We start from the raw sequence: 43,349 nt of genomic DNA, 5'->3' as shown, positions 1-43,349 counted from the left end.
GCCGTGCTGAGCGAACTCGCCCGCCTCGGGCTGCGCCCGGCCGGAGCAGGGCCGCCGGACTGAACGTGCACCGCGTCCGGTGCCGGTGAGGGCTTCGGCACGCGCGGCCCCGAGGAGAAGGTCGGCCCGGCGTCGGCGTGGTAAGCATGTCGGGTGGCAGTGCGTGACAGGAACAACGTGGTCGTCCTCGGCCCGGCGGAGGGGCCGACGCTGCTGCTGGCGCACGGATTCGGCTGTGATCAGAACATGTGGCGCCTGGTCACCCCGATCCTGGCGCGGCGTTTCCGGGTGGTGCTGTTCGATCATGTCGGTTCGGGCCGCTCGGATGTCCGGGCGTGGTCGGCCGACCGGTACGGCGACCTGCACGCCTATGCCGACGACATCATCGATATCTGTGCCGAGCTGGATCTGCGTGATGTGGTGCTGGTCGGCCATTCCGTGTCGGCGATGATCGCGGTGCTGGCGGCGAATCGGGCGCCGGAACGGTTCGCGAAGCTGGTGCTGGTGACGCCCTCCCCGCGGTATATCGACGACGGTGACTACCGCGGTGGATTCAGCCGCGCCGATATCGAGGAATTGCTCGACGCCCTCGAGGCCAACTATCTGGGCTGGTCGGCGTCCATGGCCCCGGTGATCATGGGCAATCCGGACCGGCCGGAACTGGGCGCCGAGTTGACGGAGAGTTTCTGCCGGATGGATCCGGCGATCGCGCGGGTTTTCGCGCGGGCCACCTTCCTGTCCGACAATCGTGCCGACCTGCGGCAGGTGAGCGTGCCGACGCTGATTCTGGAAACCGCGCAGGATCCGATCGCCCCGCGCGAGGTGGGCCGATTCGTTCACGACCGGATCCGGGGCAGCGAACTGGTCACCCTCGACGCCACCGGGCACTGCCCGCAACTGAGCGCCCCCGAACTCACCGCCGCCGCCATCGAAGCGTTCGCGAGCCGGACCGCGGCAAGCCGATGATGATGTGCGGGCAGGGCGAGTCCGGCCGTCGCGACAGCGAGCGGTCACCCGATGCCGACCCCGCCTTCTCGGCGATGCTGGAGGACAGCGCGGAGGACCTCTACGACAACGCGCCGTGCGGATACCTGTCCACCCTGATGGACGGCACGATCGCCAAGATCAACAGCACCCTGGTGGGCTGGCTGGGCTACGAGCGGTCCGAGCTGATCGGCCGCCGCGCATTCACCGATATCCTCGCGGTGGGCGCGCGCATCTACTACGAGACCCATATGGCGCCGATGCTGGCCATGCACGGTCACGTCAACGGCCTGGCTCTCGATCTGCGCTGCGCCGACGGGACGAGGTTGCCGGTGCTCGTGACGTCGGTGGTGAAACGCGGCTCCGACGGCACCGCGCAACTGATCCGCACCACGGTCTTCGATGCCCGCGAGCGCCGCGCCTACGAGCAGGAGCTCCTGCGCGCTCGCCAGACCGCCGAGCATGAACGAGAGCGGGCGTTCACCCTGGCCGCCACCCTGCAGCGCAGTCTGCTGCCGTCCGAACTGCCGGCGGTGCCGGGTATGCAGGTCGCCGCCTACTACCATCCCGCGTCCGCCGACGAGGTCGGCGGCGACTTCTACGACCTGTTCCCGCTGACCCCCGACACCTGGGGATTCTTCCTGGGCGACGTCTGCGGCAAAGGCGCCGACGCCGCGGTGGTGACGTCCTCGGCGCGATACACGATGCGCGCCGCGGCGGTCTACGACCCGGACCCCCTGGCCGTGCTGGCACACCTCAACACGGTGTTGTGCCGCGAATTCGACACCGGCACAACGGGTTTCTGCACCGTGGTCTACGGCTCCGTGCGCCCCACTCCCACCGGCGCGACGCTCACCCTGGCCGCCGGCGGGCATCCGCCACCGGTGCTGATCCGGGCCGAGGGCGCCACCGAATTGCTCGAGACTCCGGGCGGCATGCTGGTCGGCGCACTTCCGGATGCGGTATTCGCCGGGCGCGCAGTACATCTCGCACCCGGCGATACCCTGCTGCTCTACAGCGACGGCCTCACCGAGGCCCGCGTCCGCGGTCGCGAACGCCTCGGTGAGGAACGTCTTCGCGAATTCATCGATGCCCTCGGCCCGGTCTCGGCGCCCGCGCTGATCGCCGCGTTGACCGAGCTGCTCGCGGGATTCGACGGTGTCGACGACGACACCGCCCTGCTCGCACTCGGCATCCCGCCCACCGCGGCTACCGACCGCTGAAAACCGGGAACCTGCCGGACTCGCCGTAATCCTGGAACTGCTCCATGTTCCGCAGCGCGCGCATGTCGTCGTCGGCGATCACGAAATCGACCTGGGCGTTGCTTCGCATGTGATCCGGGTTCGCCGTTTTCGGCAGCGGGAGCGTGCCGAGTTGCAGGGTGTAGCGGATGCACAGCTGCGGCACGGTCACTCCGTAGCGGTCCGCCATCGCGGCGAGGTCCTGATTCTCGAGTATTTCCCCGTGCGCGATGGGGGAGTAGGCCTCCACGAGGATGTTCTCGTCCTCGCAGTAGGCGATGAGGTCGGCCGGAGTGTTTCCGACGTGCACGAGCAATTGATTCACTTGTGGCGCGACGGTGCAGGCCGAGAGGATGTTGTCGAGGTCGTGCTGTTCGAAGTTGGACACGCCGATGGACCGCAGCTTGCCCGCTCGATACGCGTCCTCGAGGGCGCGCCAGGCCTCCCGATTGCCCTCCGCGTAGTCCCCGCCCCGGAAATCGGCCCAGGGCTGCGGACTGTGGATCAGCATGAGGTCGATGTGGTCGAGTCCCATCGTTTCGAGCGAACGATCGATGGCGGCGGCCGCGTCGGGGTAGTTCTTGATTTCCGCCGCCAGTTTGCTGGAGACGAACAGATCCTCACGCGCGACGCCGCTGGTACGGATCCCTTCCCCGACGCCGCGTTCGTTTCCGTACGCCTGCGCGGTGTCGATATTGCGGTATCCGATGTCGACGGCGTCGGCCACCGCCCGGGCCGCTTCGTGGTCGTCGATGAACCAGGTGCCCAACCCCAGCTTGGGCACCCGCACACCGTTGGACAGCGTGTACGTCTCGTTCAGAACCATCGATTTCCACTCCTTCGGTCGTCGAATAGATTGCGGGAGAGAGTTTTTCGATCGGTCGCGCGCAGATACGGCCCGGCAGCAGGACAGCAAACATTCGCCTATGGCCGTCGACTACCCACTGCGGCCCGGCTGTACCGCCGCCGACATCGGCGGGGGCCGACGGCAGTGTCACCTTCATCACGACGGCGTCGCGGCTCAGCGATTTCACAGCAGGGTCGTGGAACGCTGGCGCGCGTTCGTCCGTCCGAAAGAAAGACCTTCGATGTCGACTCTCAATGGGCTGCCCGCTCATATCCTTCTGGTCCATTTCGTGGTGGTGCTGGTGCCGCTGACCGCCGTGCTCACCATCGCGTGTGCGCTGTGGCCGGCGGCGCGCCGGCGGTTCGTGTGGCTGAACCTGGCGCTGGCGGTGGTGGTCCTCGTCCTGACTCCGATCACCACCGAGGCCGGTGAATGGCTCGAGCGCCGGGTCGGCGCCAATCCCGATCTGAGCACCCACACCCATCTCGGCGACACCTTCCTCTACTTCGCCGTCGCGTTGCTCGTCGCGGCGGGCCTGATCGTGGTGGTTCATATGCGTGCGACCCGTGAGCGCGGACTCTCCCGGCTGGTGGTGGGCGCGGTGGCTGTCGTCGCGATCGCCGCGAGCGTGGCCGCGACCGTGCAGATCTACCGCATCGGCGAATCCGGGGCGGGGTCGGCCTGGCACGGGGTGGCGACCCGGCCCGCGCACGCGCGCGCCGCGACGCAGGGCGTCACGTCCTCGCGGTGAACCGCCCCGCACATCGCTGCGAACCTGTTCTAATCGGGGTGCGCGGCCGGGAGCCCGGACCGTATCGACGCCGAGCGGAGTGAGATCGTGCCCCTAGCCCTGACCGCGGATCAGGCGGCGCTGGCGCAGGCCGTCAGCGGATTCGCCGACCGCCACCACACCCGTGAATACACCCGCAAGCACACCGATCGCCTCGCCGCCGGCGAACGGCCCACCTTCTGGGCCGACCTGGTCGCACTGGGTCTGCCCGGTGTGCATCTGCCGGACGAGGTGGGCGGACAGGGCGGAACTCCGGACGAGATCGCGGTGGTGCTCGCCGAAGCCGGGCGGGCGCTGCTGCCCGGCCCGCTGCTGCCCTCGGTGATCACCAGCGCCATCGTCGCCTCGGCGGAATCCGTTGCGGCGGTGAGCGATACGTTGCGACGTTTCGCCGAGGGCGGGACCGGTGCGACCGTGGATGCCGGACACGGGGTGCGGTTCGCCGACGGCGGGGCGAGCGGTACCACCGCCCCGGTCCTGGGCGCCGCCGCGGCCGACGTACTCCTGGTGGCCGCGGCCGACGGCGACCGGACCCGCTGGTTGCTGGTGGAACGTGGCGCCGCGGGCGTGCGGATCGAGGCGTGTGCCGGATCGGACCTCGGCCGCGACCTCGCCGTCGTCCGCCTGCACGATGTCGCCGGAATCGAGCTCACCGGCATCGACTCGGGCTACGCCGAGGCGGTCGCCACCGCCTTCATGGCCGCCGAAGCGGCCGGGGTGATCCGCTGGTGTTCGGACACGGCCATCGAATATGTCAAGGCCCGCAAGCAATTCGGCCGCCCCATCGGTTCCTTCCAGGCCGTGCAGCACCGTGCCGCGCAACTGCTGATCACCAGTGAACTGGCCACCTCGGCGGCCTGGGACGCGGTGCGCGGCCTCGCCGACGAACCGGCTCAGCGCACGCACGCCGCGGCCGGCGCCGCGCTCACCACCCTCGGCAACGCCGTGCACGCGGCCGTGGAATGTCTGTGCTTGCACGGCGCGATCGGGTTCACCTGGGAGCACGATCTGCACCTGTACTGGCGGCGGGCGATGTCGCTGGCCGGACTCGGCGGGTGCGCGGAGAGCTGGGAACGCCGCCTCGGTGAGGTCGCGCTCGGCGGCCCGCGCACATTCGCGGTGCCGCTGCCGGAAACCGATTCCTCGTTCCGCGAATGGGTTTCGGAGATTCTGGACCGGGCCGCCGCCCTGGACAATCCGAATCCGGGCAAGATCGGTGACCACGACGCCACCAATACCGGCCCCCGGCGGACCTTGCTCGCCGACTCCGGGCTGGTCTCGCCGCCGATGCCGAAACCGTGGGGGATCGAGGCCGGTCCGCTGGAACAGTTGATCCTGCAGGACGAATACGACAAGCACGGAATCGCCCAGCCCTCCATGGGAATCGGCCAGTGGGTGGTGCCGATCGTGCTGCAGCGCGGCACCCCCGAACAGCTCGCCCGGCTGGCCGCGCCCGCCCTGCGCGGCGAGGAGATCTGGTGCCAGCTGATGAGCGAACCGGAGGCGGGTTCGGATGTGGCGTCGCTGAGCCTGCGCGCCACCGAGGACGGCGACGGCTGGCGGCTGAACGGGCAGAAGATCTGGACCACACTGGCGCATCGCTGCGACTGGGGGCTGCTGCTGGCCCGCACCGATCCCGAAGCCGAACGCCACCGGGGCCTGACCATGTTCCTGGTCGATATGCACGGTGCGGGGGTGACGGTCCGGCCGATCACCCAGTCCAGCGGTAACGCCGAATTCAACGAGGTGTTCTTCGACGACGCCTTCGTCCCCGGCGACATGGTCCTCGGCGAGGTCGGACAGGGCTGGGCGCTGACGTTGGAAACCCTTGCCCAGGAACGGCTTTTCATCGGTGGCGTCCGCGACCCCGGGCACAACTCCCGCATCGTCGGCATCATCGAGCGCGGGGAGTACGCGGGCAGTCGCGACAACGCCCTGCGTGTGCTGGGACGGATCAGTGCCCGCGGAGCCGCCATCTCGGCGATGAACCTGCGCGAGACCATCCGCCGCCTCGACGGTCACGCAATCGGCCCGGCCACCAGCATTTCCAAGGCCGCGGCCTCCATGCTGCACACCGACGCCGCGGCCGCCGCGCTCGAACTCGTCGGGCCGGCCGCGGCGCTGAACGAGAAGGACTGCGAAGTCGTCCTCCACGAACTCGACATCCCCAGCTGGGTGATCGGCGGCGGGACCCTGGAGATCCAGCTCAACACCATCGCCACCCTGGTGATGGGCTTGCCGCGGAAATAGCGGGCGTGCTCAGTTGCGGACGAAGGTGATGGGCAGGCCGTCCTTGGGGTAGGGCAGGGAGTGGTAGTCCAGGGGCGCGACGTAGGCGGGATCCACCCGCCAGTGGTAGTCGCGCAGCAGGCGATGCATGATCGACTTCACTTCCAGCCCACCGAAATGCATGCCGATGCATTTGTGCGCGCCGCCGCCGAAGGGCTCCCACGCGAAGCGATGGGATTTGTCCTCGCGGCGTTCGGGGCCGAAGCGGTCGGGATCGAAGGTGTGCGGGTCGGTCCAGTACTGCGGCATCAGATGGGTGAACTGGATTCCGACGACCACATCGGTGTCGGCCGGGATTCGAACCCCTTGGATCACCGTGTCTTTCACCGCGTAGCGGACCAGGACCGGAACCGGGGCGCGCAGTCGCAGCGCCTCGCGCATCACCAGATCGATGGACTCCAGGCGCTCGAGTTCGGCCATCGACGGCGCGGGGCCCAGCGCCGATGCCTCACTGCGGCAACGCTGCTGCCATTCCGGGTGTTGTCCGAGGTACTGCAGGATCGTCGAGGTGGTGATGGTGGAGGTGTCGTGGGCGGCCATCATCAAGAAGATCATGTGGTTGACCACGTCGTCGTCGCTGAACCGGGCACCGTTCTCGTCTTCGATATGGCACAGCACCGAGAAGATGTCGTCGGTCTGCTCGGCGCGTTTCGCGGGCAGATAGTGCCGTAGAAAGTCTTCGAGCACTCGCCGGCCGCGATAGGCCCTGCCCCAGCGGGTGAACGGCACGTTGCCGCGCACGATTCCGGCCGCGGCCTGCACGCACGCGATGAACGCCTTGTTGATCCGCTCCATCTGGGCCGGTGAGGTGTCCGCGGCGCCACCCATGAACAGATCGGCGGCGATATCGAGGGTGAGTTGCTTGAGTTTCCAGTAGGCGGGGAAGGATTCGCTCTCACCCCACTGCGCGACACCCTGTTCGATCGCCGGATGCAGGCGCTCGGTATAGGCCTGCAGGCGGGGGCGGGTGAACGCCTGCTGCATGATTCGCCGATGCCGCTTGTGCTCGTCGAAATCGATGAGCATGAGCCCGCCGTGGAAGAACGGGCCGACCAGCCGCGACCACGCCGGACCGTTGGCCAGCGCCCCGTCCTTGTTCAGCAGTGCCTCGCCGCACGCGTCGGGGCCGAGCAGCAGGGCCGCGGTCCGGCCGAGTGAGTACATCGGGGCGACCGGCCCGTAGTGATCCCATTCGCGCTGGAACAGAGCCAGCGGGTCCTGGGCGAATTGCAGAACTTGCCCGAGTACGGGGTAGCCGCGGTCCTCCCGCCGCTGCGTCGGGATGGGCCTGGTCTGCAGGGCGTCGGCCGTCATCGCACACCTCGTCTCTGTGATGTCGCTCACGTCACAGCCTGATTCAGGAAGGACATCCTGTCAATCTTCGTGTGGAACTCGCTGTGGCATGCTGGGGCCATGGCCGTGCAATCAGGGGTCTATCGCGGAGCGACCGCCGCCGAACGGGCCACCGAACGCCGGTCGCGGCTGCTGGACGCGGGGCTCACGGTGTGGGCCGAGGCGGGGACACGGACGACGATGACCGCGGTGTGTGCGGTGGCCGGACTCAGCGAGCGCTACTTCTACGAGAGTTTCACCGGACTCGACGCCCTGCTCGAAGCCGTGCTCGACGGGATCGCCGTCGACATCGAGAACACCAGCCGCAGCGCCGCCGACGCGGCGGGAAATGATCCGGAAGCCCGCATGCGGGCATCGATCGGCGCGTTCGTGCGGCTGCTGGTCGAGGATCCGCGCAAGGGTCGCGTCGCGATCGTCGAGTCGGTGGCGTTTCCGCACTTGCGAAGGCGGCGAACGGAATTGCTGCGGCACCTGGCGCACGAGTCGGCCCTCGAAGTGCGAACGTGGCTCGGCGATGCCGGCCGCAGCCGGGCCGCCGACGAAACCTCCGGTCTGCTGTTCATCGGCGGTATGGCCGAACTGGTCACCGCCTGGCTCGACGGTGCGATCGAGGTGACCGCCGACGAGATCGTCGAAGCCGCGTGCCGGGCGCTGCGCGGTCTCTACCGCTGAATGCCGGTGGTGAGGATGGCCGCGAGTTCGCGGTAGGCGTCGGCGTCGTCGAGGCCGGTTTCGGTGCGGACACCGCCCTGCTGAATGCGGACCATCATGGTCGCGGCGAGGTCGGCGGCGAAAGCGGCGTGTACTTCCCGGAATTCGCCGGCCGCGACTCCGTCGTCGACCAATTCGCGGACTCTTCTCGTCGCGAGGCGGGTGTTCTGTTCGTAGACCTCCCGGGCGGGTGCGAAGGCGTCCAGGTCGGTCATGAACTGCTGCGATGCGGCGCCGAGGACGGCTCCGACGGCGGACAGATAGGCGATGATGCGTTCGCGGGCACCGGTGGTGGTCGCGATGCGTTGCTCGACATCGTCGGTGGCGCGCCGGAAGAAGTGCACGGTGGCGGCGCGGACCAGCTGTTCCTTGCTGCCGGCGAGGGTGTAGAGCGTGCTCTTGGAACAGCGCAGCCGCGCGGCGATCTCGTCGAGGGTGAGATGGGCGAAGCCCTCGGTCAGGAAGAGGTCGACGAGTGCGTCGAACAGTTCGGTCCGCCGCCGGGTGCCGAAACCGCTGCGAGTCGTCTGCGTCATGCCTGAATAGTACTCAAGTGAGTGTTGCAGTACTGTTCGCCGAACAGTACTGTGGCCGATAACAGAGTACTGCCAGGCGTAGCCGAGAGGGAGGATGTCGTGGCTGTCGATCGATTGCTGCCCACCGACGAGGCGCACGAGCTGATCCAGCTCACCCGTGACATCGCGGACAAGGCGCTCGCGCCGATCGTCGACGAGCACGAGCGGTCGGAGTCGTATCCGAGCGGTGTCTTCGCCACGCTCGGCGAGGCGGGGTTGCTGAGTCTGCCGTATCCGCAGGAGTGGGGCGGGGGCGGCCAGCCCTACGAGGTGTATTTGCAGGTGCTCGAGGAGATCGCGGCGCGATGGGCGGCCGTCGCGGTGGCGGTGAGCGTGCACAGCCTCGCCTGCCATCCGCTGATGGCATTCGGGACCGAGGAACAGCAGCGCCGCTGGCTACCGGAAATGCTCGGCGGCACCACGATCGGCGCCTACAGCCTGTCCGAACCGCAAGCGGGATCGGATGCCGCGGCGGTGGCGTGCAAGGCCGTGCCGGTGGACGGTGGTTATCGGCTCAGCGGCACCAAGGCGTGGATCACTCACGGGGGGATCGCCGACTTCTACAACGTGTTCGCCCGGACCGGTGAAGGCTCGCGCGGGATCTCGTGCTTCCTGGTGCCGAAGGACCTCGAGGGTCTGAGTTTCGGCAAGCCCGAGGAAAAGATGGGCCTGCACGCGGTGCCGACCACGACCGCGCATTACGACGACGCGTACCTGACCGCGGAGCGGCGGATCGGCGCCGAGGGGCAAGGTCTGCAAATCGCTTTGAGCGCCTTGGATTCCGGGCGTCTCGGGATCGCCGCGGTGGCGACGGGATTGGCGCAGGCGGCGCTCGACGAGGCCGTCGGCTATGCGAAGGAGCGCAGCACCTTCGGCCGCAAGATCATCGATCATCAGGGCCTGGGGTTCCTGCTCGCCGATATGGCCGCCGCCGTCGACTCTGCCCGGGCCACCTACCTCGACGCCGCGCGCCGTCGCGATGCCGGACTGCCCTACTCGCGGCAGGCCTCGGTCGCCAAGCTCGTAGCCACCGACGCCGCGATGAAGGTGACCACCGACGCGGTGCAGGTCTTCGGAGGCTACGGCTACACCCGCGACTTCCGTGTCGAGCGGTATATGCGGGAAGCCAAGATCACGCAGATCTTCGAGGGCACCAACCAGATTCAGCGTCTGGTCATCAGCCGCTCACTCGCGAAGTAGCCGCCTGCCACGGACTCGGGGCGTTATCGGCCGCTGAAGAACTGCCAGATGACGGTGGCGGCGTCGAATTGCCGGCTGACCTTGCCGACGAGGGCGGCGGGCAGATATTGCGGGCCGCCGGGCCAGGTGTGGCCGCCGTTGTCGATCGAATACGCCGCTACCCGAGTGTTGTCGGCACACGCGGCGGTCGCGGTGTGGACGGTGGTTCCGTCGTCGACGACAGTCGGCAGTTCGGCGGTCGTGACGGGGCCGCACCGGTTTTTCGAGCGCCACAGTTGCTGGGTGGCGTCGACGGACAGGACAGGGCTGGTGCCAGGGCCGAGGCGGCCGGAGGTCATCCGCACGACTCCGCCGTCGTAGGGGACGACCGGGTCCGCGGTGCCGTGGATTTCGAGCACCGGCAGCGGATGCGTGGGCGCGCAGTTGGCGGCATCGGCGGCGGGAAGCGGTCCGGCGACCGGCGCGATCGCGGCGATCTCGGCCGAGAGCCGGCAGCCGAGGTACTCGGTGAACATCGCGCCGTTGGACAGGCCGGTGGCATAGACGCGGGTCGGATCGACGTCGTTGTCGGCGACGAGGCGGTCGATGATCGCGGAGACGAAGGCGATATCGTCGATCCGCTTCGCGCCCGCGGTGGTGTCCGCGCCCCGGCCGTCGTTCCAGCTCTTGTCGGAGCCGACGGGGTAGACGGCGACGAAACCCTCGGTGTCGGCCAGGGCATCGAAACCGGTTGTGGCGGCCATGTTTTCGGCTGTTCCGCCGCCGCCGTGGAAGATGAGGACGGCCGGTCGTCTCCCCGGCCCGGGTGATGACGGTTCGTGGATCAGGTACTGCCGTGGCAGACCGCTCGACTCCACCGTGACCGCCCGGTCCCCGGTCGGGGCGGCGTGCAGGGGAGCACATCCGCCCACTGCGGCGAGCAGACCGGCTGCCGCGACGACGGCCGGAATCGGTGCGAACGGCTTACCCATCGCACCACCGTAAACCGGATCCGTCGCTGCGTCGGCCGCGTGAAGCTGAGGATCTTCTGAAAGCCGCAGGGGCGGCAGGACGTAACGCGACGCGGTGCCCGACGGTACGTCCGACAATCGGGCGCCGACTGCGACGATGATCGGTTCATGATCAGGCCGAGAGTGATCGTCAGCCGGGTGATGGAGGCAGGGCTCGTGGTCGTGGGGCTGGCCGTGTTGTGGGTCGGCGCTCCGAACGCCGGGCTCCTGATCTGGGACGTGCTGACAGCCGTCTACGTCGGATCTGGGCGGTGCGGCTGTGGCGGCACCGGCGCGAGGAGGACCCCGAGGAATGGCTCGTCGAAGTGCAGGGCACATCGCGACATCCGCGCACAAGTGCTGGTGCATTCGGTGCTCGGATTCTTCTACAACGCCGCGGTCATCGGTGTCGCGGTCGGCGTGGTGACCGGCGGGCGGTGACCAGCCCGACCGCACATGCGTCGGGCTATGGCGCGGGCCAGATCTCACGTAGGCGTGCGGTGGCGACCGCGCTCTGGCGCAGGCCCGCCTCGTAGGCGGGCCGGAGTGCGGCCGGATCGAAGACGTCCGCCCCGGTGGCGGCTGTGGCTTGGGCGTCGGGGGACAGGGAAACCGTTGTGGCCGAGGCGAGTTCGTGGTCGGTCTCGGCTCGGGGGTAGAGGTGGGCGCCCGGTTCGAGGATCACGATCGTCTCGGCGCCGGCCGCGAGGTCGGCGTTGATCGGGGAGCGCACGCCGCCGTCGGCGTAGCGGCCGCCGTCGATCGGGATCGGCGGGAACACTCCCGGCACCGCCGTGCTCGCCGCGACCGCCTCCGCCACGGACGCCGCATCGGTTCGGGCCCACGCCCGCAGCTCTCCGGACTCGGCATCGACCGAGGTGATGATCAGATCGCGGTTCGGCCAGTGCGGCATCGCCAGCAGGGCGTCCATTCGCGCCACGTGTTCGGCGGCGTCGGCAGGGACGGCCGGGGCGGGTTCCTGCCCCGGCCCGGGCGGGGTGAGCAAGCGGGCGACGTCGCCGCCCTCGGCGAGTACCGCGGCGACGACCGCGCCGGCCGAGGTGCCGACGATGCGGTCCGCTCGCGCGAGGTCGATCCCGGCTTCCCGCAGGCCGACCAGCAGCCCGACCGTCCACACGGTGCCGACCGATCCACCTCCGCCCAGCACGAGCGCGGACCGAAAACCGTTGGGCTGCAGAGCGGAAGTCACGCGTCGAGCCTACCGGCGACCCGCGGGGTGGTGCTCCCACAGCCGGGGCCCGGTGTCGGCACACGGGCCACGGTGTGACGTCCGCAGCAGGTGAGCGCGGAAGGGCCGGACCGCAGCGGGTAGACGTATCCCTGGGACCGCCGAAGGGGGCGGCGCCGAGTGATCGCCGGGGGCAGCCGGGACGAGCGGATCTCCTGGTAAGCGGGTTGTGCGGGAAAGTTGCCGGAGTACGCTGAGTGGGTCGGCCTGCGATGAATCGGCGCATCGATGAATCGAGAGAACTCATGCACGAGCTGGCAATCGCGCAGGGGATCGTGAGCGGCGCGTGTGAACACGCTGCCGGGCGGCGGGTGCACCGCGTGACCGTCGCGATCGGGATGCTCTGCGCGGTGGTTCCGGATTCCCTGCACTTCTGTTTCGGCCTCGCGGCCGAAGGGACCCTCGCCGAGGGCGCCGAACTCGTGATCGAGGAAGTTCCGGGCCGGGCGCGCTGCCGCACCTGCGGCGCCGAATTCGCTCTGCCCGATTTGATCCCGCTGTGCGCGTGCGGCAGCGCCGACGTCGACATCCGCGCCGGGCGGGAGCTGCGAATCCGCTCCATGGAGGTGAGTGACACATGTGCGCAACCTGCGGATGCGGCGGCGACGACACCCAGGCGGTGATCACCGGCCCGCACGAGCACGAACATCCGCACGACGGCGATCACGGCCACGACCACTCCCACGATGCCGGTCACGGCCACGACCACTCGCACGACGGCGGTCACGGCCACGATCACCCGCACGACGGCAGCCACCCGCACGAGCACGGTCCCCGCCGAGGCGACGGGCACGATCGCGATTCCCGGCACGAGGAGGGCGGTCCGCCGACCGCGACGGTGACTCTGGAACAGAAGGTGCTGGCCAAGAACGACCAACTGGCACAAGAGAATCGGCGCTGGCTGGCCGAGCGGGACATCCTCGCGCTGAACCTCACCAGCTCACCGGGCGCGGGCAAGACGACGCTGCTCGAACGCACCATTCGGGAATGCCCGGGCATGCCGATCGCCGTCGTCGAGGGCGATCAGGAGACGCTGCTGGACGCGCGTCGGATCGAGTCCACCGGCTGCCCCGTGGTGCAGATCAACACCGGCGCCGGCTGTCATCTCGACGCGCAGATGACCCGCGGCGCGCTCGACTCGCTGGCCCCGGCGCGCGGCAGCGTGGTCTTGATCGAGAACGTCGGCAATCTGGTGTGCCCGGCGCTGTTCGACCTCGGCGAGCACGCGAAGGTCGTGATCGTCTCGGTGACCGAGGGGACCGACAAGCCGCTGAAATATCCGCATATGTTCGCCGCGGCCGGGCTCGTGCTGATCAACAAGATCGACCTGCTGCCCTATGTCGACTTCGATCTCGCCGCCTGTACGCGCTACATCCACACGATCAACTCCGGGGTGCCGGTCCTCGCGATATCGGCGACCAGCGGAGAGGGCCTCGACGACTGGTACGGCTGGCTGGCCGGGCAACGCCCGTCCGCGGTCGGCGCACCCATTGAGGTTCATATGTCACGCGACTAACATCTGTGTGGTCTGTATCACAGATTGAGACGGCTTCGAGCCGGATCGGCCAGCCCCCGCCCGGCTCGGGAAGGCGGCATTCATGCCAACCCAGGAAGCAGTTCGGGCCGAAGAGACGCTGATACACGTCCTGTGGATCAACGCGGGCCTCAGTTGTGACGGTGATTCGGTGGCGTTGACTGCCGCCACCCAGCCCAGTGTCGAGGAAATCGCTCTCGGAGCGCTTCCCGGCCTGCCCAAGATCGCCGTACATTGGCCGCTGATCGATTTCGAATGCGGTCCGAACGGGGGAGCCGACGACTTCCTCGAATGGTTCTTCAAGGCCGACCGCGGCGAACTCGAACCCTTCGTTCTGGTGGTCGAAGGCTCGATACCGAACGAACAATTGCACGGCGACGGCTATTGGTGCGGTTTCGGCAACAACCCGGAGACCAACCAGCCGATGACAACCAGTGAATGGCTCGACCGGCTGGCGCCCAAGGCCACCGCGGTGGTGGCGGTCGGCACCTGCGCCACCTACGGCGGCATTCACGCGATGGCCGGTAATCCCACCGGAGCGATGGGAGTTCCGGACTATCTCGGCTGGCAGTGGAAGTCCAAAGCCGATATCCCGATCGTCTGCGTGCCGGGTTGCCCGATCCAGCCGGACAACCTGTCCGAAACACTGACCTATCTGCTGTACATGGCCACCGGCCAGGCGCCGATGATTCCGCTCGACGAGGCGCTGCGCCCGAAGTGGTTGTTCGGGGCGACCGTGCACGAGGGCTGCGATCGCGCGGGATATTACGAGCAGGGTGATTTCGCCGAGGAGTACGGCTCGCCGAAGTGCATCGTGAAATTGGGGTGCTGGGGCCCGGTCGTGAAATGCAATGTGCCCAAACGCGGCTGGCTCAACGGCGTCGGCGGATGCCCGAACGTCGGCGGCATCTGCATCGGCTGCACCATGCCGGGATTCCCGGACAAATTCATGCCGTTCATGGACGAACCACCCGGCGGGAAACTCTCGTCCTCCGCATCGGGGCTGTACGGATCGGTGATCCGCAGTCTGCGTCACATCACCGGCCGCACGGTCGACAAGGAGCCGCACTGGCGGCACAAGGGGGAGAAACTCGATACGGGCGCGACTCGCACCTGGTAGGAGGATCTCGCGATGACACAGATCATCCCGGAGGCGTCGCACAAGAAGATCGAGCCGGAGTCGCTCGTCGAAATGGCGTGGGACCCGATCACCCGTATCGTCGGCAGCCTCGGTATCTACACGAAGATCGATTTCGAGAATCGCGAAGTGGTCGAATGTCACAGCACGTCGTCCATCTTCCGCGGCTATTCGATATTCATGCGCGGCAAGGATCCGCGCGATGCGCACTTCATCACCAGTCGCATCTGCGGAATCTGCGGTGACAATCACGCCACCTGTTCGTGCTATTGCCAGAACATGGCCTATGGCGTGAAGCCGCCGCATCTGGGCGAGTGGATCGTCAATCTCGGCGAGGCCGCGGAATACATGTTCGACCACAACATCTTCCAGGAGAATCTGGTCGGGGTGGACTTCTGCGAAAAGATGGTGGCCGAAACCAATCCGAGCGTTCTCGACGCCGCTCGAAAGGCCGAGGCGCCGCACGCCGCGATGCACGGCTATCGCACCATCGGCGACATCATGGAAGCGCTCAATCCCTTCACCGGTGAGTTCTACCGCGAGGCGCTGCAGGTGAGCCGGTATACGCGAGAGATGTTCTGCCTCATGGAAGGCCGGCACGTGCATCCCTCGACGCTGTATCCCGGCGGCGTCGGCACGGTCGCGACCGTCCAGCTGATGACCGACTACATGTCGCGGCTGATGCGCTACGTCGAATTCATGAAGAAGGTCGTGCCGATGCACGACGACCTGTTCGACTTCTTCTACACGGCGGTGCCCGGATACGAGCGGGTCGGGCTGCGGCGCACCCTGCTGGGATGCTGGGGCTCGTTCCAGGATCCGGAGGTCTGCAACTTCGAGTACAAGGATATGGAGGACTGGGGCCGGCGGATGTTCGTGACGCCGGGGGTGGTGGTGGACGGCAAACTCGTCACCACCTCGCTGGTCGACATCAACCTCGGACTCCGAATCCTTTTGGGCAGTTCGTATTACGACGACTGGACCGATCAGGATATGTTCGTGAAGACCGATCCGCTGGGCAATCCGGTGGACCGGCGCCATCCGTGGAATCAGCACACCAACCCGAAGCCGCAGAAACGCGACCTCGAGGACAAGTACAGCTGGGTGATGTCACCGCGCTGGTTCGACGGCAAGGACCATCTGGCCCTCGACACCGGCGGCGGCCCGCTGGCCCGATTGTGGTCGACGGCGCTGGCCGGGCTGGTCGACATCGGCTACGTGCGCTCGACCGGGCACAGCGTGCAGATCAACCTGCCCAAGACCGCCTTGAAGGGGCCGGTGGAACTCGAATGGAAGATTCCGGAGTACGGGAGCAACACCATCGAGCGCGATCGCGCCCGCACCTACTTCCAGGCCTACGCGGCGGCATGCGCACTGCATTTCGCCGAGCAGGCGCTCGCGGAGATCCGGGCCGGGCGGACCAAGACGTGGGAGCACTTCGACGTGCCCGCCGAGGGGATCGGCTGCGGTTTCACCGAGGCCGTGCGCGGGGTGCTGTCGCATCACATGGTGATCCGCGACGGCAAGATCGCGAACTACCACCCCTATCCGCCGACGCCGTGGAATGCCAGCCCGCGCGACAGCTTCGGCACGCCAGGTCCCTACGAGGACGCGGTGCAGGGACAGCCGATCTTCGAGGAGAACGACCGCGAGCACTTCAAGGGCATCGACATCATGCGCACCGTGCGCAGCTTCGATCCCTGCCTGCCCTGCGGCGTGCACATGTATCTCGGGAAGGGCACGACCCTGGACCTGGTGCATTCACCGGCACAGATATCGACCGTCGGATAGCGGGAGATCCGGTCCCGGCGGCAGGAGGAGGCGATATCCACGCGTCCTGACGGTGAGTCCGCTGCGACGGTCGGCGACGACCGGTGGCGCAGCGCGGGCGATCGCATCGAGACCCTGCTCGATGCCAGTTCCGCGGGCGGTGCGGCGGCTCGGGAACGGGCCGAGGCGCTCGTCGGCGAGGTGGTCGACCTGTACGGCGCCGGTCTGCGGCGCATCCTCGCTGTCCTGGACGAGGGCACGGTGCAGCGTCTGCTCGACGACGACCTGATCGCCAGTCTGCTGCTGGTGCACGGCCTGCATCCGCACGACGTGGCGACCCGGGTCGCCGGCGCGCTGGACAGTGTGCGGCCGTATCTGGGATCGCACGGCGGCGACGTGCGATTGCTCGAGGTCACCGCGGAGGCGGTGGTGCGGCTGGAGCTGACCGGAAGCTGCCGCAGTTGCCCGTCGTCCTCGGTGACACTGGAACTGGCGGTGGAGGACGCCGTGCGCGCGGCCGCCCCGGAGATCACCGCGATCGAGGTGGTCACCGCCGAGGCGGGCGCCGACGCCGCGGTGATCGCCCCGGAGACGCTGTTCGCGCACGTGCGATCCGGCGGAAACTGGATCGGCGCACCGGAATTGGCCGAGCTGGCCGCCGGTGAGGTCGGCGGATTCGCGCTGGCCGGGCTGAGCGTGCTCGCCTGCCGAGTCGGCGACGAGATCTACGTCTACCGCGATCACTGCCCGAACTGCGATCGGACGCTGGCCGGTGCGGTGCTGCACCGCGGGGTCCGCGGCGATCCGGTGCTGCGCTGCCCCGGTTGCCGCGCCCACTTCGACGTCGTGCACGGCGGCGCCCGGCTCGACGGGGCCGGACATCTCGAGCCGCTGCCGGTGCTGGTGCGTGACGGCGAACTGTCGGTGGCGATTCCGGTGGGGGTGGGCGGATGAATCCGACCGTGCGCGCCCTGCGCCGCCTCGCGGCCGAACGCCCGCCGGCGCCGGTCGCGGGGGAGCGGTGCGAGATGTGCGCGGAACCCGTCGGCGCGGACCATCCGCACGTCGTCGACACCGAAAGCCGGCGCATGTTGTGCGTGTGCCGGGGCTGCTCTCTGCTGTTCACCGATCAAGGTGCGGCCCTGCGCTACCGGGCGGTCCCGCGGCGATACGTCTCGTTCCCGGATTTCCGGATGACCCTGCCGGAGTGGGACGGCCTCGAGATCCCTGTGGGCCTTGCCTTCTTCTTCCACAGTTCGTCGGCCGGGCGCACCGTCGCGTTCTATCCGGGACCGGCCGGTGCCACCGAATCCGAACTGCCCCTGGACAATTGGACCGCCTTCATGGAGCGGCATCCGGAATTCGGCGATCTCGCCGACGATGTCGAGGCGCTGCTGATCCAGGTCCCCGACGGTGACGCGCCCGCACGCTGCCTGCTGCTGCCGATCGACGCCTGCTACGAGTTCGTCGGCCGGATCCGCCTGCTGTGGCGCGGTTTCGACGGCGGTGCGGACGTGCGCGACTACGTGGCGCGATTCTTCGCCGAGACGACGGCGCGGGCCCGGGCCTTCGATCCGGGGGAGGCGCCGTGAGCCCCGCCTACGCCACCACCTTCGCGGTGCTCGGGCTGAAGCCCGAACCGTACGCGGTCACTCCGATCCTGTCCGCGCGGATCGGAATCGCCTCCGTCGGTGCCGAACCCGTCCACGCCATCGCGCTGCGCGCCCAGGTGCGCATCGAGCCGAACCGCCGGAACTACACCGATGCCGAGAGCGCCGGACTGCTGGATCTGTTCGGTCCGCGCGACCGCTGGGACCACACCCAGCGCTCGTTCCTGTGGATGCACTGCGCGACCACGGTTCCCGGCTTCACCGGCGGCGCCGAGGTGGATCTGCCGATGCCGTGCACCTACGACCTCGAGGTCGCCGGATCGAAGTATCTGCACGCGCTGCGTGACGGCGAGGTGCCGCTGCTGTTCCTGTTCAGCGGGACCGTATTCATCCGTGGCAGCAACGGTTTCGCCGTGCAGCAGATCCCGTGGGACCGCGACGACCGCTACCGGATGCCGGTCTCGGTGTGGCGGGAACTGATGGCGGCGCACTTCCCGGCCACCGGTTGGCTGCGGCTGCACGAGGACACCCTGGCCGCGCTCGCGGCCTACAAGGGCGAGCACGGGCTGCTCGGTTTCGACGAGACGGTCGCGCGGTTGCTCGCGAGCGCGCAGGAGTCGGCGTGAGTACCGCGGGATCGAGCCGAGCACGAGCCCGCGCGGTCGCCGACGCGGTGCTCTACGAGGGCTATCTGCTCTACCCGTACCGGGCCGACGCGCGAAAGAACCGCTGCCGCTGGCAATTCGGCGTCCTCGGTCCGGTCGGGGCGCACGCGTCCGGATTGGGCGAGGAGTCCGAACTCGCCGGGCAGATGCCGATAGCCCCGGACGGCGACCCGGTCCTGCGGTTCACACTGCGGTTCCTGCAGCTGCAACATCGCGCCGCCGCGGGCACCAGCCGGCCGGACTGGGACGAGGCCGTCGAACGGGAGATCTCCGTCGGACCGTGCGCCCCGGTCGCCGTGACGGTGCCGTTCGAGGTTCCGGGAGGTCGCGACACCGAACCCCTCGTCGATCCGGCCACCGGGCGCGCGGACGTCGTGCGCACTCGCCGGCCGCTGCGCGGCGAATTCGAGCTGGCCGTCGCCTCCGAGGGCGGATATCCGATCCTCACCGTGACCGTGCGCAATACCGGGGAGCCGGCCACCGACCGTCGCGACGCCCTGGCTCGCTCCATGCTCGGCGCGCACGTGATCGCCGAGGCCGGCGGCGCGGAATTCGTCTCGCTGCTGGAACCGCCGCCGGAGGCCGAGGCCGCCGTGGCGCGGTGCGTCCAGCATCGCTGCTTCCCGGTACTGGCCGGACCGCCCGGCGACCGCAGCCTGATGCTGATTTCGCCCATCATCCTCTACGACCATCCCGAAATCGCCGAGCAGAGCCAGGAATCGCTCTACGACGCCACCGAGATCGACGAGATCCTCACCCTGCGCGTGATGGCCATGACCGACGAGGAGAAGGCGGCCGCGCGGGCCACCGATCCGCGCGCGGCCCGCATCGTCGACAGCTGTGACGCGATGACCGCCGAGCAGATGGCGCGACTGCACGGCGTGCTGCGCGACCCGGGCGCCGGGCAGAACCGGCTGGTGCCGGAAATTCCGCCCGGGACGGACTGGTGGGATCCGGTGGCCGACGGTGCTGTGCGGCCCGATTCGGACGCCGTGCCCATCGCCGGGACGCTGGTGCGCAAGGGGAGCATGGTCCGGCTGCATCCGGCCCGGCGCGCCGACATCCACGACATGTTCTTCGACGGCAGGGACGCACGGGTCACCTCGGTGCACGCCGACGTCGACGGGCGCACCCACGTCGGTGTGGTCATCGCCGACGATCCCGGAGCCGATCTGCACGAATGGTACGGGCGCTACCTGTATTTCGATCCCGACGAACTGGAACCGCTGGACGGACCGGGCGAGTAGCGCGGCCGGAGGAAAGGACGGATGTCATGGAGACGGTGGGAATGGTGGCGACGGGAATCGTCGCGGCGGCGGTCGTCGTCCTGGCGCTGATCGGAATCCGCTCGATTCCGGATATGCGCCGCTATCTGCGAATGCGGCGCATGTGAACAGCCGGGTGCTGGTCGCCGGAATCGGCAACATCTTTCTCGGCGACGACGGATTCGGCCCCGAGGTGGTGCGGCGGATACCGCCGGACCGCGAGGACGGCGTGCGGGTGGTCGACTACGGCATCCGCGGTATGCATCTGGCCTACGACCTGCTCGATCCCTGGGGTGCGCTGGTCCTGGTCGACGCGGTCCCGAATCGGGGCGCGGCGGGCCGCATCGAGGTGATGCGCGCCGAACCGGACCAGGAGGCGCCGGCCGGTCTGGACGCCCACGGGATGGATCCGGCGGCGGTGTTCGCGGGGGTGCGGGCGCTGGGCGGGGTCGTGCCACCCACCGTGGTCGTGGGCTGTCAGGTGCTGTCGACCGATGAGGGGATCGGCCTGTCCGAACCGGTGGCGGCCGCGGTGGACGAGGGCGCCGAGACCGTGGCGCGGGTGGTCGCGCAACTGCGGATGTCGCGAACGGAGGTGTGATCGTGTGCCTCGGAATTCCGGGCCGGGTCGTGGAGATCGTCGACGGCTACGCGGGTCAGCTGGCTCTCGTCGATGTCTCCGGCGCCGAGCGCAAGGTGAATATCGGCCTGCTGGAAGACGATCCGGTGGGACCGGGTGACTGGGTGATCATCCACATGGGCCTCGCGGTCGAGCGCACCGACGAGGCGGGGGCCCGCGAGGCGCTCGCCGGACTGCGACTGCTGAGCCGGGGCGAACCGTGAGTACCGAGGCGGCGCGAGGAGCCGACACCGGGCGCGCTCGGTGCCGGCTGATCGTGCGCGGTGTGGTGCAGGGCGTGGGATTCCGGCCCTTCGTCTACAGCACCGCCGCCGAACTCGCGCTGACCGGCAGTGTCGCCAACGACAGCGACGGGGTGATCGTCGACATCGAGGGAACACCCTGGGCACTGGCCGAATTCACCGATCGGGTGCGCCATCGGCCGCCCCCGCTGGCCGTAGTCGACTCCGTGGAGCGCACCGATCTGCCGGTGCGCGGCGGAACCGGATTCCACATCGCCGGCACGACCCGTGGCAGCGGCCGCACCCTGGCCTCGCCCGATGTGGCGATCTGCGCCGATTGTGCGCGGGAGCTGGCCGATCCCGCCGATCGCCGCTACCGGCATCCGTTCATCACCTGTACCAACTGCGGGCCGAGATTCACCATCATCGCGAGTCTGCCCTACGACCGCGAGCGGACGTCGATGGCCGATTTCGCCATGTGCGAGCGCTGCGCGCGCGAGTATCACGATCCCGCTGATCGCCGCTTCCACGCCCAGCCGATCGCCTGCCCGGACTGCGGGCCCACCCTGCGCTACTCCGGTCCGGGAACCGGTGATCCCGTGGCCGCCGCGCGAAAGACGTTGCGCGAGGGCGGAATCGTGGCGGTCAAGGGGATCGGCGGCTATCACCTCGCCTGCGCCGCCGACGACGAGGATGCGGTGGCGCGGCTGCGCGTGCGTAAACGCCGCGGCGCCAAACCCTTCGCCGTCATGGTCGCCGATCCGGCCGCGGCCCGCACCGTCGCACACGTCGACGCGGCCGCCGCGGCGGTGCTGAGCGGACCCCAGCGCCCGATCGTGCTGCTGCCGCGGCGCGGGCACGTGCTGACGGACGCGGTGGCGCCGGGCCTTCGCGATCTCGGGGTGATGCTGGCCTACACTCCGCTGCACCTGCTGCTGTTCGGACTGCCCGGCGACTCGCCCGGACCACTCGCGCTGGTGATGACCTCGGCCAATCTCGGCGGCGAACCCCTCTGCTACACCGACGAGGACGCCGCGCGGCGGCTGCCGGAACTGGCCGACGCCGTGCTGGACCACGACCGCCGCATCCTCGTGCCCTGCGACGATTCGGTGGTCCGGCTGGTCGACGGCGTCGAACTGCCGATCCGCCGCTCCCGGGGGTACGCGCCGCTGCCGCTGGCGCTGCCGCAGGAGTCGGCGCCCGTCCTCGCGGTCGGCGCGGATGTGAAGAACACCTGCGCGGTCGCCGAGGGCCGGTACGCGTGGTTGAGCCAGCACATCGGCGATATGGACGATCTCGCCACGCTGCGCGCATTCGGCGCCGCCGAACACCATCTGGAGGAACTGACCGGAGTGCACCCGGCGCGGCTGGCGGTCGACGCCCATCCCGGCTACCGCTCCAGCGCCTGGGCGCGACGGGCCGCGGCCGGACGGCCGGTACACACCGTGCAACATCACCACGCCCACATCGCGGCGGTGATGGGGGAGCACGGCCTGCCCGGCTCGTCGACCGTCCTCGGAATGGCCTTCGACGGAACGGGTTTCGGCCCGGACGGGGCGATCTGGGGTGGGGAGGTGCTGGCCGCCGGCTACAAGGGGTTCCGACGCCTGGCGCATCTGGCCTACGTCGCGCTACCGGGTGGTGACGCCAGCGTGCACCGGCCCTACCGGATGGCGCTGGCTCATCTGCACGCCGCCGGCATCCCGTGGGAGGAATCCCTCGCCGCGGTCGCCGCGTGCCCGCCCGCCGAGCGCCGGGTCCTCGCCCATCAACTCCGCACCGGGCTGGGCTGCGTTCCCACCTCGAGTATGGGACGGCTGTTCGACGCGGTGGCGTCGCTGGCGGGCGTGCGCCACGTGGTCGACTACGAGGCCCAGGCCGCCATCGAATTGGAGGCCCGCGCCCGCGACGCGGATCCCGGCCACGGCTACCGATTCGCGCTCGGCGCGGCGGATCCCGACGGCGCCGTGCGAATCGATCCGGCTCCGGTGCTGGCGGCGGTGGTCGCCGACCTCGCGGCGGGAGCCGGTGCGGACCTCGTCGGCGCGCGCTTCCACGTCGCGGTCGCCGAACTCGTGGCCGCCCTGGCGCGCCGGTTCGGCGAACCGGGTGTGCCGGTGGCCCTCTCCGGCGGCGTGTTCCAGAACGCGCTGCTGCTCTCGCTCTCGCGAAAACGGCTGCGGGACGAGGGTTTTCACGTCATCACTCATCACAGAGTGCCACCCAACGACGGCGGCCTGGCATTCGGGCAGCTGCTCGCCGCCGGGGCTCGATGAGCGAAAGGAAGGAACCGATCATGTGCCTGGCAGTCCCGGGGAAGGTGCTCGACCTGTACGAGCGCGACGGCACGCTGATGTCGGTTGTCGACTTCGGCGGTGTCCACAAAGACGTGTGCCTGCAATACATTCCGGATGCCGCGGTCGGCGACTACGTCGTCGTGCACGTCGGATTCGCCATTCAGCGCCTCGACGAGGAGTCGGCGCTGGCCACCCTGGCCGAATTCGAACACCTCGGTGTGCTGAACGAGGAATTCGGCGACGGATTCGCCATCGCCGCCCGGCAGTCCGGCCTTCCCGATCCCACCTCCGGCGCACCGTCGGAGTCCGCCCGCGACGACGAGGTGAACCGATGAAATACCTGGACGAATTCAGCAATCCCGAACTGGCTCAGCGCCTGCTCGAACGCATCCGCGCCGCGACCTCGCGCCGCTGGTCGATCATGGAAGTCTGTGGCGGGCAGACGCATTCGATCATCCGGCACGGCATCGACCAGCTGCTGCCGGACACCATCGAGATGATTCACGGCCCCGGCTGCCCGGTCTGCGTCACACCGCTGGAGGTGATCGACAAGGCGCTCGAGATCGCCGCCCGCCCGGAGGTCATCTTCTGCTCCTTCGGCGACATGCTGCGGGTGCCGGGCAGTTCCAAGGATCTGTTCCGGATCAAGAGCGAGGGCGGCGACGTGCGAGTGGTGTATTCGCCGCTCGACGCGCTCACCCTCGCCAAACAGAATCCCGACCGTCAGGTGGTGTTCTTCGGGATCGGATTCGAGACCACCGCCCCGGCCAACGCCATGACGGTGTATCAGGCCCGGCGGCTGGGCATCGAGAACTTCTCGCTGCTGGTCTCGCACGTGCTGGTCCCGCCGGCGATCGCCGCGATCATGGAATCCCCGGACTGCCGGGTCCAGGCGTTCCTGGCCGCCGGTCACGTGTGCTCGGTGATGGGTATCGGCGAATACCCGCCGCTGGCGCGGAAGTACCGAGTTCCCATGGTGGTCACGGGATTCGAGCCGCTGGATATTCTCGAGGGTATCCGCCGCACGGTGATCCAGCTCGAACAGGGACGCTGCGAGGTCGAGAACGCCTATCCGCGTGCGGTACCCGCCGAGGGCAATCCGGCCGCGAAGGCCATGCTGCAGGACGTCTTCGAGGTCACCGATCGCGGCTGGCGCGGCATCGGCGTCATTCCGCGCAGCGGGTGGCGGCTCTCGCCGCGCTATCGCGACTTCGACGCCGAATACCGATTCAGCGTGGGCGATATCCACACCGCCGAATCGTCGGTCTGCCGCTCGGGAGAGGTGCTGCAGGGGCTGATCAAGCCGACCGATTGCGCGGCGTTCGGCACCCGCTGCACACCGCGTAACCCGCTGGGCGCCACGATGGTGTCCTCCGAGGGCGCCTGCGCCGCCTACTACCTGTATCGCCGCCTGGATCTGCCGGCGGAGGTGGCTCATGCTTGACCACGCCGGAACCTCCACCCCGGCACCGGTATTCGACGCCGACAGCTGGGTGTGCCCGCTGCCGCTGCGGGATTCGCCGACCATCGTGATGGCGCACGGCGGCGGAGGTGCGATGTCGGGCGAGCTGATCGAGCATCTGTTCCTGCCCGCGTTCGGCGCCGCCGCCGACGCCGCGCTCGGGGATGCGGCGGTGGTCGAGGTCGGGGCCGCCAGGCTGGCCTTCTCCACCGATTCGTTCGTGGTGAAACCGCTCGTCTTTCCCGGCGGCACGATCGGCGAGCTGGCGGTCAACGGCACCGTGAACGATCTGGCCATGGCCGGTGCGCAGCCCCTGGTGCTGTCGACGGCGTTCATCCTGGAAGAGGGCACCGACCTGGCCGATATCGCGCGGGTCGCCGAAGCCATGGGCGCCGCCGCCGTCACCGCCGGGGTGAAGCTGGTGACCGGCGATACGAAAGTGGTCGATTCCGGTCACGGAGACGGCATCTTCGTCAACACCGCGGGCATCGGGCTGGTGCCCGCGGGGGTCGACATCCGCCCCGAGCGCGCCCGGCCCGGCGACGTCGTGCTGGTCAGCGGCGATATCGGCGTGCACGGGGTGGCGGTGATGAGTTGCCGCGAGGGCCTGGAATTCGGCACCACCGTGCGCAGTGACACCGCCGCGCTGAACGGTCTGGTGGCCGCGATTCTCGAGACCGGCGCCGATGTGCACATGCTGCGCGACCCCACCCGCGGCGGGGTCGCGGCGACGCTGAACGAGATCGCGAAAGCGGCGCATGTCGGTGTGCGGCTGGACGAACGCGCACTGCCGATTCCGGACGCGGTCCGCGATGCCTGCGGATTGCTGGGACTGGATCCGCTGTACGTGGCCAACGAGGGGAAGGCGATCGCCTTCGTCGCCGCCGAGGACGCGGACCGCGCGCTGGCGGCCATGCGGGCCCATCCGCTGGGCGCGCGGGCCTGCGCGATCGGGGTCTGCGTCGACGAACATCCCGGGATGGTGGTCGCGCGCACCGCCCTCGGCGGTACCCGGGTGGTGGATCTGCCCGCCGGCGAACAGCTTCCGCGGATCTGCTGAGCGTCCGGTGGGGGCGCAGGCGGGAGATACGATGCGGCCGTCGGTGACGATATCGCCCGCCCGGAGGTGGGCACGGGACCGGCGCGGCCGGCGCCGCGACGTGATCGGCATGGCCGTGACCGTGGCCGCGCTGCACGTCGCGGGGTGGGGGCTGCTGGCCGCCCTGGTCGTTCCGGGCCACTATGCGGTCGGCAACGTGGTGTTCGGCGCCGGATTGGGCGTGACCGCCTACACGCTGGGGATGCGGCACGCCTTCGACGTCGACCATATCGCCGCCATCGACAACACCACCCGCAAGCTGGTGGGCGAGCGCAGACAACCGCTGTCGGTCGGATTCTGGTTCTCGCTGGGACATTCCACCGTCGTCTTCGTCATGGTCGGTGCGCTGGCACTGGGCGCTCGGGCACTGGCATCCGGTGTCGAGGACGACGGTTCCGGCCTGCGGCGCTGGACCGGTACCTTCGGCAGCGGCGTCTCGGGAACCTTCCTGTTGCTCATCGGCCTGCTGAACCTGGTGTCGCTCATCGGAATCGGACGAGCACTGCGCCGGGGCGAGGGCGACGAGCGAGACCTCGACTCCCGGCTGCACGCCCGTGGGGCCCTGAACCGGGTGCTGGATCCGCTGGTCCGCGCGGTTCGCAGGCCGGGGCAGATGTATCCGATCGGAGTGCTGTTCGGGCTGGGATTCGACACGGTCACCGAGGTGAGTCTGCTGGTGCTCGCCGGTGGCGCGGCGGCCGACACCGACCTGCCCTGGTACGCGATCGTCGTTCTGCCGCTGCTGTTCTCGGCCGGGATGACACTGTTCGACTCGCTGGACGGGGCGTGTATGAACGCCGCCTACGGCTGGGCCTGCGTCGCGCCGGCACGCAAGATCTACTACAACCTGCTGGTGACCGGGCTGTCGGTCGCGGTGGCCCTGCTGATCGGCGCCCAGGAGATCGTCTCCGTGGTCACCGGCGCACTGGGCATCACCTCCGGCCCACTGGCCTGGATCGGCGGTCTCGATCTGGGAGCGATGGGTTTCGTCGTGGTGGCGCTGTTCCTCGCGACTTGGCTGCTGGCGCTGATCCTGTGGCGGCGCGGGCAATCCCCGCGTGCGGCCCGTGAGGGCCCGACATGAGCGGGCCGCAGATGTTCGCGCGGTACGCCTACGCGCCGAACGCGCTGGGCTACTGCGGCCCGGCCGACGCCCCCGCGCTGGCCGGCGGGACCGATGCCGAGATCCGGGCCGTGGCACGGCGCTTCTCCGGAGCCTGGCCGTATCTGCGGGTGCTGTCGTCGATGACCGGGATCGGCGATCCGCTCGACCCGCGACTGGTCGAATCCTATTGGCTCGGTGGGGGAGTCGGCGCCGGCATCGACCGGGCGGAATTCCTGTCGGAGCTGTTGTCGGTGATCGGACCGATCGCCGGGGGGTACTGGCGTCATCTGGGCCCGGAGCTGGCTCCGGAAAGCGCGCCCAACCACAACTTCCACGTGTTCGGCATCTATCCGTGGACCCGTCTGCTCGACCGGGGTCCCGCGGACCTGCCGCTGCGCGTGCTCGACAACTGCCGGATCAGCTGGGCGCGGGTGTGCGCGCGAGACGCCACCACCGCGACGGTTTCCGTGCGCCGGCTGCGCTGGAGCCATTCCCAGCTGTCGCTCTCGGCAGCGTCGCCGCGCCGCATCGAGCTTGCCGGCGCGGGCATCGATGCCGCCGATGTCGAGGTGGGCGATCATCTCGCGCTGCACTGGGACCACATCTGCGGCCGGCTCGACCCCACCCGGGTCGAGCGGCTCGAGGCCGCGACGGCCTGGCAACTGGCGGCCACCAACCGCCGGCTCGACCCGCACTCCGCGCCACCGGCCGCCGGGCGGTCGCGAGCCTCGTGACCGCGATGCCGATCACGGCCCGGGGTGCTCGCGCAACATTCGCTGCCGGGTGATCTGGGCGTCGACGACCGCGCCGAGCAGAATCGCGAAGTTGGTGAGCCACAACCACATCAGCAGGACGATCGCCGCGGTCAGTGACCCGTACACGCGATTGAGCGAGTCGAAATGCGCGGCGTACAGGGCCAGTCCGGCCGACCCCGCGATCCAGATGCCCACGGCGATCACGCTTCCGGAGGTGAGCCAGCGCAACCGCTGGCCCTCGGTATTCGGAGCGACCCAATACAGCAGCGCCAGTGCCACACTCACCAGCAGGGCCAGCAGCGGCCACTTCACGATCGACCAGACGAGCAGGCCCGCCGAACCCATTCCGATCCGGTTGCCGGCGTGTTCGGCGAGGCCCGGAGTGATGGCGAAGCCGAGCACGGTGACGACCACGGCGACCACCAGCACCAGACCCAGCGCGAAGCGCAGTGGCAGTGTGCGCCACAGGGATCGGCTCTCCCGCACTCCGTAGAGGGCGTTGGCCGCCCGGATGAACGCCCCCAGGTAGGTCGATACGGTCCAGAACGCCGACAACAGGCCCACGACCGCCATCGGACCGGACAGCGATTTGACCGACTGCAGATGATGAATCGACTCGGCGATCAGTGAGGTGCCGCCGCCGGGCCCCAGCCGCCCGGCCGCGCCCGCGAGCGAGTCGGCGGGGGCGGGTCCGGCGATGCTCAGCACCACGATGGCGATCAGCAGGGCCGGAAACAGCGACAACATGCTGTAGTACGTCAATGCCGCCGCCCAATCGGACAATTCGTCCGACCACGCCGCCCGCACGGTACGCAGGAGCACCCTGACCTCGGCCCGGCGAAACACCCGGTACCGAAGCGCGGGCTCCGATCCGACCGCCACAGTCGCTACCTCCCAGCAGTTTTCGATCCGCGCACAGTCGGATCGCCGGCGCCTGGTTTCGGAATACCACTACCGCATCCCGCCACGCACCGCTGCCCGCGATTGCGGGTTCACGCGGCGTCGGCGCGCGATGTCGTTGGGGGCGCGTGGGTCCCGGTGGCCGGGATCGAGGGTGGGTGTGTCGTGGGTCACGAACGATGCTGAGGCGCCGGCCCGCCCGCGGCCTCCGGCGGAGAGGATCTGCCCGGCAGCGTCGGCGGGCTCGGGATGACCTGGGACGTGACCTGTGCCGATCTCGGCGCAGCCTGGCCGGGGCGGCCCGCCGACGCCGACGCCGTGGCACTGACCCGCCTCGCCGGCGCGCGAGTCGCGTGGTCCGGGAAGCGAATCAAACGCACCCTGCTGCTCCGGGTGCGTCCCGAAACCGCGCCGGCCGTGGTGAGTCGTTTCGAAGCCGACCTGGCCGCGCTGCCCGGACACATCGCGGCCATCGGGTCGTGGACTCTCAGTCGCGCCGATCACCCGCGGTGGACGCATGCCTGGGAGCAGGAATTCGCCGACCTCGACGGACTCAACGGCGACTACCTGCTCCACCCGTACCACTGGACCTGCGTCGATCGGTGGTTCGACCCGGAGATGCCCGGCGCGATCGTCGATCCGGCCATCGCTCACCTGTACCGCTGGGCCGACGGACCGCTGCTGTCCTGACGCGGCGCTCGCCTATTCCGCGTCGGTGGTGGATGCGGCCGCGACGCGTTCGAGTGCCCGCAGGTCCTTCTCGATGACCTCGTAGCACACGTAGGCGAGGATGAAGCCGATGATGCCGCCGACGCATAGGATGCGGATCGCCCAGATGATGGATTCGATATCCGGCGCCGGCAGGAACGTGATGCCCGTGACGCCCACCAGCGGTACGGCCGCGGCCGCGGTGAGGTAGATGCCGGTACGGCGGGCGAGCCGGCGCAGGTGTTCGACGTCGGCGGCGGCGGACCGTCCGTGGGCCAGGAAGAGCGGGTACAGGAACCGCACCACGTACCAGGTGATCGCGAAGTACGGGTAGGCCAGGGCGACCGCACCGCAGACGACCAGGGACAGCAGGAAATGCGTGTAGGTGCCGCGCGGCACGCCGCCGGCGACGAGATTCAGCATCACCGGAAATATCACGCCACCGGCGAACCAGAACACGAAAGCGATGGCGGCCACCCGGTTGCCGAGCCGCAGCGCATCGATGCGAGCGCTCGTGAGAACGGCCTCGGGATAGTCACGCCCGTTGTGCAGTCCGATGGACACCTCGATGAGATGGCGCGCGATGTAGAGGATCAGGAGTGTGGCCGCCACGATGGCCAGCGGATACAGCACCTGGGCCACATCGTGGAAGGACCGCTGGATCTCGGGCGTGAGTTTGCTGACGATCAGCGTCCTATTGTAGTAGTAGTTGTACCACGCGGCGGCAAGATTGGGCACGGCGATCGCGATCGCCAGAATCGGTATCGGCCACAGCGGCCCGCGCGGCCGATGGCTGTCCGGCGGCGCGTCGACGAGCTCCCGGGCCCGCGGGTCGAGGCAGAGCTCGAATTGCTGGGCCAGCTCCGCGCCGTTGGCCCAGCGATCGGTGCGCCGCGGCGCCAGGCAGGTCAGCAGCACGCGGCGCAGTGAGGCCGGGCAGTCGGCGGGGAGGTCGTCGAGGAATTGCGGCGCGATCGGGCGGCGCCGCATGTCGAGGAGCTGTTCGACCGAGTCCTGTGAATCCTTCGCCGCGGTCGGCGGAAACGGGCGGCGCCCGGTCAGCAACTCCCACAGCATGACGCCCAGAGCGTAGATATCGCTGCGCGTGTCGAGGTCGTCCACCGTGCCGGACAGTTGCGGGTGGCTCGCCTCGAGATGTTCGGGAGACATGTAGGCCAGCGATCCGCCGAAGTACGCCACCGGACTACTGCCCGCGACGTGGTCGCTGAAGCTGATGTTGAAGTCGGCCAGTTTGGGTGCGGCGTCGGCGGAGAGCAGGACGTTGGCCGGTTTGATATCGCGGTGCAGCACACCGCGTCTTTCGGCGTAGTCGAGGGCTTCGGCGAGCCGGCGGCCGAGCCAGGCGACGGTTTCCGGCCAGGACAGGGCCGCGATCTCGTCCCGCGCGCGGCTGCTCGAGGTGGGGATCTCGCCTTTGTCCGCCAATGCCTCGTCGACCGCGTCCAGCAGCAGCCGCCCGCTGCGTCGCTCCGGCGCGGTCGCGCGGACCCGCGTCAGCACCGCGGCCAGCGTGCCACCCGGAACGTATTGCATGTACAGCAGCTTCAGCCCCCGGTCCGGCAGCACCCGCTGGTCGTACACCCGGACGATGGATTCGTGATCCAGCTGAGCCAGGGTCTGGGGTTCGGTGCCGTGGTCCGCGGAGATCTTCACCGCCACCAGTCGCTGCAGCGACCGCTGCCGGGCCAGGAAGACCTGGGCGAACGCGCCGCGGCCGAGCTCGAGCAGCAGATCGAAATCGTCGATCCGGTCGCCGGGCTCGAGATCGGCGGCGGGGGACGGGTGCGGCCGCGGCCTGGTCGCGCCGGGGGACTGCTCGTCCGCGGTGGGTTGCGGCGCAGTATCCACCGCCCGATCGGCCGACGGGTCGAAGGCGGCGGTGGCATCGCCTTCCGGTCGAGCGCCCATGTGCTGGTCACTCCGGGATGAGACATCGAGACATGGCGAATTTTATCGCGCTCCGGGCTGCGAATCGGCCGGTCTCGAATGAGGTGGCAAGACGGTTATCCGACAGCGATTTCCGTCCGCCACGAGCGTCCCGATCCCGCGCAGGTCGACCGGCGCGCCGTAGCCGGTCGATTACTTTTCGGTGACGATTGTCATGGCGGATGTCGAGCGGTTATACCGTCGTTACAGCGAGTGAAGAGCTTTTCTGGGCGTTGCAGGCGTTTAGGAGGTTCGAATGGTAGTGCTCGTACAACGCCGGCCGGCACCGGTGGCCGCGGCGGCGAATCTATTGCTCGACAGCGACGCGACTTCGGTGAATTCTTTTCGGCGCAAGCGTTTTCGGTGGCCGTGGCAACTGGCCGACATGTTCGTGTCGGCGGCGGCGCAACTCTATGTCGGTGAGGGCAAAGCGCAGATCTCCGCCGTGCGCACGCTGGCCGAGATCGCGGACGCGTCCGCGGCCACACCGCGCCAGCAATGCGTGGACGTGCTCTGCGGTTATCTCCGACTGCCCCGTGCGGCCGGCCGGCTCGGCGGATACGACCGGACGGTGCGGCGGACCATCACGTCCGTCATCGCCGACCACCTCCGCCGCGGCGCGCGGCGCAGCTGGTCGCGCGCCACCTTCGATTTCCGCAATGCGCGAATCGAGGATGCCGATTTCACCGGTGCGGTTTTCGGCGGCTCCGCGAATTTCGAACGCGCGAACCTGACGGGCATCACTCGATTCGACGGCGCGACATTCTCCGCCGACACCCATTTCCAGGCGGCGACCTTCGATACCGTGTGGTTCCGGGAGGCGGTGTTCACCGATCGCGCCAAATTTTTCGGCGCCCGATTCGAGCGGGCCCGATTCGACGGAACCACCTTCCGCGGCAGCGCCCAATTTCCACTGGCGATCTTCTCCGGCGACGCCCGATTCCACCGGGCGGCTTTCCACGGCGGGGCGTATTTCGACAGCGCGCAGTTCCGTGGCCATGCTGACTTCGGTGCGGCCGGCTTCACCGGGCCGGCCCGGTTCGACGGTGCCGCGTTCACCATCGACAGCTCTTTCGAACGCGCCCGATTCCTCGACCCGATGCCCGCGGAGCAGCCATCGGCCGAAGCGGACCCGTCGTTCACCGCACCGGCGCCGCACGGCCCCGCCCACCGGATACCGGTCGCCGCATGCCTGTAGCCGCACCGCGTCGGCGGTGGAAACAATCAGCCCCGCTCAGGCTGCCGATATCGCGGTTGGCTTCCCCGATCCTGGGTAGTAGCTCGGACGACGGTACTCGTACGGGCTGGGAGGTCCGGTGTTTCAGGCGTTGATCGGTGTGGTGTCAGGAGCCGGCCGGACCGGGACGGCTCTCATCGGCGGCCCGGCGCGGCTGCCCGTGCGTGCGGTGGCGGCGGCGCAGACCGCGCTGCGGCTGACCGAGGTGGCCGACGATATCGCGACGCAGCTGCAGCGCGACGTGCGGTCGCTGCTGAACCCGGCGCTGCGCCGGGACGGCAGACGGATCGCCGCCGTCGAGGATCGCGTGCTCGTGGAGGTGCGCGGCCTGCGTTCGGAGCGCAGCGAGCGAGTCGCGGAGGCCGTGCACCGGAGGGTTGGCTCGCTGCCGGGTGTGCGCTGGACGCGGGTGAACGCGGTGACCGGGGATGTGGTCGCCGCGGTTCGCGACGATGATGTGGTGCCCGGCCTGCTGGAGGCGATCGCCGCGGCCGAGGAGGACGCCGACGTCGCCGATACCGTCTGGGATCCGAGCGCGGAACATCCCGCCGATCTGGAACCCGTTGTGTCGGCGGCGATTTCACTGGCCGGTGATCTGATCTCGGCCGGTGTCACCTTCGTCGGAGCGGCCATTCCCGGGCGCAACGGCGTGGAGACGGTGCAGTCGCTGGTCGCGCTGGCGGACTCGCAGCCGCGCATCCGGCGGCTGTTGGAACAACGTCTCGGCCGGGCCCGCACCGATCTGCTGCTGACCACCGCCAACGCGCTGGCGCAGGCCGCCGGTGACAGCCCCGCGAACGTCCTGGTCGATGCGGTGCACCGAGCGCTGGCCGTCACCGAACACGGTGTGCGCCATGCCCGTTGGCGCTTGTGGGAGGTCGAGCACGGCCACCGACGGGCCCGCGATATCTTGCACTCCCCGCCACACCGGGAGCGTCCGGTGGTACTGCCGCCCGGCCCGGTCGAGCGGTGCGCGGACGAGGCGTCGGCCGCCGCGGCCGCCGGAGCCGCCGCCGTCGCCGCCGGGCAGGGCCTGTCCTCGGTCGGCCGCGCCCTGTCGATCGCCGCGCCGAAGGCCGCGCGGGCGAGCCGGGAGAGTTTCGCGGCGGCGGTGTCGTCACTGCTGGCCGCTTCCGGCGTGCTGACGATGGATCCGTCGGTGTGGCGGCGGCTGGATCGGCTGAGCGCCTTGGTGATCGACGGCGCCGTGCTGTACGGAGGCGGCCGCCTGGTACTCGATGTCGAAACCGCTGCCGGCACCGGCGAAACCGCACCGGAAGATGCCGAGAAGTCCGACTGGACCACGGCCCGGGTATGGAACGCCGCTCAGCGACTGTTGTGGTCGAGCCCCGGCGCGGCCGGAGCTGCGCCGCCGGATACCGGCGGCCTTCGGCTGCGACCGGATCCGGACCGCAACCGCACCGACTCGATTCCCGGCTGGTACGACGTCTGCGACGGAACGGACGTGGTGGGCCGGGTCTTGATCGGCCGCGAACTCGACCCCCGCGCGCGGACGCTGATGCTCACCGCCCGGGCCTCGGGCCTGAAGGTGGTGGTTCGCGGACAACGCGACGCGGTCGAATTACGGCCCCTGGCAGACGAATTCGTCGAGCGGGTGGGGCAGGCGGCGGAGTTGGTGCGGCGCTTGCAGTCCGACGGACATGTGGTGGCGCTGGTCGCCACCGACGCCGCCGAGGATCTGAACTGCGCGGATGTGGCCATCGGCGTGAGCCGGATCAGCGCCGGCGAGGTCGAGGCGATGCCGTGGGCGGCGGATGTGGTCTGCGGCGATCTCGATCAGGTGATGCGCGTGCTGTTGACGGTGGCTCCCGCCCGGCAGGTCAGCGAGCGCGGTCGCGTCCTCGCGCTCTCGGCGTGTTCGCTCGCGGGTCTGCTGCTGGCCGCGGGCCGCTCCCGCGACGCGTGGCCGGTGACCGCGGCGCAGGCCAGCGGGCTGATGCAGGGTATGTGGGTGGGCGTGCAGGCCGCGCGCGGCCGGCTCCCGGAATCGGGCGCACCGCTGGTTCCCTGGCACAGTCTCGAACCCGACGAAGTGTTGACGCGGCTGCCGGAACCCGAACGCGACGAGCTACCTCCCGCGCGGTCGTGGACCGCACCGCTCACCCGCATTCCCGCGCACCTGTCTCCGGCGACGCGTTTTCTCGCCACCGTGCGCCGCGAGCTGGCCGATCCGCTCACCCCCATTCTCGGTGTCGGCGCCGCGGCCTCGGCCGTACTGGGCTCACCCGGCGACGCCGCACTGGTGGCCGGCGTGGTGGCGGTCAACGCGGTGGTGTCGGCCTTGCAGCGGCAACGCGCCGAGAACGCGCTGCGCGACCTGATCGCGCACGAGCGCATCACCGGGCGCCGCGTCGATCGCGCCGCGCTCGACCACGATCCCGAGCCGCCGAGCGAATCGGTGCCCGGGACGGCGCTGGCGGTCGGCGACGTGATCGCACTGCGCACCGGCGATGTCGTTCCGGCGGATGCACGGCTGCTGCGAGCCGAGGACCTGGAGGTCGACGAATCGGCGCTGACCGGGGAATCGGTCACGGTGCCCAAGGACAGCCCCGCCACTCCCGGAGCGGACCTCAACCAGCGGCGCTGCATGGTGTACGAGGCCAGCACGATCGTCAACGGCGCCGCGGTGGCGGTGGTCGTCGCGGTCGGGTGCGATACCGAAACCAACCGCGCCGCCGCCGTCGCCGTGCCGCCTCGCCTGGGCGGAGTGCAGGCGCAGCTGCGTGCGCTCAGCGATCAGGCGCTGCCGCTGACACTCGGCGGCGGTTCCCTGGTCACGGCGCTGGGATGGTTGCGGGGACAGCGTATTCGCGCGGCCATCGCCGACGGGGTCGCGGTCGCGACGGCCGCCGTGCCGGAAGGACTTCCGCTCGTCGCCACGGTGGCGCAGCTGGCCGTCGCCCGGCGCCTGTCGCGTCACGGCCTGCTGGTTCGGGCCAGCCGGACGGTGGAGGCCCTGGGCCGGGTGAACACCATCTGCTTCGACAAGACCGGAACGCTCACCTTCGGCCGCCTGCGGCTGACCACCCTGGCCGACCTCGATCATCAGTGGTCGCCGGAGGACGACGACCCGCGTGCCCGCCTGTTGCTGCGGGCCGCGGCCCACGCCTGCCCCGATCCTGCCGAGGGCCCGATCGTGCACGCCACCGATCAGGCGGTGCTCGACGCCGCCGAGCAGCTCGACTCGGACGAACGCTGGGACACGATCGAGGAACTGCCCTTCGAATCGAATCGCGGATACGCCGCGACGCTGGGGCAGACGCGGCGGCGGCGCTGGCGGCTGATCGTGAAGGGGGCCCCGGAAATCGTGCTCGCCCGCTGCACCGCGATCCGGACCCGGCACGAGGGTGACGATCGCGACGAACCGATGTCCGCCGCCCATCGCCGCGCCGCCGACCGCATGATCAATCGCATGGCCGAGCGCGGGCTGCGGGTGCTGGTCGTCGCCCGGCGGGATCTGTCCGCGGCACCGGGTGATGTGGTGAGCGCGGTCGAGAAACTCACCCTGCTCGGCTTCATCGGGCTCGCCGACACCGCGCGTCCGCAGGCGCGTCCGCTCGTCGGCGCGTTGCAGCGCAACGACATTCGCGTGCGGATGATCACCGGCGACCATCCCGTCACCGCCTCCGCCATCGCCGCCGATCTCGGCATCGACGCCGAGCCGGTGGTGACGGGGAGCGATCTGGCCGATCTCGACGATGCCGCCCAGTCGGAGCTCATCGCGCGCAGCAGTGTCTTCGCCCGCGTCAGCCCGCAGCAGAAGGTTCGCATCGTCACCACCCTGCAGCGACGCGGCGAGGTGGTCGCCATGGCCGGGGACGGCGGCAACGACGCGGCCGCGATCCGCACCGCCGACGTCGGCATCGGACTCACCGCGCAGGGGTCGACCGCCGCCCGCAATGCCGCCGATCTGGTGCTGACCGATCCCGACCCGCTGGTGCTGCTGCATGCGCTGATCGAGGGCCGCGGCATGTGGCGGCGCGTCAGCGATGCGGTCGGCATCCTGGTCGGCGGCAACGCCGGTGAGGTCGCGTTCACGGTCCTCGGCACCGCGCTCGCGGGCCGGGCACCGTTGGGCACCAGGCAATTCCTGCTGGTCAACATGCTCACCGACATGTTCCCGGCGATGGCCGTCGCACTGTCGACCGAGCGGTCCGGCGACGAGGAGCCGACCGGCCACCAGGAGCGCGCCGATCTGCTCGCCGAACAGCTCGCCTCCCGGCCGCGCACCGATATCGCGGCGGATCTGCGTCGCACGATCGTGATCCGCGGCTCCACCACCGCGGCCGCCTCCACCGTGGCGTGGTCGATCGCCCGCTGGACCGGTACCGAGCGCCGGGCGGCGACCGTCGCCCTGGTCGCGCTGGTGGGCACACAGCTCGGGCAGACCGTTCTGGCCGCGCGTCACAGCCCGCAGGTGTGGCTCACCGCGGCCGGTAGTGCGGCCTTCCTGGGCACGGTCGTCATGACACCCGGACTGTCGACGTATTTCGGTTGCCGTCCCCTCGGGCCGGTGGGCTGGGCCACCGCGCTCACCTCGGCGGCGACCGCGACCGCCGCCGGCGCCCTGCTGCCCTCCCGCCGGCCGGCCGAGCCGGACCAGCCCACTGTCATGCCGGAACCGCAGGAATCCGTCCTCGAGGCCGAAAGTGTTGTGGTGCCGGCGAATTGATACCTTTCAGGCGGTCGCGGCGCTGGTTTCGCCCACGAGATCCAGTGCGATGTCGACGATGAGATCTTCCTGACCGCCGACCAGTCCGCGCCGGCCGACCTCGAGCAGGATGGTGCGCGCGTCCAATCCGTAGCGCTGCGCCGCGGCCTCGGCGTGGCGCAGGAACGATGAATACACACCGGCATATCCCAGGGTGAGCGTTTCGCGGTCCACCCGCACCGGGCGATCCTGCAACGGCCGCACCAGATCGTCGGCGGCGTCCTGGAGGGCGAACAGATCGCAGTTGTGCTTCCAGCCGTACAGGTCGGCGACGGCGACGAACGGTTCGATCGGGCAGTTGCCCGCGCCCGCGCCGTGCCCGGCGAGCGAGGCGTCCACGCGGGTGACGCCTTCCTCCACGGCGACAACGGAATTGGCGACCGACAGCGAGAGATTCTCGTGCGCGTGGATGCCGATCTCGGTAGCCGGATCGAGGACGCGGCGATAGGCGCGCACACGGTCGCGCACGCCGTTCAGGGTCAACCGGCCGCCGGAGTCGGTCACGTAAACGCACTGTGCGCCATAGGTTTCCATCAGCTTGGCCTGTTCGGCGAGCTGCTCGGGTTCGGCCATATGCGACATCATCAGGAACCCGGAGACGTCCATGCCGAGTTCGCGGGCCTTGCCGATGTGCTGGGCGGAGACGTCGGCCTCGGTGCAGTGGGTGGCGACGCGGACCGAGCGGACGCCGAGCCGGTAGGCCTGCTCGAGGTGGTCGATGGTGCCGATGCCGGGCAGCAGCAGGGTCGTCAGCCGGGCGTGGGTGAGGTTGGCGGCCGCGGCCTCGATCCACTCCCAGTCGGTATTGCTGCCGGGGCCGTAGTTCAGGCTGCCGCCGGCGAGCCCGTCCCCGTGGGCGACCTCGACGGCGTCGACTCCCGCCGCGTCCAGCGCCGCCACGATCGCGCCGACGTCGTCGGGAGTGATGCGGTGGCGTACGGCGTGCATACCGTCGCGGAGCGTGACGTCTTGGATGAACAGTTGCGTGGTCATCGCGAGGCTCCCTGTTCTGCCGGGGCGGCGATCGTGTCGGCGACCGATTCGGCATAGCGCATCGCCGCGGAGGTCATGATGTCGAGATTTCCCGCGTAGGCGGGCAGATAGTGCGCCGCACCCTCCACTTCCAGGAAGACGCTCACCTGGTGCGTCGGCGCCGGACCGCCGTCGGCGTGCTGCAGGGTGTGCACCGGCTGGTCCGCCGGTATCGGGGTGATCTGGATCTGCTGTTTGAGCCGGTAGCCCGGCACATAGGTGGCGACCCGCGCGATCATCTGCTCGATCGATGCGCGAATCGCCTCCTGCGTAGCGGCGTCCGGCGCCGTGGTCAGACAGAGCACGGTGTCACGCATGATCATCGGCGGTTCGGCCGGATTGAGGATGATGATCGCCTTGCCCCGGCGGGCCCCGCCCACGGTCTCCACCGCGTGCGCGGTGGTCTCGGTGAACTCGTCGATATTGGCCCGCGTCCCCGGGCCGGCGGACTTCGAGGCGATCGACGCGACGATCTCGGCGTAGGCGACCGGTGCGACGCGCGAGACGGCGGCGACGATCGGGATGGTGGCCTGCCCGCCGCAGGTGACCATGTTGACGTCGGTCGCGTGCCGGTGTTCGTCCAGATTCACCGCCGGGACGACGAAGGGCCCCAGCGCGGCCGGAGTGAGATCGACGAGGCGTTTGCCGAGCGGCTCGAGGACCGCCGCGTGGGCCGCGTGCGCCTTGGCCGAGGTCGCGTCGAAGATCACCTCGATCTCGTCGAAGTTCGGCAATCGCAACAGCCCCTGCACACCTTCGGAGGTGGTGGGCACGCCCAGCCGCCGGGCCCGGGCGAGACCGTCGGATTCCGGATCGATGCCGACCATCGCGCCCATTTCCAGCACGGTCGAATGCCGGATGACCTTGATCATCAGATCGGTGCCGATATTGCCCGATCCGATGACGGCCACCTTGACGGCGCCACGTTCGTCGCTCATGGTTGTCACTCCTCGATGAAGACGGCGGTCACCGAGCCGAGCCCGGAGATCTCGGCCGTGACGGTTGCGGGGGCGGTGATCGGGACCATCGGGCCGAGCGCGCCGGACAGGATCACCTGGCCCGCACGCAGCGGTTCGCCGAATTCGCGGGCGGTGCGCGCCAGCCATGCCAGCGCGTGCAGCGGGTCGCCGAGGCAGGCCGCTCCGGTCCCGGTGGACACCTCGACGCCGTCGATGGACATGGTCATCCGTGCCGATACGGGTTCGAACTCGTCGAGGGTGCGGCGCTGCGATCCGAGGACGAACAGTCCGCTGGAACCGTTGTCGGCGACGGTATCGCCGAAGGTGATATCCCAGTCGGCAATTCGGCTGTCGACGATTTCCAGCGCGGCCGCGGCGTAGTCGACCGCGGCGCGCACCTGGTCGTCGTCGAGTGGACCGTCGGCGAGGTCGTGAGCGAGCACGAACGCGACCTCGGCTTCGGCCTTCGGTTGCAGCAGACGGCTCGCGGGAATGGGCGTGTCCTGCCGGAAGCGCATGTCGTCGAACAGGACACCGAAATCGGGTTGGTCGACACCGAGTTGCTGCTGCACCGCCGGTGAGGTCAGCCCGATCTTGCGGCCGACGATCGTGGCCCCCGCCGCGACCCGTTCGGCGGTCGACTGCGCCTGCACCGCGTAGGCGGCGGTCACGTCGTCGGTCCCGATCAGGTCGCGCACGGGGCGGCAGGGGATGGCGGTTCGCGCCGCGGTGCTGAGCCGTTGTGCCGCGGCGGTCGTCGCCGCGGTGGTTCGGTCGTCGAGTCGTGAGGTCGGCATCCAAGGTCCTGGCGTAGTAGGTGAACGGGGAGCCTTCACTGTCGCGGCGGAGCGCAGTGCCGCACCAGCATTTCGTTCCACTGAGCGGAACCCCGGGTAAGCTCGGCCGGGTGAGTACGGCGGAGTCGGCGAGGATCGGCGCACGGCCGGTCGACGGGTCGACCGTGCTGGGCAAGGTGATGGCCGTGCTCGAATCGTTCTCGATCGACGACGGCGTCCTGAGTCTGGCCGAGATCGGCCGGCGCACCGGGATGCCGAAGGGGACCCTGCACCGGGTCCTCGCGGATATGGTCACCGTCCGGCTGCTGGAACGGACCGAGAGCGGCTATCGCCTCGGCGGCCACCTGTTCGAACTCGGAATGCGCGCCTCCGTGGAGCGGAGTTTGCTCGAGGTCGCGATCCCGTTCCTCGAGGAACTGAACGCCCGCATCCACGAGACCGTGCATCTGGGCGTCCTCGACGGTACGGACGTGGTGTATCTGACCAAGATCGGCGGGCGGCGCCAGGCGAGTGCGCCGTCGCGGATCGGAGGCCGAATGCCGGTGCACTGCACGGCGATCGGGAAAACGCTGCTCGCTCATGCCGATCGGTCACTGCGCGACCGCGTGCTGAGCGGCCCGCTGCCCGCCCACACTCCACGCACGATCGTGCTGCCCGGCACGTTGCGCACGCAACTCGACCGGATCGCCGCCGAGGGCGTGGCCTACGAATTCGAGGAATCGGCACCGGGTTTGGTGTGTGTGGCGGCGCCGGTGCGCGAGGCCGACACCGTGGTCGCGGCCATCAGCATCGCCGGCGCGTCACACCGATTCCACCCGGAAAGTCACGTGGCATCGGTGCGGGCGGCCGCGGACGGCATCGGCGCGACCCTCACCCGCCGCGCACGAATGCTGGCGTCCCCGGGTAGCTGATCGCTCCGGCGGCAGCTGTGCCGAAGCGGTGTCGGTCAGTCGCCGCGGTTCTTCTGCAGACGTGCGATCTCGTCGCCCCAGACCGATTGCGATCCGGCATCGCCGACCCGGTAGGTCTGCACGATCGAGGCGACGGCGACGACCACGGCGAAGACGGCGACAGTCACCGTGATCAGGGTGCGGAGATCGGCGCCGCGGCGTTCGGCGAGGTGAAGCCCGGCCAAAGCCACCGCGACGACCAGCAGGGCGATGGCGAAGTAGAGCATCGTCTCACCGCGTTCGGCGTGTTCGCGCAGGATCTCCTCGGGATTGCGGCGCAGGTTGTACAGCCATTGGCCGGCGTGAATGGTGATCGGCGTCAGGACCATGACGATCACCGCGAGTGTCAGCGTCAGCCACACCAGATGGCCGCGGCGCGCGGCCGGCCACAGCGCGCACACGATTTCCAGGATCGCGGTCAACGGCACCAGGATCACGATGAAATGAACGAACAGCACGTGCGCGGGCAGGTTGTGGATGACGGTCACCGGGGCTCCTCGGTCACTCGCGGTTGTCGCGGCGCCGGCGACCGCCCCGAACCCGCCGATGCCACAGTCGAACCGAGCATAGCCATCCGAGCAGCGGATCCGACGGATTACGCGCCACCCGATCGGTGCGCTGCGGCGGGCAGACCCGATCGGGTGCGCGAACGTCCGCGCCGGTTGTCACCGTCGATGTCGGCCGCCGGGCCGGCGCCGGAGTCGGGCCGGGAGGTGCGCATCTCCCACCAGTAGGTCGCCGCGACGGTGGCGTACGCGATGGCCACGGCTGCGGCGATGCCGGCGCCACCGGTCAGCGCGAGCATTATCGGCACGAGAACTCCCTCCTCTCCGTGGGGTCGAAGGCGCGGCGGGCGGGACGCATGACGGTGTCCCACCACGACTGCAGTGGGCTGGGGTCGGGCCAGTGCACGACCGCATCCGGCTCGAGGTCGCGAGTGTGGTCGGCAGGCGAGGCAGTCGTAGTCGTCATCGGCGTGCGGAGTCCAGGACTGATCGATGCGGGCTCAGACCGTGATCGCCTGCCGGTCGCCGGCGACCCGGTCGACGTTGATCTTGCGTGGTTTGGCCTTGTCCGCCACCGGGATTCGCATTCGGAGCACGCCGTCGCGGTAGTCGGCGCGAATGTGATCGGTGTCGAGGCTGTCACCCAGCATCACCTGGCGCCGGAACACCCCGCGGACGCGTTCGGCCGCGATCGTCGACCTGCCCGCGTCCAGTTCCGGGCGCGACGCCCGCACCGTGACCACATTGCGTTCGATATCCACATCCAGCGAATCGGGGTCGACGCCGGGGAGATCGAACTCCACCACGAACTCGTCGCCCTCGCGCCAGGCGTCCATCGGCATCGCTACCGGTCGAGCCTGCGTGCCGAACACCTGCTGCGTCCGACGGTCGGGATCACGAAACGGATCGGTGCGCATCAGCATGGTCGCCACCTCCAGTTCACTCCTTATATCACTCGAAGGAACCTCAGATAACCTCTGTTACCTGACACAGATTTATTTAGCACTCTGGCAAGGAGAGTGCAAGGAGTGGTGAGAGATAAACTGGTTGCCGCACGGAGAAGGGAGCAGGATGGGTGCGGATCGGCGCGAGGGACATCTGCCGGGTTCAGGCCAGGCGGTGTATCCGATCTCGGTGGCTGCCGAGCTCACCGGTATCGAAATCCACACCCTGCGCCTCTACGAGCAGCACGGCCTGATCACCCCTGCGCGCAGCGCGGGCGGAACCCGGCGCTACAGCGGCGACGACCTGGCCCGGCTGCAGCGCATCACCGCTCTCACCCGCCAGGGCATCCATCTGTCGGCCATCGCGCGGATTCTCGACCTCGAGGACGACAACAGCGCCCTGCGTGCGCACAACACCGCACTGACCGTCGAACGCGACCATCTGCGCGACACGATCACCCGGCAGCAGCCGCCGCCCTGACCCACCGCGCGAATCGCGCTGCGTCAGAACATGTTCGGATAGGTGGTGGAGTCCTTGCCGGGCGGCGGCAGCGGTGCCGTCCAGGAGACCCGGCCACCGGGGAACACTCGGCAGCAGCCGCCGACGTCGTGAGCCCGCGCGTGCACGGTCGCCACCGTGGCCGCCGGAAGTATGTCGGCCGTCGTGGTACCGGTGGTGTCCAAGGTGTCGATGGTGACGGTGAGCGCGTCGGCCACGGTGACGGTGACGACGACTGCCGCGACGTCCGCGTGCGCGACGACAGCGGCGACGGTATCGGCGATTACGGCTTCGACATGGTCGGCCACCGCGTCCGGCACCCGCTCCGCCGATCCGGTCAGAGCGACGA

The 43,349-nt window shown here is 69.3% G+C and carries 43 protein-coding genes (1 of these 43 only partly in view); 29 read left to right on the top strand and 14 right to left on the bottom strand.

Annotated elements, in window-relative coordinates; all coding sequences use genetic code 11:
• The first annotated feature begins 153 nt into the window (after positions 1-153).
• Together NN2_RS15175 and NN2_RS15170 are read left to right on the top strand one after the other, a co-directional pair.
• Positions 154-966 carry an alpha/beta fold hydrolase gene (locus NN2_RS15175; RefSeq protein WP_063014171.1) on the top strand — a complete coding sequence of 271 codons (813 nt, stop codon included), beginning with the start codon at positions 154-156 and terminating at the stop codon, positions 964-966.
• 74 nt (positions 967-1,040) lie between these two features.
• A complete protein-coding gene (locus tag NN2_RS15170) occupies positions 1,041-2,207 on the top strand; it encodes a SpoIIE family protein phosphatase (protein WP_063014202.1) in 1,167 nt (388 codons plus the stop codon).
• On the opposite strand, the gene NN2_RS15165 is transcribed toward NN2_RS15170, so the two are convergent.
• Positions 2,194-3,051, bottom strand: a complete 858-nt coding sequence (locus NN2_RS15165) for an aldo/keto reductase (RefSeq protein ID WP_063014170.1) — start codon at positions 3,049-3,051, stop codon at positions 2,194-2,196. The two genes, NN2_RS15170 and NN2_RS15165, sit on opposite strands and share 14 nt — an antisense overlap.
• 262 nt (positions 3,052-3,313) lie before the next feature.
• Between NN2_RS15165 and NN2_RS15160 the strand changes: the two genes are divergently transcribed.
• Both NN2_RS15160 and NN2_RS15155 read left to right on the top strand, forming a co-directional pair.
• Entirely contained in the window at positions 3,314-3,823 is a 510-nt protein-coding gene (locus tag NN2_RS15160) for a DUF2231 domain-containing protein (RefSeq protein ID WP_063014167.1), read from the top strand.
• 87 nt (positions 3,824-3,910) lie between these two features.
• A complete protein-coding gene (locus NN2_RS15155) occupies positions 3,911-6,112 on the top strand; it encodes an acyl-CoA dehydrogenase family protein (protein WP_063910768.1) in 2,202 nt (733 codons plus the stop codon).
• A 9-nt stretch (positions 6,113-6,121) separates the two neighbouring features.
• Here NN2_RS15155 and NN2_RS15150 read toward each other — a convergent pair whose 3' ends face one another.
• Positions 6,122-7,465 carry a cytochrome P450 gene (locus NN2_RS15150; RefSeq protein WP_063014163.1) on the bottom strand — a complete coding sequence of 448 codons (1,344 nt, stop codon included), beginning with the start codon at positions 7,463-7,465 and terminating at the stop codon, positions 6,122-6,124.
• Positions 7,466-7,564: 99 nt separating this feature from the next.
• On the opposite strand from NN2_RS15150, the gene NN2_RS15145 reads away from it, so the two are divergent.
• A complete protein-coding gene (locus tag NN2_RS15145) occupies positions 7,565-8,176 on the top strand; it encodes a TetR/AcrR family transcriptional regulator (RefSeq protein WP_063014161.1) in 612 nt (203 codons plus the stop codon).
• Here the strand turns inward: NN2_RS15145 and NN2_RS15140 are convergent.
• Entirely contained in the window at positions 8,167-8,751 is a 585-nt protein-coding gene (locus NN2_RS15140; RefSeq protein ID WP_063014159.1) for a TetR/AcrR family transcriptional regulator, read from the bottom strand. The two genes, NN2_RS15145 and NN2_RS15140, sit on opposite strands and share 10 nt — an antisense overlap.
• A gap of 99 nt (positions 8,752-8,850) precedes the next feature.
• On the opposite strand from NN2_RS15140, the gene NN2_RS15135 reads away from it, so the two are divergent.
• Complete coding sequence (locus tag NN2_RS15135) at positions 8,851-9,990, top strand: acyl-CoA dehydrogenase family protein (protein ID WP_063014157.1); 1,140 nt, start codon at positions 8,851-8,853, stop codon at positions 9,988-9,990.
• 23 nt (positions 9,991-10,013) lie between these two features.
• Here NN2_RS15135 and NN2_RS15130 read toward each other — a convergent pair whose 3' ends face one another.
• The gene (locus NN2_RS15130) at positions 10,014-10,961 is read right to left on the bottom strand and encodes an extracellular catalytic domain type 1 short-chain-length polyhydroxyalkanoate depolymerase (protein ID WP_063014155.1); all 948 of its coding nucleotides are present in this window, start codon (positions 10,959-10,961) and stop codon (positions 10,014-10,016) included.
• A 147-nt stretch (positions 10,962-11,108) separates the two neighbouring features.
• On the opposite strand from NN2_RS15130, the gene NN2_RS15125 reads away from it, so the two are divergent.
• The gene (locus tag NN2_RS15125) at positions 11,109-11,420 is read left to right on the top strand and encodes a hypothetical protein (RefSeq protein ID WP_156511339.1); all 312 of its coding nucleotides are present in this window, start codon (positions 11,109-11,111) and stop codon (positions 11,418-11,420) included.
• 25 nt (positions 11,421-11,445) lie between these two features.
• Here NN2_RS15125 and NN2_RS15120 read toward each other — a convergent pair whose 3' ends face one another.
• On the bottom strand, positions 11,446-12,189 hold the full coding sequence (locus tag NN2_RS15120; RefSeq protein ID WP_063014150.1) for a patatin-like phospholipase family protein: 744 nt from the start codon (positions 12,187-12,189) through the stop codon (positions 11,446-11,448).
• Between the two features lie 284 nt (positions 12,190-12,473).
• Here NN2_RS15120 and NN2_RS15115 point away from each other — a divergent pair, with 284 nt between their 5' ends.
• From NN2_RS15115 to NN2_RS15040, 17 genes are all read left to right on the top strand, one after another.
• Positions 12,474-12,851, top strand: a complete 378-nt coding sequence (locus tag NN2_RS15115; RefSeq protein WP_063014148.1) for a hydrogenase maturation nickel metallochaperone HypA/HybF — start codon at positions 12,474-12,476, stop codon at positions 12,849-12,851.
• On the top strand, positions 12,806-13,744 hold the full coding sequence (gene hypB, locus NN2_RS15110) for a hydrogenase nickel incorporation protein HypB (RefSeq protein WP_063014146.1): 939 nt from the start codon (positions 12,806-12,808) through the stop codon (positions 13,742-13,744). The genes NN2_RS15115 and hypB overlap by 46 nt, the downstream gene beginning before the upstream one ends.
• 82 nt (positions 13,745-13,826) lie before the next feature.
• Positions 13,827-14,882 (top strand): NADH-quinone oxidoreductase subunit B family protein, encoded by a 1,056-nt coding sequence (locus NN2_RS15105; protein WP_063014144.1) that lies wholly within the window; start codon positions 13,827-13,829, stop codon positions 14,880-14,882.
• Between the two features lie 12 nt (positions 14,883-14,894).
• Complete coding sequence (locus NN2_RS15100) at positions 14,895-16,691, top strand: nickel-dependent hydrogenase large subunit (protein ID WP_063014142.1); 1,797 nt, start codon at positions 14,895-14,897, stop codon at positions 16,689-16,691.
• A 33-nt stretch (positions 16,692-16,724) separates the two neighbouring features.
• A complete protein-coding gene (locus NN2_RS15095) occupies positions 16,725-17,624 on the top strand; it encodes a NifU family protein (RefSeq protein ID WP_082857000.1) in 900 nt (299 codons plus the stop codon).
• Positions 17,621-18,262 carry a DUF5947 family protein gene (locus NN2_RS15090; RefSeq protein WP_063014138.1) on the top strand — a complete coding sequence of 214 codons (642 nt, stop codon included), beginning with the start codon at positions 17,621-17,623 and terminating at the stop codon, positions 18,260-18,262. Before NN2_RS15095 ends, NN2_RS15090 begins: the two co-directional genes overlap by 4 nt.
• Entirely contained in the window at positions 18,259-18,906 is a 648-nt protein-coding gene (locus NN2_RS15085; RefSeq protein ID WP_063014136.1) for a DUF6084 family protein, read from the top strand. The genes NN2_RS15090 and NN2_RS15085 overlap by 4 nt, the downstream gene beginning before the upstream one ends.
• On the top strand, positions 18,903-20,192 hold the full coding sequence (locus tag NN2_RS15080; protein ID WP_063014134.1) for a hypothetical protein: 1,290 nt from the start codon (positions 18,903-18,905) through the stop codon (positions 20,190-20,192). Before NN2_RS15085 ends, NN2_RS15080 begins: the two co-directional genes overlap by 4 nt.
• Positions 20,193-20,218: 26 nt before the next feature.
• Positions 20,219-20,338, top strand: a complete 120-nt coding sequence (locus NN2_RS39200) for a DUF6893 family small protein (protein ID WP_372453225.1) — start codon at positions 20,219-20,221, stop codon at positions 20,336-20,338.
• Positions 20,335-20,811, top strand: coding sequence for a hydrogenase maturation protease (locus tag NN2_RS15075; protein WP_063014132.1), 477 nt, complete (start codon positions 20,335-20,337; stop codon positions 20,809-20,811). The genes NN2_RS39200 and NN2_RS15075 overlap by 4 nt, the downstream gene beginning before the upstream one ends.
• A gap of 2 nt (positions 20,812-20,813) precedes the next feature.
• Positions 20,814-21,053, top strand: coding sequence for a HypC/HybG/HupF family hydrogenase formation chaperone (locus tag NN2_RS15070; protein WP_063014200.1), 240 nt, complete (start codon positions 20,814-20,816; stop codon positions 21,051-21,053).
• Entirely contained in the window at positions 21,050-23,347 is a 2,298-nt protein-coding gene (hypF, locus tag NN2_RS15065) for a carbamoyltransferase HypF (protein ID WP_063014130.1), read from the top strand. The genes NN2_RS15070 and hypF overlap by 4 nt, the downstream gene beginning before the upstream one ends.
• Before the next feature lie 20 nt (positions 23,348-23,367).
• Complete coding sequence (locus tag NN2_RS15060; RefSeq protein WP_063014128.1) at positions 23,368-23,703, top strand: HypC/HybG/HupF family hydrogenase formation chaperone; 336 nt, start codon at positions 23,368-23,370, stop codon at positions 23,701-23,703.
• Entirely contained in the window at positions 23,700-24,812 is a 1,113-nt protein-coding gene (hypD, locus tag NN2_RS15055; RefSeq protein ID WP_063014126.1) for a hydrogenase formation protein HypD, read from the top strand. Before NN2_RS15060 ends, hypD begins: the two co-directional genes overlap by 4 nt.
• Positions 24,805-25,890 (top strand): hydrogenase expression/formation protein HypE, encoded by a 1,086-nt coding sequence (gene hypE / locus NN2_RS15050; protein WP_063014124.1) that lies wholly within the window; start codon positions 24,805-24,807, stop codon positions 25,888-25,890. Before hypD ends, hypE begins: the two co-directional genes overlap by 8 nt.
• Before the next feature lie 31 nt (positions 25,891-25,921).
• Positions 25,922-27,013, top strand: a complete 1,092-nt coding sequence (gene nicT, locus NN2_RS15045; RefSeq protein WP_218022027.1) for a Nickel transporter NicT — start codon at positions 25,922-25,924, stop codon at positions 27,011-27,013.
• The gene (locus tag NN2_RS15040) at positions 27,010-27,768 is read left to right on the top strand and encodes a DUF6390 family protein (RefSeq protein WP_063014122.1); all 759 of its coding nucleotides are present in this window, start codon (positions 27,010-27,012) and stop codon (positions 27,766-27,768) included. The genes nicT and NN2_RS15040 overlap by 4 nt, the downstream gene beginning before the upstream one ends.
• Positions 27,769-27,780: 12 nt before the next feature.
• On the opposite strand, the gene NN2_RS15035 is transcribed toward NN2_RS15040, so the two are convergent.
• A complete protein-coding gene (locus NN2_RS15035) occupies positions 27,781-28,611 on the bottom strand; it encodes a YihY/virulence factor BrkB family protein (RefSeq protein WP_063014195.1) in 831 nt (276 codons plus the stop codon).
• 327 nt (positions 28,612-28,938) lie between these two features.
• On the opposite strand from NN2_RS15035, the gene NN2_RS15030 reads away from it, so the two are divergent.
• A complete protein-coding gene (locus NN2_RS15030) occupies positions 28,939-29,379 on the top strand; it encodes a Dabb family protein (RefSeq protein WP_063014120.1) in 441 nt (146 codons plus the stop codon).
• A gap of 12 nt (positions 29,380-29,391) precedes the next feature.
• On the opposite strand, the gene NN2_RS15025 is transcribed toward NN2_RS15030, so the two are convergent.
• A complete protein-coding gene (locus NN2_RS15025) occupies positions 29,392-31,326 on the bottom strand; it encodes a serine/threonine-protein kinase (protein ID WP_218402631.1) in 1,935 nt (644 codons plus the stop codon).
• A 274-nt stretch (positions 31,327-31,600) separates the two neighbouring features.
• On the opposite strand from NN2_RS15025, the gene NN2_RS15020 reads away from it, so the two are divergent.
• Both NN2_RS15020 and NN2_RS15015 read left to right on the top strand, forming a co-directional pair.
• Positions 31,601-32,542 carry a pentapeptide repeat-containing protein gene (locus tag NN2_RS15020; RefSeq protein ID WP_082856999.1) on the top strand — a complete coding sequence of 314 codons (942 nt, stop codon included), beginning with the start codon at positions 31,601-31,603 and terminating at the stop codon, positions 32,540-32,542.
• Between the two features lie 118 nt (positions 32,543-32,660).
• Positions 32,661-37,274, top strand: a complete 4,614-nt coding sequence (locus NN2_RS15015) for a cation-translocating P-type ATPase (RefSeq protein WP_063014116.1) — start codon at positions 32,661-32,663, stop codon at positions 37,272-37,274.
• A gap of 6 nt (positions 37,275-37,280) precedes the next feature.
• On the opposite strand, the gene dmpG is transcribed toward NN2_RS15015, so the two are convergent.
• The 3 genes from dmpG to NN2_RS15000 are packed head-to-tail and all read right to left on the bottom strand — an operon-like array spanning position 37,281 to position 40,101.
• Positions 37,281-38,306, bottom strand: a complete 1,026-nt coding sequence (dmpG, locus tag NN2_RS15010; RefSeq protein ID WP_063014114.1) for a 4-hydroxy-2-oxovalerate aldolase — start codon at positions 38,304-38,306, stop codon at positions 37,281-37,283.
• Positions 38,303-39,283 (bottom strand): acetaldehyde dehydrogenase (acetylating), encoded by a 981-nt coding sequence (locus tag NN2_RS15005; protein WP_063014112.1) that lies wholly within the window; start codon positions 39,281-39,283, stop codon positions 38,303-38,305. Before NN2_RS15005 ends, dmpG begins: the two co-directional genes overlap by 4 nt.
• 5 nt (positions 39,284-39,288) lie before the next feature.
• Positions 39,289-40,101 (bottom strand): 2-keto-4-pentenoate hydratase, encoded by an 813-nt coding sequence (locus tag NN2_RS15000; RefSeq protein WP_063014111.1) that lies wholly within the window; start codon positions 40,099-40,101, stop codon positions 39,289-39,291.
• 179 nt (positions 40,102-40,280) lie between these two features.
• Here NN2_RS15000 and NN2_RS14995 point away from each other — a divergent pair, with 179 nt between their 5' ends.
• The gene (locus NN2_RS14995; RefSeq protein WP_063014191.1) at positions 40,281-41,012 is read left to right on the top strand and encodes an IclR family transcriptional regulator; all 732 of its coding nucleotides are present in this window, start codon (positions 40,281-40,283) and stop codon (positions 41,010-41,012) included.
• Positions 41,013-41,047: 35 nt separating this feature from the next.
• Here NN2_RS14995 and NN2_RS14990 read toward each other — a convergent pair whose 3' ends face one another.
• From NN2_RS14990 to NN2_RS14980, 3 genes are all read right to left on the bottom strand, one after another.
• Entirely contained in the window at positions 41,048-41,539 is a 492-nt protein-coding gene (locus tag NN2_RS14990; RefSeq protein WP_063014108.1) for a DUF2231 domain-containing protein, read from the bottom strand.
• Between the two features lie 107 nt (positions 41,540-41,646).
• Positions 41,647-41,865 (bottom strand): hypothetical protein, encoded by a 219-nt coding sequence (locus tag NN2_RS14985; RefSeq protein ID WP_146098738.1) that lies wholly within the window; start codon positions 41,863-41,865, stop codon positions 41,647-41,649.
• Between the two features lie 192 nt (positions 41,866-42,057).
• Positions 42,058-42,495 (bottom strand): Hsp20/alpha crystallin family protein, encoded by a 438-nt coding sequence (locus NN2_RS14980; RefSeq protein WP_174554972.1) that lies wholly within the window; start codon positions 42,493-42,495, stop codon positions 42,058-42,060.
• A 133-nt stretch (positions 42,496-42,628) separates the two neighbouring features.
• On the opposite strand from NN2_RS14980, the gene NN2_RS14975 reads away from it, so the two are divergent.
• Positions 42,629-42,982, top strand: a complete 354-nt coding sequence (locus NN2_RS14975; protein WP_063014103.1) for a MerR family transcriptional regulator — start codon at positions 42,629-42,631, stop codon at positions 42,980-42,982.
• Between the two features lie 23 nt (positions 42,983-43,005).
• Here NN2_RS14975 and NN2_RS14970 read toward each other — a convergent pair whose 3' ends face one another.
• Positions 43,006-43,349: the 3' portion of a hypothetical protein gene (locus NN2_RS14970; RefSeq protein ID WP_063014101.1), read on the bottom strand. The gene runs 277 nt beyond the window's last position; only the last 344 of its 621 coding nucleotides appear in the window; its start codon lies beyond the right edge, outside the window; the stop codon is at positions 43,006-43,008.

The sequence above is a fragment of the Nocardia nova NBRC 15556 genome (assembly GCF_001613005.1).
Classification (GTDB): Bacteria; Actinomycetota; Actinomycetes; order Mycobacteriales; family Mycobacteriaceae; genus Nocardia; species Nocardia nova.
This window is presented reverse-complemented; position numbering and strand designations above follow the sequence as displayed.

What these genes read in the sequence shown, in the direction of transcription:
- NN2_RS15170 (WP_063014202.1), top strand. Translation starts at nt 1,041, where the DNA reads ATGCTGGAGGACAGCGCGGAGGACCTCTACGACAACGCGCCGTGCGGA.
- NN2_RS15165 (WP_063014170.1), bottom strand. Translation starts at nt 3,051, where the DNA reads ATGGTTCTGAACGAGACGTACACGCTGTCCAACGGTGTGCGGGTGCCC.
- NN2_RS15160 (WP_063014167.1), top strand. Translation starts at nt 3,314, where the DNA reads ATGTCGACTCTCAATGGGCTGCCCGCTCATATCCTTCTGGTCCATTTC.
- NN2_RS15150 (WP_063014163.1), bottom strand. Translation starts at nt 7,465, where the DNA reads ATGACGGCCGACGCCCTGCAGACCAGGCCCATCCCGACGCAGCGGCGG.
- NN2_RS15145 (WP_063014161.1), top strand. Translation starts at nt 7,565, where the DNA reads ATGGCCGTGCAATCAGGGGTCTATCGCGGAGCGACCGCCGCCGAACGG.
- NN2_RS15140 (WP_063014159.1), bottom strand. Translation starts at nt 8,751, where the DNA reads ATGACGCAGACGACTCGCAGCGGTTTCGGCACCCGGCGGCGGACCGAA.
- NN2_RS15130 (WP_063014155.1), bottom strand. Translation starts at nt 10,961, where the DNA reads ATGGGTAAGCCGTTCGCACCGATTCCGGCCGTCGTCGCGGCAGCCGGT.
- NN2_RS15125 (WP_156511339.1), top strand. Translation starts at nt 11,109, where the DNA reads ATGATCAGGCCGAGAGTGATCGTCAGCCGGGTGATGGAGGCAGGGCTC.
- NN2_RS15115 (WP_063014148.1), top strand. Translation starts at nt 12,474, where the DNA reads ATGCACGAGCTGGCAATCGCGCAGGGGATCGTGAGCGGCGCGTGTGAA.
- hypB (WP_063014146.1), top strand. Translation starts at nt 12,806, where the DNA reads ATGTGCGCAACCTGCGGATGCGGCGGCGACGACACCCAGGCGGTGATC.
- NN2_RS15105 (WP_063014144.1), top strand. Translation starts at nt 13,827, where the DNA reads ATGCCAACCCAGGAAGCAGTTCGGGCCGAAGAGACGCTGATACACGTC.
- NN2_RS15100 (WP_063014142.1), top strand. Translation starts at nt 14,895, where the DNA reads ATGACACAGATCATCCCGGAGGCGTCGCACAAGAAGATCGAGCCGGAG.
- NN2_RS15090 (WP_063014138.1), top strand. Translation starts at nt 17,621, where the DNA reads ATGAATCCGACCGTGCGCGCCCTGCGCCGCCTCGCGGCCGAACGCCCG.
- NN2_RS39200 (WP_372453225.1), top strand. Translation starts at nt 20,219, where the DNA reads ATGGAGACGGTGGGAATGGTGGCGACGGGAATCGTCGCGGCGGCGGTC.
- NN2_RS15060 (WP_063014128.1), top strand. Translation starts at nt 23,368, where the DNA reads ATGTGCCTGGCAGTCCCGGGGAAGGTGCTCGACCTGTACGAGCGCGAC.
- hypD (WP_063014126.1), top strand. Translation starts at nt 23,700, where the DNA reads ATGAAATACCTGGACGAATTCAGCAATCCCGAACTGGCTCAGCGCCTG.
- hypE (WP_063014124.1), top strand. Translation starts at nt 24,805, where the DNA reads ATGCTTGACCACGCCGGAACCTCCACCCCGGCACCGGTATTCGACGCC.
- nicT (WP_218022027.1), top strand. Translation starts at nt 25,922, where the DNA reads ATGCGGCCGTCGGTGACGATATCGCCCGCCCGGAGGTGGGCACGGGAC.
- NN2_RS15040 (WP_063014122.1), top strand. Translation starts at nt 27,010, where the DNA reads ATGAGCGGGCCGCAGATGTTCGCGCGGTACGCCTACGCGCCGAACGCG.
- NN2_RS15030 (WP_063014120.1), top strand. Translation starts at nt 28,939, where the DNA reads ATGACCTGGGACGTGACCTGTGCCGATCTCGGCGCAGCCTGGCCGGGG.
- NN2_RS15025 (WP_218402631.1), bottom strand. Translation starts at nt 31,326, where the DNA reads ATGGGCGCTCGACCGGAAGGCGATGCCACCGCCGCCTTCGACCCGTCG.
- NN2_RS15020 (WP_082856999.1), top strand. Translation starts at nt 31,601, where the DNA reads ATGGTAGTGCTCGTACAACGCCGGCCGGCACCGGTGGCCGCGGCGGCG.
- dmpG (WP_063014114.1), bottom strand. Translation starts at nt 38,306, where the DNA reads ATGACCACGCAACTGTTCATCCAAGACGTCACGCTCCGCGACGGTATG.
- NN2_RS15005 (WP_063014112.1), bottom strand. Translation starts at nt 39,283, where the DNA reads ATGAGCGACGAACGTGGCGCCGTCAAGGTGGCCGTCATCGGATCGGGC.
- NN2_RS15000 (WP_063014111.1), bottom strand. Translation starts at nt 40,101, where the DNA reads ATGCCGACCTCACGACTCGACGACCGAACCACCGCGGCGACGACCGCC.
- NN2_RS14995 (WP_063014191.1), top strand. Translation starts at nt 40,281, where the DNA reads ATGGCCGTGCTCGAATCGTTCTCGATCGACGACGGCGTCCTGAGTCTG.
- NN2_RS14975 (WP_063014103.1), top strand. Translation starts at nt 42,629, where the DNA reads ATGGGTGCGGATCGGCGCGAGGGACATCTGCCGGGTTCAGGCCAGGCG.